Here is a 57,671-nt window from a genome sequence, read left to right on the forward strand (position 1 = left end):
CCCGTCCGTAGCGATGCCGCCCGCCGTGTCCCGCACCCCGGCCGCCTGTCGGGCGCCCACCACCAGTGCGACGGCGGCCAGCAGGCTGACCGCGATCGAGCTGATCAGCAGCCCACTCGACCCGCTGCCCAGGCCGAGCACCAGCAGCGCGACGGCGGCGAGGATGAGCACCAGACTGCCGACTATCACGGCTCACCCCCGACGCATCGGTTCCGGTTGTCGTACGGCGTTGGTCCCTGACGGGATCAGCGCCCGGTCTCGAGTGCGCCGGAGCGCCCGCTCCCGCCGTACGAGTTCGCCAGGCCGGCGGTGGCGAGGCCGGGGGTGCTGCCGCCGGACCGATTGCCGTCGGTCCGGGTCATCTCCACCTCCAGGCCCTGACCACGCCCGTCGAGGTCGCGCAACTGGCTCTCCAGGTATGCCTTGAGCCGGGTGCGGTACTCGCGCTCGAACTGCTTGAGCTCCTCGATGTGCTTCTGCAGCGCGGTGCGCTTGGCGTCCAGGCCGCCCATGGCCTCCTGGTGCCGCTGGCGGGCGTCCCGCTCCAGCGCGTCGGCCTTGGCCCGCGCCTCGCGGGTGACCTCCTCGGCCTTGGTCCGCGCCTCGGAGAGGAGCTGGTCCGCCTCGCGGCGCGCGTCGGAGACGTGGTCGTCCGCCGTGCGCTGCGCCATCATCAGCACCCGGAGAGCCTGCTGCTCCCCGTCGCCGCCGCCGACCGCCGGGCCGCCCTGGGCCCGGACCTGCTCCAGTTCGGCCTGCATCGCCCGGGCGGCCTGCTCGGCCTGGGCCTTGTCCCGCTGCACCCGGTCGAGCTGGGCCTTGACGTCGTTGAGCTCGGCAGCCAGGCGTGGGTCGGGGCCCGGGCCGGCTGGCGCGCCGCCACGGCCGCCGCGCTCCACCTGGGCGCGCAGTTCGTTGTTCTCTTCGATCAGGCGGGCGAGCTCGCGCTCGACCTCGTCCAGAAACGCGTCGACTTCCTCCTCGTCATACCCCCGCTTGCCGATAGGCGGCTTCTTGAAGGCGACGTTGTGCACGTCGGCCGGGGTCAGCGGCATCGAAACTCCTCGGGTCAGTTGCGGCCGCGCGGCACGCCGGTCACCAGGTTGTTCAACTGAAGATCAACGGCCTTAACACGAACTCCATCAGCACGAACAGGATAACCAGGAGCACAAGGGAGGCCAGGTCGATGCTCACGGTACCAATTCGCAATGGAGGGATCACACGCCTCAACGCCTTGAGAGGCGGATCAGTGACGCTCCACACCGACTCCATTCCTGCCGCCGCCCCCCGGCTCGGTTGCCAGCGACGACCGTACTGGAGGACGGCACTTAGGACAAACCGGGCCAAAAGCACCAGGAGGAAGACGTAGAGAATCAGGTAGAGGACCTGAAACAGGATGGGCAGAAACACGGCAGGCGGATCCCTCGGTCGGGCTAGCTCAGGCTGAAAAACCCACCCTCAGCGATCTTGGCCTTGTCCTCCGCGGTGACCTGGACGTTAGCCGGTGAGAGTAGGAACACCCGGTTGGTCACGCGCTCGATCGTACCGCGCAGACCGAACGCCAGACCGGCGGCGAAATCGACCAATCGGCGGGCATCGGCCTCGTCCATCTCGGTGAGGTTGATGATCACCGGAACGCCGTCCCGGAAGTGCTCGCCGATGGTGCGGCCCTCACGGTACGTGGTGACGTGCAGCGTCGTGATCTGGTAGCGCTGCTCCGGCTGCTCGGCCGGCACCGGCCGCTCACGCAACTGGGCCTGCGGGGCCAACGCGAGATTGTCCCGGGTCTGGTACGTCAGCGCGCTGGACGGCTCGGCGCTGCTCGGCCGGCTGATCGACCGTACGCTGGATCGCTCCGCGCGCTCAGTCCGCTCCGGACGGTCACCGTCGGCGCGGTCGTGCTCGACGGAACGGCCGACGTTGCGCTCGGCCAGCCGGGTCCGCTCACCGGCCCGGGGCCGGGGCGGTGGAGCCTCGTCCTGCTCCTCGTCCTCGTCGGCGAACTCGTCGGCGTACCGGCTCTGCCGGTAACGCGACTCGCGGTAGCCACTCTTCTCGTAGCCACCGTCGTCGTAGGCCCGCTCGTCGTCCTCCTCGACGAGGCCGAGCCAGACCCCCGCCTTGCGCAGTGCACCCATCCCGCGCCCCTCCGTCCGCCGTGCGACACACACCCCCCGTGCCGTGCCCCTGTCACGCGCGTGAACACTGCAGTGCCCACCGGCCCGAGACGGCAACCCCCGGCACGACCGTGAAACCGGTCTCACCCCGACCCCCGCCAGTGGGGATGTCGCCTCAAACAACACTGATGTAGTTTGGTGTCCGGTTGTCAGGCTACCGCAGCGTGCTACGCATTCCGAGCAACGCGCTGCCGATCCGCACATGTGTCGCGCCGTATGCGATCGCCGCCTCCAGGTCACCGCTCATCCCGGCCGACACCGCGACCGCTCCCGGATATTCGGCCCGCAGCGCGGCGGCGACCTCGGCCAACGTGGCGAAGGCGGGCTCCGGATCCGCTCCGAGCGGGGCGACCGCCATCACCCCGCCCAGGCGCAGCCGCTCCGACCCGGCCACCGCCGCGGCGACCGCGTCGACCCCCCGGTCCGGGTCGTTCCCCGCGACCAGTGCACCGCCCCGGTCCGCCGCACCGTCCAGGTTGACCTGGACCAGCACGTCCAGCGGCCGCTCCCGGTGCCGCCCCGCCGCGTCGGCGAGGGCGCCGGCCAGCCGTACGCTGTCCACCGAGTGCACCAGGTCGGCGTACCGGATCACGGAGCGGGCCTTGTTGCGCTGGAGCTGCCCGACGAAGTGCCAGCGCACCCGGGCACCGGTCGCCGCCACCTCGGCCGCCTTCGGCGCGGCCTCCTGGTCGCGGTTCTCCCCCACGTCGCGTACGCCCAGCTCGGCCAGGAGCGCCACGTCGGAGGCCGGATAGGTCTTGGTCACCGCGACCATGGTCACGTCGGCCGGATCCCGGCCGGCCGAGGCACAGGCGGCGTCGATCCGGGATCGTACCCGGGCCAGGTTGGCCGCGAGTTCTGCCCGGCGCGCGTCGTCCGGCGCCGGGAGGGGTGGTTCGGTCATCTGGCGGCTCAGGAACCGTTCTTGAGGAAGTCCGGCACGTCCACGTCGTCGAAGAGCACCCGACGCGGGGTCTGCGCCGGCGGCGGCGTAGGCGGCGAGACCGGCGCGACGGCCGGCGGGGTGACCTTGCGGGCCTGCTCCACCGGCTTGTACGCCGGGGCTCCGCCGTCGAAGCCCGCCGCGATCACCGTCACCCGGACCTCGTCGCCGAGCGCGTCGTCGATCACGGCACCGAAGATGATGTTCGCATCCGGGTGGGCGGCGTCGGTGACCAACTGCGCCGCGTCGTTGATCTCGAAGAGGCCGAGGTCGGAGCCGCCGGCGATGGAGAGCAGCACGCCCCGGGCACCGTCCATGCTCTGCTCCAGCAGCGGGCTGGAGATGGCCGCCTCGGCCGCCTCCACCGCCCGGTTGTCCCCCCGGGCGCTGCCGATGCCCATCAGCGCGCTGCCCGCGCCGCTCATCACGCTCTTGACGTCGGCGAAGTCCAGGTTGATTAGACCCGGCGTGGTGATCAGGTCGGTGATCCCCTGCACACCGGAGAGCAGCACCTGGTCGGCCTGCCGGAAGGCGTCCATCATGCTGATGCCACGGTCGCCGAGCGCGAGCAGCCGGTCGTTCGGGATGACGATCAGGGTGTCGCACTGGTTGCGCAACTCGTCGATGCCGGCCTCGGCCTGCACCTGCCGGCGCTTGCCCTCGAACGAGAACGGCCGGGTCACCACGCCGATGGTGAGGGCGCCCAGCTTGCGGGCGATGTTCGCCACCACGGGCGCGCCGCCGGTACCCGTACCGCCGCCCTCGCCGCAGGTCACGAAGACCATGTCGGCACCCTTGAGCACCTCCTCGATCTCGTCGCGGTGGTCCTCGGCGGCGTTCTTGCCGACGTCCGGGTTGGCGCCGGCGCCCAGCCCCCGGGTCAGCTCCCGGCCCACGTCGAGCTTGACGTCGGCGTCACTCATCAGCAGGGCCTGGGCATCGGTGTTGATCGCGATGAACTCGACGCCCTTGAGCCCGACCTCGATCATCCGGTTCACGGCGTTGACGCCGCCGCCGCCGATGCCGACGACCTTGATGACCGCCAGGTAGTTGTGCGGAGGTGTCATCGCCGGTCCTTTCCTTCGATCTCGGCGGCCGCTACCCCGCCCGGCGATCGGGCCGGAGCGAGGCCGACAACCATTCGGTACGCGAGGCGAAGGGTAACCCTCACCCTCTACTAGAGGCTTACAGTTATGTCAACCATTGATCCTCTCGGGGCAACGTATGCGTACGCGCGGCCGAACCCAAGGACCTGCGCGGCGTGTCGGCGCGCCCGCCGACAAACGTCACCGGCGAGCCGACCGGCGGCCGGACGGCCCGATCGGTCAAGCCGGTCAGCGGATGGTCACCACGTCCGGCGTCCGGACGTCGATGGTGTCCCCCTCGCGCGCCAGCAACGACGTCGCCACCTGGGCCTTGGTGTCGCTGCGCGACGCGTCGCCCCAGAGCACCGTACGGCCGCCGCGCAGCTTGACGGTGATCCGGGCCGGGCCCTCCACCACCAGCTCGACGAGGCGGTCCCGCAACTCCGGGGTCAGGTTGGCGAGCACGGTCAACGCCCCCTTGGTAGCGGCGTCGTCGGGGCCGGGCGTGCCCAGCCGGGCCAGCGGCAGCCCGGCCGGCCGGTCCGAGCGGGTCTGGAAGACCACCCCGGCCGCGTCGACCACCAGGAACCGCCGGTTCTGCGGCACCACCGCGACCGGGGTGCGTTCCACCACCTCGACCCGCAGGGTGTTCGGCCACTGTCGGGACACCGTCACCCGGGCCACCGGCGGCAACTCGGCGACCCGGTTCCGGACCGCGTCGAGGTCGACCCGGGCCAGCGGAACACCGTCGGTCACCCGGGCCGCCTGGCGTACCTGGTCGTCGGTGACCAGGGTGGCGCCGACCACCCGCAGCGTGCGGAAGCCGAAGAGCGGGGTACCGTACACGATCCCGGCACCGGCCAGACTGAGCACCAGCACCCCGGCGAGCACCGTCCACGGCAGCGCCGCACGTACCCGGCGCTGCCGGGCCCGGCGGGTGAACCGGCGTACCGACGGCGGCACCGCGTCGGCCCCGGCCCGGACCAGCCGCCAGCTCCGCCCGGCAGCACGGCCCGTACCCGACCGGCCGGTCCCCGGACGGCCCGCGCCGGAGCGGGCGCCGCCGACGGCCGGACCGCCCCGGGCGGAGCGGCCGGCGGCACGTCCACCGGCTCCCCGGCCACCCTGCCCGGGTCCGCCGGAGCGACCACCCGGAGCCGGACCCGCGGACCGGCCCCGGGACGTGCCCGGGCTCATCCGGCGTCGCTGGCTGCCCCGGCACCGCGCGGGGTCGCCCCGGCCTCCTGCCCGGCCCCGCCCGCCGTCCCGGTCGGCTGGCCGGTGGCCGAGCCGCCGGCCAGCGCGTCGAGCAGTTCGTCGCCCATCAGCGAGATCGGCGGTGCGCCCATGGTCACCACCACGTCACCCCGGCGGGCCCGGCGGGCCACCTCGGCCGGCACGTCCTCCCAGGAGGGCTGGAAGACCTTCCGCCCGGCCGGCAGGTCGATCGCGTCGGTCAGCGCCGCCCCGCCCTCGCCGGGCGCCCGGACCTCGCCCGGGCCGAAGACCTCCAGCACCACCACCTCGTCGGCGATGGCGAGCGCGGTGGCCAGTTCGGCCTGGAGGTCCCGGGTCCGGTAGACCCGGTACGGCTGGAAGACGACGATCAACCGACCGTCGCCGGCCACCTCGCGCAGGGTCTTCAGCGCGGCGGTCATCGAGGTCGGGTGGTAGGCGTACTCGTCGTAGACCTGGACGCCGGCCGCCACCCCCTTGCGCTCGAACCGGCGGCGTACCCCGGGGAAGGAGGCGAGCGTCGAGGTCACGGAGTCCATCGGCAGGCCGAGCTTGCAGGCGGTGAGCACCGCCGAGGCGCTGTTCAGCCCGATGTGCGCGCCGGGCACCGGCAGCCGGACCTCGCCAAGCGACTGGCCGTGCAGGGTGGCCAGATAGCGTACGCCGCCGGCCGACGAGACCACGTCGGTCAGCCGCAGGTCGGCGTCGGCGGCCGTGCCGTAGGTGTGCACGGTCCGCCCCTCGGCGCGCAGCGTCTCGGCCATTCGCCGGGTGCCCGGGTCGTCCGCGCAGGTCACCACGAACCCCTCGGGGTCGGTCAGCCGGGCGAAGTCGGCGAACGCCTCCTCCAGGCCGGCGTAGTCGCCGTAGGTGTTGAGGTGGTCCTCGTCGATGTTGGTGATGATCGAGACGTACGGCCGGTAGAGCAGGAAGGACCGGTCGCTCTCGTCGGCCTCGGCGACGAAGTACTCCCCGCTGCCGTGGTGGGCGTTCGAGCCGACCTCGGAGATCTCGCCACCGATCACGAACGACGGGTCCTGGCCGGCGTGCTGGAGGATCAGCGTCACCATCGAGGTGGTGGTGGTCTTGCCGTGCGTACCGGCGACCGCGATGGTGCGCCGGCCGGTCATCGCGGCGGCCAGCGCCTCCGACCGGTGCAGCACCCGCAGCCCGCGCTCCCGGGCGGCGACCAGCTCCAGGTGGTCCTGCGGGATCGCGGTGGAGTAGACCACGGTGTCGACGCCGTCCAGGTTGGTCGGCGCGTGGCTCATGTGGATGGTGCCGCCCAGCGCCCGCAGCCCGGCCAGCGCCGGCCACTCCCGCAGCTCGCTGCCGGAGACCCGGAGGCCCCGGGTGAGCAGCAGCCGGGCCAGCCCGCTCATGCCGACCCCGCCGACCCCGATCAGGTGGATGCTGCCCAGGTCTTCGGCGGACAGCGTGCCGACCGGACTGAACTGCGCGGTGTTCATGACACCAGCCTTCCACTCGGAATCCGTCGGGTCACCGGCTTGCCCAGCTCGGCCGCACCCGATCTGGCGACCGCCCCGCCGCGCACGCCCGGCACGCTCACGGTGCCGGCATCCGTTCGCGACTGCGGGGCTCGCAAACCCGGCTCACTCCTCACGCTCACCGGGCTGGCTTTCGTTCGCGACTGCGGGGCTCGCAAACCCGGCTCACTCCTCACGCTCACCGGGCTGGCTTTCGTTCGCGACTGCGGGGCTCGCAAACCCGGCTCACTCCTCACGCTCACCGGGCTGGCTTTCGTTCGCGACTGCGGGGCTCGCAAACCCGGCTCACTCCTCGCGCTCACCGGGCCACCGCCTCGTAGACGAAGTCGAGCAGCGCCTCGTCGCCGTCACGCCGGCCGTACGCGGCCGCGGCGGCGCCCATCGCGGCCAGCCGGCGCGGGTCGCGGATCAGCGGGATCACGGTGTGCTCGACCCAGGCGGCCGTCATCTCGGAGTCGTCGACCAGCAGCCCGCCGCCGGCCTCCACCACCGGCAGGGCGTTGCGCTTCTGCTCCTGGTTGCTGTGCGGGTACGGCACGTAGACGGTGGGCAGCCCGATCGCCGCCACCTCGGCGCAGGTCATCGCGCCGCCCCGGCCGAGCATCAGGTCGGCGGCCGCGTAGCCCAGCTCCATCTGGGAGAGGTACGGCAGGGTCACGTACGGCACCGGCAGGTCGTGCGGGACGTGGACCGGCTCGTTGCGGGCGCCGATCACGTGCAGCACCTGCACGCCGGCGGCGGCGAGCGACTTGGCCGCCCCGGCCACCGCCAGGTTGATCGAGCGGGCGCCCTGCGAACCGCCGGCCACGAAGAGGGTCGGCAGATCCGGGTGCAGGCCGAACTGCCGGCGTGCCGCCGCCCGGTGTGCCACCCGGTCGAGCGCGGTGATGCCGCGCCGCAGCGGCACCCCGACCACCCGGGCGTTGCGCAGCGACTCGGCCTGGGCCGGCTGGTGCGGGAAGCCGACCGCCACGTGCTTGGTGAACTTCATGCCGAGCCGGTTGGCCACCCCCGGCGGCACGTTCACCTCGTGGATCACGATCGGCAGCTCCCGCCGCCAGGCCGCCAGGTAGGCGGGCACCGAGACGTAGCCGCCGAACCCGATCACGACGTTGGCGCGTACCTCGTCGATCACCTTTCCGGCGGCCCGGGCGGCTTTCCACATCCGGTCCGGCGTACGCATCAGGTTCATGTTGACCGACCGGGGGAGCTGATAGGCCGGGATCTGCCGCAGATCGTAGCCGTGCGGCGGAATCAGGTCGTTTTCCAACCCTTTCGGGGTGCCGACGCAGGTGATCCGTACCCCCGGGTCGTGCCGGCGCAGGCAGTCGGCGAAGGCCAGCAACGGGTAAATGTGCCCACCCGTGCCTCCTCCCGCTAGCACCACCGACCGCAGCGGACCCATCAGCGTCTCCTCTCGCTCGCCGTACCGGCGCGCCCTCGCCTCGCCCGGCCACCTGCTGGCCCGGCCTCGGGCTCCCGTCGCCTCCCGGTCCCGGACCCGGATGCGGGCTCCCGGGGGGCCGGCGCGGGTAGCTTCCCACGGCGGCGCGCCGAGGGAAGCGGCGGCAACGGGGCCCAGAGTAGCCGTACCCATCGGGGCGCCGGACGGGCGTGCAGGGCCCGCGCGGCGTCCGGTTCGGCGCGGGCGAACGAGGCGAGCATGCCGATCGCGGCAAGGGTCACCACCAGGGCGCTGCCGCCGTCGGAGATGAACGGCAGCGGCAGGCCGGTGATCGGCAGCAGCCCGACCACCCCGCCGATGTTGATCACCGCCTGGCTGACCAGCCAGGCGGTCGCGGCGGTGGCGGCCAGCCGGCGGAACGGATCGGCGACCCGGCGGGCGATCCGCAACCCGGTGTACGCCAGCACCGCGAACAGGGTCAGCACCACCGCGCAGCCCACCACCCCCAGATCCTCGGCGAGGATGGCGAAGATGAAGTCGTTGTGCGCCTCGGGCAGCCAGTTCCACTTCAGGCTGCTCTTGCCCAGCCCGACGCCGAACCAGCCGCCGTTGTCGATCGCGTACCGGGCCTGGAGGTATTGGTAGCAGTCGGTGAGCCCGCACTCGTCCGGCGGCGGCGGGTTGAAGAACATGGTGAGTCGGGCCAGCCGGTAGTTCCTGGCCCCCTCCGCACCGGATCCGGCGCCGATCGAGGCGGCGGCGACCAGCAGCCCGACCCCGATCAGGCCGAAGACCGAGAGGGTGGCGAAGACCCGCTTGCGGATGCCGGCCGCCCAGAGCAGCCCGACCACCACGGCGAGCAGGCAGAGCATGGTGCCCAGGTCGTTGTAGCCGACCAGCAGGAAGAGCAGGCCGACCACCGGGAAGAGCGGGGTGGTCAACTCCCGCCACCAGCCGAGCGCGGCGCCCTTGCGGGCGATCATGTCCGCACCCCAGAGCACCAGCCCGAACTTCGCCAGCTCGGAGGGCTGCACCTGGATCGGACCGATGTACAGCCAGAGCAGCCGGGCCTCCAGCGGGCCGAGGACGGCGTCCCGGTCGCCGTTGAGCTTGTCCCACAGGTGCAGTACGTCCAGCACCACCAGCAGCAACGCCGCGACGCCGAGGGTCGGCAGCCCGAGCGCCCGGAAGGTGCGGGCCGGCAGGCGCTGGCAGATCCAGAACGCCACCAGCCCGATCAGCGCGAAGAGTGCCTGCTTGGCGACCATCGCGAAGGCGTTGCCGTCGGCGGCGGACGCCCGGACGCTGGTCGCCGAGAAGACCATCGTCAGCCCGATCAGCAGCAGCAGCCCGGAGCTGGAGATGAGCAGGTAGTAGGAGGCGAGTGGCCGGGCCAGCAGCCCGCGCAGCGCGGCCAGTCCACCGGCCAGGTCAACCCCGGCCGAGGCCCGGTCAACCCCGGCCGGGGGCAGGCCGACTCCGGCCGGGGCGTCCGGTGGGCGTACCCCGGCGGGGGCACCCCGGGCGCCGCTCGGCCCGCTCTGCGGGCGTACCCCGGGAGGGCCGTCGCCGTCGGCGGAGTTCTCCGGCCGTCCGGTACCGCTGCGCGGGCGCCCGCCGCCGGCCGGCTCCGGGCGCTCGGTGACGCGGCCCGGGCGCCCGCCGCCCGCCGGGTCACGCCCGATGTCGTCCGCCGGCCGCCCGCCGCCGTCGCCGGACCGGCCACCGGCGGCCGGTCGACCGCTGGCGCCGGAGCCGGCGGAGCCCGCCGGCCGTCGTGGCTGCTCCCCGGTCACCGCGCCGCCCCCTCGTCCTCCCCCATCCGCCCATCATCGACGCTGGTCCGGCCACCCTGGCGCAGGGTGGCCGGCCGGCGTGTCGGACCGGTACGGCGTGTCCCGGGCCGGGGACCGGCTCCGGTGCTCGCCGCCGGGGCGGGTTCCGGAGCTGGTCCGCTCCGGGCCGAGGTCGGGCGGCGGCGGCGAGGTCAGGTGGCTGGCGAGGTCAGGTGACGGCGGCGAGGAACTCGCTGTAGAAGAGGCCCAGGGCGATCGCCACCCCGATCCCGGCGATGATCCAGAACCGGACGACAATGTTGACCTCGCTCCACCCGGCTAGCTCGAAGTGGTGCTGGAGCGGCGACATCCGGAAGACCCGTTTGCCGGTGGTCCGGAACGAGATGATCTGGATGACCACCGACATGGTGATGATCACGAAGAGCCCGCCGAGGATCGGCAGCAACAGCAGGGTCCGGGTGGACATCGCCATCCCGGCGATCAGGCCGCCCAGCCCGAGTGCCCCGGTATCGCCCATGAAGATCCGGGCCGGCGAGGTGTTCCACCAGAGGAAGCCGACACAGGCCCCGGCCGCCGCCCCGGCGATCAGCGCGATCTCCAGCGGGTCCCGGACGGTGTAGCAGTACGCGCCGCCCCGGACGTAGTCCGGGTCCGCGCACCAGTGCCGGTACTGCCAGAACGCGATCAGGGCGTACGCGGCCAGCACCATCACCGAGGCGCCGGTGGCCAGCCCGTCCAGTCCGTCGGTCAGGTTGACGCCGTTGGTCGCGGCCATCACCACGAAGATGATGATGATCACCGAGGCGACCTTGCCGACCTCCAGCGCGTCGATGTCGCGGATGAAGGAGAGCGTGGTGCTGCCGACCGTCTCGGTGTTGGTCGCCACCCCCGACGCGTCGGTCATGGTGCTCGGGAAGTAGAGGGCGATCACCCCGAAGACGGCGCCGACCAGGATCTGGCCGAGCAGCTTGCCCCGCTTGTTCAGCCCGGCGCTGTTCCGCTTGCGCACCTTGAGGAAGTCGTCGATGAACCCGACCGCGCCGGAGAAGACCATCAGCCCGAGCAGCACCAGCGCGGTGATGGTCGGCTCGACCTGGGCGATCTGCTGGTCGGGCAGGGTGGTCAGGGCGACGTGTCCGGCGACGTACGCGATCACCGTGGCGACGATGAAGACCACCCCGCCCATCGTCGGCGTGCCCTTCTTGCCCTGGTGCATCACCGGGCCCTCGGCCCGGATCGGCTGGCCGGCCTTGAGCCGGGTGAACACCTTGATGGCGATTGGCGTGGTGAAGAGCGAGATCAGGAACGCCACACCGATGGCGACGATGACCGCCCTCACGCCGCAACGCCTTCCGCCGCAGCCGACTCGACGACCACGACCGACCCGCTCACCGGGACCCGTTCCCGGGCTCGACGGCCTCGGCGCGCAGCGCGTCGGCCACCTCCCAGGTGCGGTAGCGCGAGCCCTTCACCAGGACGACGTCACCCGGCCGCAACTCGCGGCGCAGCGCCTCGACCGCCGCCGCCTGATCGCTAACCAGCACCGACTCTCCTCCCCAATTCGCCATCGCCGCCGCGCCGTCGTGGATCGGCGCGGCCGGCTCGCCGACCACGATCAGCCGGTCGACGCCCAGCTCGGCCGCGAGCCGACCGACCTGCTCGTGCCCGTCCCGTTCGAAATCGCCCAGCTCGGCCATGTAGCCGAGCACCGCGAAGGTGCGCCGCCGCTCGCCCATCCCGGCCAACGCCCGCAGCGCCGCGGACGTCGAGGCGGGGTTGGCGTTGTAGGAGTCGTCGATCACCGTCACCCCGTCGGTGCGGTCGAAGACGTCCATCCGGCGGGTCGAGGGCAGGCCGAGCCGGCCGAGCGCCTCGGCCAGCTCGGCCAGCGGCATGCCGAGCTCCCTTGCCACCGCCGCCGCGGCGAGCGAGTTGCCGACCTGGTGCCGGCCGCTGATCCCGAGCCGGACCGCCGCGCGTCCCTCCGGAGTGACCAGGGTGTACGACGCCCGCCCGCGATCGTCCAGGCCGACCTCCTCGGCCCGCACCTCGGCATCCGTGGCCTCGCCCACCAGTACCGTCCGGGCGGCGGTGCGGGCCGCCATCGCGCGTACCCGCTCGTCGTCGGCGTTGAGCACGGCGAGCCCGTCGGCCGGCAGCCCCTCGACCAGTTCGCCCTTGGCCTGGGCGATCACCTCCTGCGAGCCGAACTCGCCGATGTGCGACACACCCACGTTGAGCACCACCGCGATCCGGGGCGGCGCGATCTCGCACAGGTAGCGGACGTGCCCCAGCCCCCGGGCGCCCTTCTCCAGCACCAGGAACCGGGTCTCTGCGCCGGCCTGCAACGCCGTGTACGGGTGCCCCAGCTCGTTGTTGAACGAGCCCGGCGGCGCCACGGTGGCGCCGAGCCGGGTGGTGAGCTGGGCGACCAGGTCCTTGGTGGTGGTCTTGCCGGACGACCCGGTCAGCCCGATCACGGTCAGTTCGGGGAGCCGGTCCAGCACCGCCCGGGCCAGCCTGCCGAGCGCGGCCCGGGCGTCGGGGACCAGCACCATCGGCACCCCGTTGACCGGCCGGGAGCCGAGCACCGCGACCGCGCCGCCGGAGGCGACCGCCGCCGCCGCGAAGTCGTGCCCGTCCACCTTCTCGCCGGGGAAGGCCACGAAGAGCCCGCCGGGGCGAACCTTGCGGGAGTCGAACTCGACCGGGCCGGTGACCCGCAGCGCCGGATCGGCGGCGACCAGCCGGCCGTCGACCGCGGTGGCCACCTCGGACAGGGTCAGCGGGATCATCGGCGGCCCTCCACCAGGTTGCCGAACCGGGCGGCGAGCGCGGCGGCCAGCTCGACCCGGTCGTCGAACGGGTACGTCCGGCCGGCGATCTCCTGGCCGCGCTCGTGCCCCTTGCCGAGTACCGCGACCACGTCACCGGGCTCGGCGAGCTGGACCGCCTCGTCGATCGCGGCCCGGCGGCCGGCCACCTCCCGGACCCGGTCCGGCCCGCCGTCCCGCTCGGCCCCGCGCCGCACCTCGGCCCGGATCGCCCCCGGGTCCTCGCTGCGCGGGTTGTCGTCGGTGACCACCACCAGGTCCGCTCCGGCCGACGCGGCGGCACCCATCAGCGAACGCTTGCCGTGGTCCCGGTCGCCGCCAGAGCCGAGCACGCAGATCAGCCGGTTGCCGGCGGTGGTCAGGTCGCGCAGCGCGGTCAGCGCGGCCACCACCGCGTCCGGGGTGTGCGCGAAGTCGACCACCCCGCGCACCGGGCCGGGCGCCTCGACCAGCTCCAGCCGGCCGGGAACTCCCGGACAGGCGGCCACGCCCCGGGCCGCGACCGCCGGATCGACCCCCGCGCCGACCAGCGCGGCGATCGCCAGCAGCGCGTTCGCCACGTTGTGCCGGCCGGGCAGCGCCACCCCCGCCTCGACCGCCAGGCCGTCGGGGCCGTACGCGGTGAAGGTTTGGGTGTAGCCGGACTCGCGGATGGCGCCAGCCCGCCAGGTCGCGGCCGGGTCGCCGGCTGCCGAGTAGGTGACGGTGGCCGGCCGGCGCAGCGGCTCCAGCGCCGGGTCGTCGTGGTTGAGCACCTCGACGTCGCACCGGCCGTCGAAGAGCCGCGCCTTGGCCGCGAAGTAGTCGGCGACGTCGGCGTGGAAGTCCAGGTGGTCGTGGCCGAAGTTGGTGTAGCCGCCGACGGTGAACCGGACCCCGCCGACCCGGCCCATCGCCAGGGCGTGGCTGGAGACCTCCATCGCCACCGCCGTGACCCCGCGCTCCCGGGCCGCCGCGAGCATCGCGTGCAGGTCGGTGGCCTCCGGAGTGGTCCGGACGCTTTCCACCACCAGGTCGCCGAGCCGGCACTCCACGGTGCCGATCAGGCCGGTGACGTGCCCGGCGGCCCGCAGCCCGGACTCGATCAGGTAGGTGGTGCTGGTCTTGCCGGCGGTGCCGGTGATGCCGATGACGGTCAGCCCGGCGGTGGGGTCGCCGTACACGGCACCGGCCAGCTCGCCGAGCACCGCACGCGGCTCCGGCACCACCAGGGCGGGCAGCCCGGCCTCGGCCGCCGCCGGGGCACCGGCCGGATCGGTGAGTACGGCCACCGCACCCGCCGCCGCGGCCGCGGCCGCGAACTCGGCGCCGTGCCGGCGGGCGCCCGGAAGCGCTGCGTAGAGGTCGCCGGGGTGGACCTCGCCGCTGGCGTGGGTCACCCCGGTGACCGCCAAATCGGTGGCGTCCGGGGGCGACTCGGCGGCGACTCGCGCGGCGAGATCGGCGAGCCGGACCGGCGTCACGGCGCGGGGACGGGGATTGCCGGGCACGGCGTCAGACCCTACCCCGTCGGGGGGTCCACCCCGCACAGCCGCCCCGGTGGTTTGCCCGCACCCACCGATGATGTCCCGTTTCGGCAGGTCATCGCGGATAGACGACGAACTTCGGCGGCGCGGTGCCGGTGGCGGGCACCCGATAGTGACGGAGTACGAACTCCATCATCTCCTTGAAGGCCGGTGCGGAGACGTCGCCGCCGCCGCCGGACGGGGTGTGCGCGAAGACCGCGATGACGTAACGCGGGTCGTCCGCCTGGTCCATCCCGATGAACGAGGCGACCTCGCCGGGGGCGTACCGGCCGTCGACCACCCGCGATCCGGTGCCGGTCTTGCCGGCGACCCGGTAGCCCTTGATCGCCGCCTGGGTGGCGGTGCCGCCGTCGATGGTCACCGGCGCCTCCAGCAGGGTACGCAGCGCGGCGGCGGTCTCCGGGCGCAGCACCTGGCGGGTCTGGGGGGCGGGTACCGGCTTCCGCTTGCCGTCCGGGCCGATGATCTCGCGTACCAGGTGGGGCTGGACCCAGGTGCCGTTGTTGGCGATCGCGGCGTACGCGGCGGCCATCTGCAACGGCGTGACGTCGACGCTGTGCCCGATCGGCACCGACCCGTACGTCGAGCCGCTGTATTCCGACGGCTTGAGCACCCGGCCGGACGCCTCGCCGAACACCCCTTCCCCGGTCGGCCGGCCCAGCCCGAACCGGAGCTGGTATTCGTAGAGCTTCTCCGCGCCGAGCTTGTCGGCGACCCGGATGGTGCCGACGTTGGAGGAGAAGCCGAGCATGCCGGCGACGCTGAGCTTGCGGCCCTGCACGGGATGGGTGTCCCGGAACGTCTGGTCACCCTTGCGGATGCCGGACGGCGTGGGCCAGGCGGTGTCCGGGGTGATCACCCCTTCCTCCAGCCCGGCGCCGAAGACGATGGCCTTGTGCACCGACCCGGGATCGACCACGAAGCTGGTGGCGGCGTCGTTGCGGTCGCTGGCGTCGTACTTCTTCCAGTCGGCCGCGTCGTAGGTGGGATAGCTCGCCTGGGCCAGCACCTCGCCGGTGCGTACGTCGAGCACCACGGCCGCCCCGGTGGTGCCGTTGACCTCCTGCATCCGCTTGGCGAGGATCCGCTGCACCATGAATTGCAGGTCCCGGTCGATGGTGAGTTGCAGCGAGCTGCCCGGCCGGGCCTGGGTGACCTTGTTGTAGCCGCCGGGGATCTCGGCGGCCAGGTCGCCCTTGCCGACCTCGTACTCCCGCTCGCCGTTCACCCCGCGCAGCAGCTCGTCGTAGCGGGCCTCGATCCCCTCCAGGCCAACCCGGTCCTGGCTGGTGAAGCCGAGCAGGTTGGCCGCCAGGTCGCCACCGGGGACCTCGCGCCGCTCGTCCCGCCCGGTGCCGATGCCCTTCAGGTTGAGTTCCATGATCTTCTCGGCGGTGCCGACCTCGACGCCCCGGGCCAGGTATTCGAAGTTCGACGGGCGCCCGTCCGGCCGCTTCCGCTTCCGCATCTCCTCGGTCAGCTTGGAGGCGGGGATGCCGAGCAGCGGCGAGAGGGCCGCGGCCGTCCGGGCCGGGTCGTCGACGAGTTCCGGGTCGGCGTAGACGTAGCGGGCCTCGACGCTGTGCGCCAGCGCCGCCCCGGAGCGGTCGTAGATGGCACCCCGGGGGGCTGGCAGGACGACCGTATGCAGCCGGTCACCGACGCCGCCGCCGTCGTACTCCGGGGCCTCGACGACCTGGAGCGCCACCAGCCGGATGCCGATGGTGGTGAACATGGCGAGCGCGAGCAGCGTGCCGAGGCGCAGCCGCCGGTGCGGGTCGGCCAGCCGGGGTGGCCGGCGCGGTCGCCGGGCCGGGCGCCGGGCGGGCGCACCAGCCGTCCGGGTCCCGCCGCCGGCCGGCTCGGCCGGCCGCCGCCGGGCCGGCTTGGCGACGTCGCCGCCGCCCCGGACCGGGCGCGGGGTGATGGTGCGGCCGGCCCCGGTCGGCACGGCCCGCCGGGCGGTCCGGGCCGCGCCGGCCCGGCCGCCGTCGAGCACCTGCAACGCCGGCCGGAACGGGTCCGCCGACCGTTCGGTCCTGGGGGTACGCCGGGACCGGCCACCCGGGTCGCCGGAGACTCCGGGCGTACGCCGGAGTTCTGGACTGTCCCGCACGGTCCGGCCGCGCGGGGTGTACGCCCGGGCGTCGGAGATGCCGCCCAGCCCGGAACCGGACCGGCCGCCGGAGTCGGCACCGCGCTCGGTGTCCCGACCGGCACGCGACGAGCCGCGCCGGGACACCGAAGCGTCCCGGCGCGGCTCGTCGGACCGCGGCGTCACCGGGTCATCCCCCGGCACCCTGCTGGCTGGTGATCGCCGGCTCGCCACCGGCCGGTTGCGGCACTCCGATCACCCGGCCGTCGGGCAGCCGGATGAAGGCCGGTGGCCCCGAGTCGACCAGGCCCAGCTGGCGGGCCCGGGCGGTGAGGTTGCCCGGCACCTCGGCGTCGGCGATCTTCTGCTTCAGCTCCTGCTCCTGGATGTCCAGCGTGGACTGCTGCTGCTGCAACCGCTCCAGCCGGAACGCGTTCTCGTTGACCTTGCTGTTGACCACCAGGATGCCGAGCATCCCGCCGACCACCAGCACCAGGATCAGCGCCACGAACGAGACCCGGGGTCGGGCCACCGGCAGCGGTGGCGCGACCCGGAGCCGGGAGCGCCGGGCCGGCGTCGCCGACTCCGGTGCCCGGTCCGGCCGCTCGTCGGAGCTGTCCCAGACCCGCAGCCCCCGGGCGGATTCCGCCGGCTGCTCCCAGTCCCGCTCACGCAGTGCGGCACTGCCCTGGGTCGGATACTGTCGTGCCCCCCGCACCCGGGCCTCCGACGCCGGGTTCGACCGGCCGCCGCCCGCCCGCTGCACCCGCTGCACCGTGGTCCGGCCCCCCGACCGCGGTGTGCGCTGCTGCGCGCCGCGCGTCGCGTCGGGCTGTTCCCGGCGCTCGCGCTTGTTGACGTTCATCTTCCCTCCCCCTGTTGTGTCGTGCCGCCGCCGTCGGATGCCGGCCGCGGCATGTCCCGTCGCGCTCCGTCGGACCCGCCCGGTGCCCCCGCACCGGCCGGACCTGTTGCCCCGACGACTCGCCCGGGCCGTTCGCGGACAGCCCGCCTCGTCGTCGTGCCCGTACCGCCGTCCCGCTCGATCCGCTCGGCCGCCCGCAGCCGCACCGATGCGGCCCGCGGGTTGGCCTGGACCTCCGCCTCGCCCGGCAGCTCAGCTCCCCGGCTGAGCAGCCGCAGCATCGGCCCGGTACCGGGCAGCTCGACCGGAAGGTCGACCGGCCCGGTGCTCCGGGCACGGCCGGCGAACACCTGCTTGGTGATCCGGTCCTCCAGCGAGTGGTAGGACAGCACCACCGCGCGACCGCCCACGGACAGTGCGTCCAGGGCGGCCGGCAGCGCCGTTTCCAGCGCGGCCAGCTCCCGGTTTACCTCAATCCGTAAAGCCTGAAACGTCCTCTTGGCCGGATGTCCCCCGGTACGTCGGGCAGGTGCCGGAATGGACTCCCTGACCAGCTCGGCCAGCCGGGCCGACGAGGTGAGCCGGTTGCGTTCCCGCTCCCGGACGATCGCCGAGGCGATCCGGCCGGCGAACCGCTCCTCGCCGTAGACCCGCAGCACCCGGGCCAGCTCGCCGTGCGAGTAGCTGTTGACGACCTCCTCGGCGGTCGTACCGGCCGACTGGTCCATCCGCATGTCCAGCGGCGCGTCCTGCGCGTAGGCGAACCCGCGATCGGGCGCGTCGAGTTGCAGCGAGGAGACGCCCAGGTCGAACAGCACGCCGTCCACCCGGTCGTAGCCGAGCCGCTCCAGCACCTCGGGCAGCTCGTCGTAGACCGCGTGCACCAGGTGGGTCCGGTCGGCGTACCGGTCGAGTCGGGCCCGCGCGTGTGCCAGTGCCTCGGTGTCCCGGTCGAGTCCGATCAGGACGGTACGCGGATGCGCGGCAAGCACCGCCTCGGCGTGCCCGGCCAACCCGAGCGTGGCATCGACGTACACGGTCGTCCGGTCGTCGGCCCGGTCCAGGGCGGGAGCGAGCAGCTCGAGACATCGCTCAAGCAGCACCGGCACGTGCGTACCGCGTAGCTCCCCCATGTCGACCCCCAGTGACCCCTGTCTCGTCCGGACGTGCCCGGTATCTGTCGCGCTCGTCGTACCGCCAGATCCCCATCCGCTCCGCTCCCCCGGGCCGACCTTCGGACCGTCGGAGGATCGCGCCTGGCACCGGGGAAGAGGCGCCAGGAACCTCGAGCGGGTGGAGATCTCGCAGTACGTCGGGCGTCGGCACGCGCCGCCCTACAGTCCGCCCGGCAGCACCCCCTCCTCGATGTCGGCGAAGTCCTCTTCGCTGTCAGCGAGGTAGGTCTCCCAGGACCGCTTGTCCCAGATCTCCACCCGGGTGCTCGCCCCGATCACCACCAGCTCCCGATCCAGCGCGGCGTATTCCCGCAGGTGGATCGGGATGGTGACCCGACCCTGCTTGTCCGGGATCTCGTCGTGCGCACTGGCGAAGAAGACCCGGCTGTAGGCCCGGGCCGCCTTGTGCGTCATCGGCTGTTCGCGTAACTGCCCCGCGATCCGCTGGAACTCGGGCATCGGGAAGACGTAGAGGCAGCGCTCCTGCCCTTTCGTGATCACGACACCTCCCGCCAGCTCGTCCCGGAACTTGGCCGGAAGGATCAGCCGGCCCTTGTCGTCCAGGCGCGGGGTGTGCGTGCCGAGAAACACCGGCCCAACCCCCTCGCCCTACCAGCGGCGTTCGCGGCGCCGCTGCCCCCCGGGCCGGCGGGCCCTCCTGGCCCCCCATCGCGCCCCACTCTACTCCACTTCCCTCCACCCGCAACCGGAATCGCCCGGAAAGACCGGCTGTCCTCCGGATGAAACCGCACGTCAGAAGGGGTGGCCGGCGGTGGAGGGAAGTGGGCCCCCCGCCGCGAAGGTCCACTATCCGACAGCGGTACGCGGGCCACTCAGCGCCCGGATATACACGCTTTTTCCGACTCATCCGGTCACCCCGACCGCCCCGCTGAAGCGGGGCGGGAGGAAAGTGGAGGAAAAATTCGCTGCGGCGGCCCACCCCGCCGCGATCGACCGGGGCGGCGACCCGCGGCCGGGTGGCGACGGCTCAGGTCAGCTCCGGCCACCGGGCCGCGACGTCCAGGGCGGCCCGGACCGGATCGCCGCCCCACCGGCTGGCGAACGCGTCGACCACCACCCACCCGGCCTGGACCAGCGCGCGGTGCCGGGCGATGTGTGCCGCCGGGCCGGCCGGCTGGACGACACAGTTCAGCCCGACCGCCGACGCACCGGCGCCGACACAGAGGTCCACGGTCCAGCGCCCGACCGGATAGTGGCGCCGGACCGGCAGCCCGATCCGGGCCAGTTCGATGGCCAACTCGCCCGCCCAGCCGCCCGGCACCGGGCTGCCGGCCCGGACCGGCGCCGGGCCTCGGACTGCGATCGGCGCCAGGCTTCCCGCCCCCGCCGGGCTGCCTGCTGTCGTTGCCGCGGCAGCGGGCCGGGCCTGCGCGCTCCGCGACGTGCCACCGCCTGCCCGCCCGGCGGCGGACGTGCCCGGAACGGCGACCGGCTCGCCGCGCGGCTCCGGCGGCAGCGCCGCGTACCGCAGGTAGTCGCCGAGCAGGCCGTTCGGCGCGGACTGCGAGGTCAGCACGACCATCCGGCGCCGTGCCCGGGTGACCATCACGTTGAACAGGTTCGGGTCGGTCAGGAAACGCATCCGCCCGGCGGGGACCGGATCGGTCACCGCCAGCGACACCAGTACGGTCTCCGCCTCGCTGCCCTGGAACGAGTGGACGGTGCCGACCCGCAGCCCCAGCCGCTCGATCTCGGTCACCGGAAACTCCGCCACCAGCGCCGACTCCAGCGCGTTGGCCTGGGCCCGGAACGGGGTGATCACACCGATGCCGACCCGACCCGCCTCGGCCAGCCGGCGGACCTCGGCCACCACCGCCGCCACCTCGGCCCGGTTCACTCCCGCCTCGGTACCCTCCGCCGGCACCGTCCGCACGTCGATCACGTCCGCCGTCTCGTTGCCGGGATGCCGGGTGGCCACCGCGATGCGGTCACCGTAGAAGCGGTGCGCGGAGAACTCGATCAGGTGCGGGGCGCAGCGGTAGTGCTCGTCCAGCCAGGTCACCGGGGCGGCCCCGGCGGCCAGGTCGAAGGCGCTGACCCGGCGTACGTCGACCCGGTTGTCGAGGCCGTGCCGGTGCAGGGTCGCCACCACGTCGACGTCGGCGACGAACGAGACGAACCGCAGTTGCCGGGGATCGCCCACCACCAGCGCCCGGCGGGCCCGGGCCAGGGCCGGCGCCGCCCGGATCTGGTCGGTGTGCGACGCCTCGTCCATGATCACCAGGTCGAAGAGCCCGGCGATCGGCGGCAGCAGTTCCTCGACGTCGGTGACCGTGCCGATCCACAGCGGCAGCGCCCGGACCAGGGCCCCCCCGCTCAGTTCGGCGAGGAGTTCCCGGCGCCGGTTGCGGCCCGCCCGCAGCGCACCGGCCAGCGCGGCGGCGCTGCGGCGGCCCGCGGCGTCCCACCGGTCCGGGCCACGACTGCGATGCCGCATCGCGGTGCCCAGCGCCGCCGACAACCGCTGCCGGGCCTGCGCCAGCACCGGCCACAACGGGCCCGGGTCGGCGCCGCCGACGGTCGCCAACCGGGCCGCCGCCACCTCCGCCCGGGCCGCCGCGATCGCGTCGTCGAGCCGGTCCAGCGACACCGTCTCCGCCGCACCGAGCTGGCGGCGCAGCCGGCGACCCGGTCGCCCCGGCAGCCAGCGCCGCCACCACGCACCGGCCGAGGCCCGGGCCCGCTCGGCCGCCCGGACCGCCGCCACCAGGTCGGCACCGGGCGCGAAGGCACCGGGTACGTCGAGTCGCAGCCCGCCGACCACCGGCGCCCAGCGCTGCACCTCGCCGGCCAGCAGTTCGAGGCCGAGCAGCTCGGTGAGTTGCCTGGTCACCCGTTCCACCTCGGCGGTCGCCTCGGCCACGGCGGCCCGGTCCGCGTCCAGGGTCGCCGCCGTCACCTCCGCCTCGGCGGTCACGTCGAGGGAGGCCGCCAGTGCGGCCCGGCGTTCCGCGTCGCCGAACAGCACCGGTCGCGGCCCCGGATAGCGCTCCAGCAGTTCGCCGAGTACGTCGGCGGCGTGCGTGGACTGGGTGACGACCAGTACGCTCCCGCCCCGGTCGACCACGTCGAGCGCGGCGGCGACCACGGCGTGGCTCTTCCCGTTGCCCGGCGGACCGGAGACCACGGTCACCGGCTGGTGCCGGACCCGGCGTACCACCTCGGTCTGGGCCTCGTTCAGCGGCAGCGGCGAGTCGACCGGTCCGGAGTCGGCCGGGGCGGCGGGTGCGTCCGGGGCGGCGGTGCCGTACACCACGGCCAGGGCGGTGGACTCGACGTCGGGCCGGGCGGCCCAGGCGCGCAGCCGGTCACCGAGCGCCAGCCCGGCGACGTCCCGCACGCTGAACAGCACCGCCGAGACGTAGAGCACCGGCGGCCGGGCCGGAAAGCTCGCCCGACCGGTACGCCGGATCCGGTCGTACTCGCGTATCGGCAGGCCGGCCGCCTGGGCGACGGTGCGCAACCAGGCCTCGGCGCCAGTGCTGGCCAGCCACCCGGGTCCACCCAGGCCCGGCGCCACCTCCAGCCGGGCGGCCAGGTCACGGTCCTCGACCAGCGGAGTGACCTCGAAGTCGCCGGCCGGGACGACCCGGTACCCGCGCAGCGTGCGCTCCAGCCGGACCGGCTCGCTGAGCAGCGGGAAGCGCACTTTCCTGGTCACCCCGTCGATCTCCACCACCCCGGCGACCAGGCCCCAGCCACGGCGCAGCGTCCGAACGTCGCGGTGCAGCAGGTCGGCCGCGGCCAGCCGCTCCACCTCGCGGGACGGGCGGCAGGATTGCGGATCGGCCAGCCAGATCAGCGGCTGGCCGGGACGGGTCACGTCGAGCACCCGCTCGGGTGCGGCCGGGGCGAGGTCGGCGAGGGCCCGCAGCACGGACGCGACGGAGGGGCTCATCGGCAGCCGAGCGTACCAACCGGGCACGCCGGAACGGGTGCCTCGGCCCGGGCGCCCGCTACACCGCTGCCGGCCCGGACCGGACGCCCGAGCAGGTACCGGACCGCCGTGCCCGGGCACCGGGCGCCGGTGCCCGGGGCCGGGCGGTCCGGGTCCGGGGCCGGGCGGTCCGGGTCCGGGGCCGGGCGGTCCGGGTCCGGGGCCGTTCCGGGTGGGCCGGGCCGACCCCGGAGCGGATCCCGGGCCGTCGGGTACTTTCGTGCGACGGTCACCCGCCCGGCGCCGTCCGGTAACCTCGCTCGCGTGACGGACGGGAAGATGCCTCTCCGGGCGAAGGTGGCCAGTTCGGTGTCGCGCACCGCCGCAGCCCTGTCCCGGGCGGCCGGCCGGGGTGACGGCTCGGTGATCGGCGGGTGGATCGGTCTCAAGATCGATCCTGATCTCCTCGCCCATCTGGCGTCCGGCCGGGCCATCGCGCTGGTCTCGGGCACCAACGGCAAGACGACGACCACCCGGCTGACCGCGGCGGCGGTCGGCGTACTCGGCCGGGTGGCGACCAACTCCTTCGGGGCGAACATGCCCACCGGACACACCTCGGCACTGGCCAAGGCCGGCAGCACCCCCTATGCCGTGCTGGAGGTCGACGAGCACTACCTGGCCCAGGTGCTGGAGGCGACCGAGCCCCGGGTGGTGGCCCTGCTCAACCTCTCCCGGGACCAGCTCGACCGGGCCAAGGAGGTGGCGATGATGGCCCAGCTCTGGCGGGCCGCGCTGGTCCGGCACCCCTCGGTACGGGTGGTCGCCAACGCCGACGACCCGATGGTGGTCTGGGCGGCGATCCCACCGGCGACCCGCAGCCCGCAGCTGGCCCCGGCACCGGTCACCTGGTTCAGCGCCGGCCAGCGCTGGCACGACGACTCCTGGGTCTGCCCCGAGTGCGGCTCCCCGATCGAGCGGATGGCGGACCAGTGGTGGTGCACCGGCTGCTGGCTGCGCCGGCCGGAGCCGCAGTGGGTGGTCGAGGACGACGGTGTGGTCGACCCCGCCGGTGACTGGCACAAGGTGGTCCTGCAACTGCCCGGCCGGGTCAACCTCGGCAACGCGGCGACCGCGCTGGCGGTGGCGGCCGAGTTCGGCGTACGGCCGACCGACGCGGTGTCCCGGCTCGGCGGGGTCGCCTCGGTCGCCGGCCGGTACGCCCAGGTGGTCAAGGACGGCCGGACGATCCGGCTGCTGCTGGCGAAGAACCCGGCGAGCTGGCTGGAGGCGTTCGACATGGCGGAGGAGGCGCCGACGCTGCTGTCGATCAACGCCCGGGACCCCGACGGGCTGGACACCTCCTGGCTGTTCGACGTCGACTTCGCCCCGCTGCGCGGGCGGCAGGTGCTGATCACCGGCGACCGGGCGTACGACCTGGCGGTCCGGCTGGACGTCAACGGCGTACCGTTCCAGCACGTCAGGACCTTCACCGAAGCGATCACGAGCGTCCCGCCGGGCCGGCTTGAGGTCATCGCCAACTACACGGCGTTCCAGGACATCCGAGCGGAGTTGGACCGTGTCAACTAATCCCGCCTACCGCATGCCCGGCCAGGCCGGTGGAGAGAGCAACCTGCGGATCGTCTGGATCTATCCGGACCTGCTCTCCACCTACGGCGACCGGGGCAACATGCTGATCCTGGCCCGCCGGGCCGAGCTGCGCGGCCTGCCGGTGGAGTGCATCGAGATCCGCTCCGACCAGCGGCTGCCCACCTCGGCGGACATCTACCTGCTCGGCGGCGGCGAGGACGGCCCGCAGGCGCTGGGCGCGCAGCGGCTGATCGCCGACGGCGGGCTGCGTCGGGCCGCCGAGCAGGGCTCAGTGGTCTTCGCGGTCTGCGCCGGCTACCAACTGCTCGGCGGTTCGTTCTTCGCCAAGGGCGCCAAGTGCGCCGGCCTGGACCTGCTCGACCTGCACTCCGACCGGGGGCCGTCCCGGGCGGTCGGCGAACTCGCCGGCGCCATCGACCCCCGGCTCGGGCTGCCGCCGCTGAGCGGCTTCGAGAACCACGGCGGGCGTACCCACCTGGGTCCCGCGGTGTCGCCGCTGGCCCGGGTCAGCACCGGAGTCGGCAACGACGGCAACACCGAGGGAGCGTGGCGGGGCAAGCTGCTCGGCACGTACTCGCACGGTCCGGCGCTGGCCCGCAACCCGGCCCTGGCGGACCTGTTGCTGCGCTGGGCGATCGGGGTGCAGCAGCTACCGCCGCTGGACGACACCTGGTCGGACCGGCTGCGGGCCGAACGCAGCGCGGCCCTGGCCGCCGCCCGGCAGTGAGCCCTTCCCAAGCTGAACAGAGCGGCGCGGGCGCCTCGACTTCCACCTGCGGCCAGGGCGGACCGCACGGGGAGGTTGACAGAGATTCACTGATCGGACGCGTCCGGCGGTTGCTCCGGCAGCGGTCGGTCGCGCGGTTCACCGTACTGCTCCTGGTGCTCGGCCTCTTCGGGCTGGCGCTGCTGCTGGTGCCCCGGCCCGAGGTGGCACAACTGCCCCGGCTGGCCGACCGGCTCGGTGCACTCGCGCCGGTCGCCGCGATCGGTGGCGGCGCACTGCTGCTGGTCGCGCTGGTGCCCCGGACCGCGATCACGGTGGTCTGGGGAGCGATCTTCGGGCCGCTGCTCGGTGCCGGCTACACGCTGGCCGCCGCCCTGCTCGCCGCGCTCGCCGGTTTCGGGGTCGGCCGGCTGCTCGGTCGGGAGTTCGTCGCGGAACGGGTACGCGGCCGGCTGGCCCGGCTCGACGGATGGTTCGCCCGGCAGAGCGTGCTCGGGGTGGTCAGCGTCCGGCTGATCCCGATCGGCGGGTTCGGGCTGATCAGCTACGGCTACGGCACCACCGGCGCGCGGCTGGCACCGTTCCTGCTGGGCAGCGTGCTGGCGGCCACCCCGTCCGCGTTCGGCTACGCGGCGGTGGGCGCGGCGGCGGTCTCGCCGGACGAGGTGAACTGGCTGGCGGTCACCCCGGGCGCACTGGGCCTGGTCGCCACCGCGGTGCTGGCGGTGCGCTGGTGGCGGGCGGAACGCGCCGCCGGGCAGGCCCGCCGGTCCGGTGGTGCCGGCAACGGCGACCGGCACGTCCCGGCCGACGGCCAGGCACCGAACCCGGAGTAACCGGTAGCGGAGGGCGCCCCGACGGGCTGCCGGGTCGATTGCGCATTTCGCGGTATTTGCCCTATAAGGACTGCTCGTCGATAGGCTGATGACACCACCGCCCTCCTTCAGCGGCAGCCCCCGGAGGACGGATGGCAGCGCCTCACCCCGGGGCCGGGCGATCCCCGGCCCCGGCGGTGGGCGTCCCCGCCGGGCCGGTGCCCCGGGCAGCGATGGTCAGCGAGGTGACGGGTGAAGTCGTACGCCGAGACAGCCGGTGCGGTGGAGGTCGCCGACACCGCCGTCGTACGCGGCCCGAACGCCACCGTCGTACGGCTCTCCGTCAACGGCACCATGCGGAACATCCTGGTCGAGCCCCGGGTCAGCCTGCTGGACGCGCTGCGCGACCGGCTCGACCTCACCGGCACCAAGAAGGGCTGCAACCAGGGCGCCTGCGGCGCCTGCACGGTCTGGGTGGACAAACGGCGGGTACTGGCCTGCCTCACCTTGGCCATCACCTGCGAGACCCGCGAGGTCACCACGATCGAGGGGCTCTCCGACGGGGTGGACCTGCACCCGATGCAGCAAGCGTTCATCACCCAGGACGCCTTCCAGTGCGGATACTGCACCCCCGGCCAGATCATGTCGGCGGTGGCGTTCCTCGCCGAGGGGCACGCCGCGGACGACGGGCAGATCCGGGAGTGGATGAGCGGCAACATCTGCCGGTGTGCGGCGTACCCGAACATCCGGGCCGCCATCCGGCAGGTCCGGGACGAGGCCGGGACGGGTGGGCCCGATGCGAGCGGTTAGCTACTCCCGGGTGGCCGACGTGGCCACCGCGATCGGGACGGTCGCCGCCGACCCGGGCAGCACCTTCCTGGCCGGCGGCACCACCGAGGTCGACCTGCAACGCATCCACGTCGCCGGGGCGAAGCGGCTGGTGGATATCAACGACCTGCCGCTGCGGCAGGTCGACGAGCTGCCCGGCGGCGGGGTACGGATCGGCGCCGTCGCCCGGATGAGCGACGTCGCCCAGGCCCTGCCGGTCCGGCGCCGGTTCCCGATGGTCTCCCAGGCCCTGCTGCTCGGCGCCTCCCCGCAACTGCGCAACATGGCCTCGATCGGCGGCAACCTGATGCAGCGGACCCGCTGCGGCTACTTCCGGGACGTGGCGGCGCCCTGCAACAAGCGCGAACCGGGCACCGGGTGCAGCGCGATGAACGGGGTCAACCGGGGCCACGCGGTCCTCGGCACCAGCGAATGCTGCATCGCCACGCACCCCTCCGACCTGGCCGTCGCGCTGGTCGCGCTGGACGCGGTGGTGCTCACCCAGGGGCCGGCCGGGCACCGCCAGATCCCCGCCGACGACTTCTACCTGGCGCCCGGCCAGACCCCGGATCGCGAGCACCCGACCGCGCACGGCGAGCTGGTGGTGGCCGTGGAGATCCCGCCGCTGCCGATGGCCAGCACCTCGATCTATCTGAAGGTACGGGACCGGGAGTCGTACGAGTTCGCGCTCGCCTCGGCGGCGGTCGCCGTCTCGCTGGACGCCGGAGTGGTCACCGACGTACGGCTGGCGCTGGGCGGCGTGGCGACCAAGCCCTGGCGGGCCCGCCGGGCCGAGTCGGTGCTGGTCGGCGCCCCGGCCACCGTCGAGTCGTTCCGGGCGGCAGCCGACGCGGAGCTGGCCGACGCGGTGTCGCACGGGATGAACGCGTACAAGATCGAGCTTGGCCGGCGCACGGTCGTACGGGCGCTGCGCATGGTCACCGGCGACGCCCGGATGGTCAGCGACGACGGGAACCCACCGTGAGCGGAGTACACGAATGAGTCCGGTGCTCGGGGCCGCCCTCGACCGGGTGGACGGCCGGGCCAAGGTCACCGGCGCGGCCCGGTACTCCGGCGAACTCAACCTGCCCCACCTCGCCCACGCGGTGCTGGTCGGTGCCCGGGTGCCGAGCGGCCGGATCATCGGAATCGACTGCCGGCAGGCCGGCGTCGCGGACGGTGTGCTCGCGGTGCTGACCCATCTCGACCTGCCCCGGGTCGCGGCCCAGCCGAAGCTCTTCCCGTCGCTGGCCGGGCTGATCGCGCACGGGCAGAGCTTCTTCCCGATGCAGGACGACGTGGTGCACTACGCCGGGCAGCCGGTCGCGATCGTCGTCGCCGACACCATCGAGCGGGCCGAGCACGCCGGCAGCCTGGTCCAGGTGACCTACGCCGAGACGCCGTCGCTGACCCTGCTCGACCAGGGGCGCGACCAGGCGTACGAGCCGGAACGGATCTTCGGCGGGCTGGTCCCCGGCCGGAACCCGACCCGGGGTGATCCGGAGACGGCACTGCGCGACGCCGAGGTGAACCTCGACCTGACGTACCGGTTCGCGGCCAACCACCAGAACCCGCTGGAGGCGGGGACGACCACGGCGATCTGGGACGACACCGACCGGCTCACCCTCTACGACTCGACCCAGGGGCCGACCGCGACCCAGCTCAGCGTCGCCGAACTGCTCGGCCTGCCACCCACCCAGGTCCGGGTGCTCAGCCACTACGTCGGCGGCAGTTTCGGGTCCAAGGCGCTGATCTGGCCGCACGTCACCCTCGCCGCGCTCGCCGCCCGCCGGGTCGGCCGGCCGGTCCGGCTCACGCTCAGCCGCGACCAGATGTTCCACTCCTGCGGTTACCGGGAGGAGCAGGAGCAGCGGATCCGGCTCGGCGCCGGCCGGGACGGGCGGCTGGCGGCCCTCACCCACGACAAGATCTCACTGACCTCGCACTTCGACGACTGGGCCGAGACCTCCCTGGAGTCAGCCGCGATCACGTATGCCTCGCCGAACTACGCCGGCGGCTACCGGCTGGCCCGGGGCAACACCATCACCCCGACCTTCACCCGTGGCCCCGGCGAGGCGACCGGGATGTTCGCGCTGGAGTCCGCGATGGACGAACTCGCGTACGCCACCGGGGTCGATCCGGTCGAGCTGCGGCTGCGCAACCACGCCGACGTCGACCCGGACACCGGCAAGCCGTGGTCGAGCAAGGGGCTGAAGGAGTGCTACCAGCGCGGCGCCGAACTCTTCGGCTGGGCCGACCGCGACCCGACCCCCGGCGCCCGGCGGGACGGGAACATGCTGATCGGCACCGGCATGGCCACCGCCGCCTATCCGGTGGCCGCCCCGATCAGCCCGCAGCGGGCCCGGGCCCGGCTGTACATCGACGGCAGCGCGGTCGTCGAGGCCGGCATCTCCGAGTTCGGCACCGGTGCGCTGACCGCGATGACCCAGGTCGCCGCGGACGGCCTCGGCCTGCCGGTCGACCGGGTACGGTTCCTCGGCGGCACCACCGACCTGCCGAACGTCGCCTCGGCGGTCGGCTCGGCCGGCTCGGGGGCGACCAGTTCGCCGGTACACCTGGCCTGCACCCAGCTCCGCGACCAGCTCGTCGGGCAGGCGGTCGCCGACCAGCACTCGCCGCTGCACGGCGCCGACCCGGCCGGGGTGGTGGTCCGGGACGGCCGGATGTGCCTGCGCGACCGGCCCGAGGTCGGCGAGACGTACGCCGAGCTGCTCACCCGTAACCACATTCCGGACGTGGAGACGGTGGGCACCTGGATGCCGGTCCTGCCGCCCATGACGGACTACGCGATGCACACCTTCGGGGCCCAGTTCGCCGAGGTGGCCGTCGACGCCGAACTCGGCCTGGTCCGGGTACGCCGGCTGGTCGGCGTCTTCGCCCCGGGCCGGGTACTCAACCGCAAGACCGCGCACAGCCAACTGATGGGCGGGATGCTCTGGGGGCTGGGTCAGGCGCTGCTGGAGGCGACCCGGATGGACCCGCACACCGGGCGCTGGGCCAACGCCAGCCTCGCCGACTACCTGCTCCCGCTCAACGCCGACGCCCCGGACGTCACGGTCGACGTCATCGAGGTACCCGACTCCGTGGTCAACCCGCTCGGTGTGAAGGGCGTCGGCGAGATCGGCATCGTCGGTACCTCGGCCGCGATCGCCAACGCCGTGTACCACGCCACCGGCCGACGGATCCGGCACCTGCCGATCACCCTGGAGGACCTGCTCTGAGGACCGGCCCGGTGCCGCCGGCCGACCGGCTGCTCCGGGCTCCACTCCGGGCTCGTACTGACGGTCCCGCCACTCCACCGTGTGACATCGTTGCTATATATATCGCGGTGCGATATATATAGCGCATGGAAATCAGCGAGCAGACGTTCCTGATCCTCTCCGCCCTCGCCGACCAACCCCGCCACGGCTACGCCGTGGTGACAGAGGTCGACGAGATGACCGGCGGCAGGATCCGGTTACGCGCTGGCACCCTCTACGGAGCCCTCGACCGCCTCGTCACCCAAGGGCTCATCGCCCCCGACCACGACGAGGTGGAGAAGGGCCGGCTTCGCCGTTTCTACAAACTGACCGACACGGGGGCAGACGCCATCCGCGCGGAGAGCCAGCGGATGGCCACCGCGGTCCGGCTCGCCGAGGAGCGCCTCAACAAGCGTGCCGCCCGCAACGCCCCGCGCCTCGGGACCAGCGGATGAACCCGGACATGAGCCCCCTGGAGCGACGATATCGACGGCTGCTGCGCCTACTGCCAGCCACGCACCGCACCGCCCGCGGCGAGGAACTGCTCGGACTGCTGCTGGACCTCGACCACGGCCGCCGACACCCGAGCCGGCACGAGACACTGAACATCATCGCCCTGGCAATCCGGCTGCGACTCACGACGCCCGTCACCACCGCAGCCCTCACCACCGGACTCAGTGCCCTGCTCATCGCCGCCGGCACCCAGCCCGCCGGTGACACCCTGGACCTGTTCACCGGCGCCGTCCTCGCCACCGACATGCCGGCCATCATCTCCAGCTGGCCGCAGATAGTCGTTCTCGGCCTGCTGCCCCTCGCACCGCTGATCGCCTGGCTGTGCGGCGCGACCCGGACCGCCCTCACCCTGCAAGCAATCTTCCTGACGGTCACCGCTGGTTGGTTCGCCATCGACGTGCCGGGCGGTGCCGGCATGGGAATCAACCCCGGCCAACAACTCTTCGCGTACGCCACACCGGTCCTGATCCTCGTCCTGCTCGCGATCGCCGACCGCGAGCGGTGGACCGTACCCCGGCCGCGCCTGTTCTGGTGGACCCTCGTCCCGCTCGGGATCCTCGCCTGGAAAGGCACCGGAGAATGGGGACGCCACGGCGTGTACGTTCTCGACGCCATGCCGACGGTCCTCGGGATCCTCACCGCCGCCACCGCCGCTGCCGGAGCCGCCTGCGCAGTCCGCCACCACCGGCCCGCCGTCATCATCGGCGCCGGACTCACCGGCTTCATCGCCGGATGGCTCATCCCCGACCCGCTGCTCTCCAACACGGCGATGCAGCACTTCGACCGTCAGCCGCTACCACTGGCAATCCTCATCACGGCGATCGCTGCCACCATGACTGGCATCCATCACCTCGCCCGTCGCCACAAGCCCGAGGTGCGGTCGCTACCACCCGATGAACCCGTGATGCGCTGAACACCAGCTTCGGGTCAGACGAGCGGCGACCGCGGCAGAGCACGATCTTCCTTCCGCCGTGGTCGCCCTCTTCAGCGATTTCAGGGTCGGCCGCAACGCGAGGTGCCATCGGCCGCCCATCGACGGAACCCGCTGGTAGGCGGTCTTCCACGGCCCGTACCGTTCGGGCAGGTCACGCCAGGGTGAGCCGGTCCGTTTCACCCAGCAGATCGCGTTGATGAGCTGCCGATGGTCCCGCCACTGGCTACCGCGCACGGGCTGCGCCGGCGCCAACGGTGCCAGCACCGCCCACTCGTGATTCGTCAGATCGCCTCGTGCCGAGAAGGGTCTAACGAGCGACCCTCATGATCCGCGAGACAGAACCTCGTCGCCGAGGGGCGGTTGGGCGCCGAGGCGGGCCCCGGTGGCGTCGACCGGACCGTGGAAGGTGGCGACTCCGCTGCCGTCGCCGAGGTCGAAGGCGGCCCGCTCGAAGCGGCAGCCGGCGAAGCTGGTGGTGCCGTGGAATTGGGCCCCGACGAACTCGGCGTATCCGCCCTCGCCGCCGCTGAGGTCGAGGTCGACCAGGGTGGCGCCGCAGAGCCAGAGGTTGGTCTCCGGCCAGTACGGCTCGGCGGCCGGGCGCAGCCGCTCGGCGAGCACCTGCTGGACCTCCCGGCGCAGCCGCAGCTCCTCGGCCTGGGCCGGATCCAGGTCGCCGCTGACCAGGAACGGCAGCGGCGTACGCAGATAGGCGCAGAGCGCGTCGACGACACGTTCTCGCAGCTCCGCACGGGTGTCGCCGAGTTCGGCCAGCAGTCGCAGGCCGGTGCGCCGGGTGTCGGGGTCCGGGCCGGCGAGCTGCCGGGCGTACGGGTGGACACCGTCGTCCGGCACCAGCCGGCCGCTGTCGGGCTCCGCCGCCCAGCCCAGCGGCCAGTACGTCTCGCCGTATCCGTCGTCGTTCTCGTTGGACCAGTGGGCGCCGGTCAGCTCCACGGTGGGCTGGTCCAGGTGCACCCGGGCGGCAAACTCGGCCTCCCGGAAGTCCGCCGCAGCGCCGAACCGGGCCATGTAGAACCAGGCCGGGCCGGCGAAGCGGGCACCCCGGAACGAGACCGGACCGGCGAAGCGCGCCCCGTCGCCGCCCTCCTCCCAGTCCTGGTAGTCCTCGATCAGTACGGCGACCGGCCACTGCGGATCGGTCTCGTTCGGCTCGTCCCAGGGCAGCGGGGTGAGTTCCTCGATCGTCTCCCAGGCCGGGTCGTCCTCCCAGAGGGTGTCCGCGCCCCGCCCGAACCAGGCGATGTCGCCGAACTCCGCCCCGGCGAACCCGGTCGCGCCCCGGAACCGGGCCCGGCCGAAGACCGCCTCGTCGCCGAAGCGGACGCCGTCGAACCGGGCGTCGCCGTCGAAGACCGTACGCGGGAAGAGCGCCTCGCCGTCGAACCTGGCCCCCTCGAACGACGTCGTGCCGACGAACCGGGTATCCGCGAACCGCGCCTCGGCCAGCTCACAGCCGCGCAGGTCGACGCCGACCAGGGTCGTCCCGGACAGGTCGAGGCTGATCTCCGGCCACGGCCCCGAGTCGCCGGGGCGGAGCCGGTCGGCGAGCAGGGTGAGGGCGGCCCGCCGTGGGTCGGTCTCCGCGTCGTCGGTGGAGCCCGCCCGCCCCGCCGGACGATCCGCCGGACCGGTGGCCCGCAGGTGTTCGCAGATCGCGTCCACCACCGGCTGCCGGAGTTCGGGGCGGCCGTCGGCGCGGGCCAGCAGCCGGCGTACCGCCGCGAGCCGGTCGGGCGACGACTCCGCCGCCAGTTCGGCGAGGTCCGCCCGGTGTTCGTCCAGGTCCCGATCCGCCATACCCGCCCGCTCCCCTTCCCCGGCTGCTCCGGCCCACGGTGCCGCCGCACCGGCGGCGCCGGAACGCACCCTAGCCGCAGCGGGCAACTCCGGCCGCCGCCGGCATCGCCGGCAACCACTCGCCCGGACCGCTCACCTGGACGGCGGGTTGCCGACGGGGGTCAGGCGACGACGCTGACCATCCGGCCCGGTACCACGATCACCTTGCGCGGCTCGCGACCGGCCAACTGGTCGGCGACCGCCGCCAGCGCGGCGGACCGGATCGCCTCCTCGGTTGCCTCCGCCGGCACCTCGACCCGGCCCCGGACCTTGCCGTTGACCTGCACCGGGTACGTCACCGTCTCGGCGACCAGCAGGCTCGGGTCGGCCACCGGGAACGGCTCGTACGCCAGCGACTCGGCGTGCCCCAGCCGGTGCCACAGCTCCTCGGCGATGTGCGGGGCGAACGGCGACAGCATCAGCAGCAGCGGCTCGGCCACTTCCCGGGGCGTCGCCTCCAGCCTGGTCAGACCGTTGGTCAGCTCGATCAGCTTGGCGATCGCGGTGTTCATCCGGATGCCGTCCAGGTCGCCCCGGACCCCGTCGATGATCCGGTGCAGCAGTCGCCGGGTCTGCTCGTCGGCCGGGGCGTCGGTGACCCGCAGCTCGCCGGTGTGCTCGTCGACGATGGTCCGCCAGACCCGTTGCAGGAACCGGTAGGCCCCGATCACCGCCCGGGTCTCCCAGGGCCGGGAGACGTCCAGCGGGCCCATCGACATCTCGTAGACCCGGAACGTGTCGGCGCCGTACGCCTCGCACATCTCGTCCGGGGTCACCACGTTCCGCAGCGACTTGCCCATCTTGCCGTAGACCCGGGTGACCTGCTGGTCGCCGAAGTAGTACCTGCCGTCGACCTCCTCCACCTCGGCGGCCTCGACGTAGCTGCCCCGGTCGTTCTGGAAGGCGTACGCCTGGATCATGCCCTGGTTGTACAGCCGGCGGTACGGCTCGAACGACGAGACGTGGCCCAGGTCGTACAGCACCTTGTGCCAGAAGCGGGCGTACAGCAGGTGCAGCACGGCGTGCTCCTGGCCGCCGACGTACAGGTCGGTGCCGCCCGGGTCGCCGGGCGACTGCGGGCCCATCCAGTACCGCTCGTTGGCCGGGTCGACGAAGGCTTGCGAGTTGGTCGGGTCCAGGTAGCGCAGCTCGTACCAGCAGGAGCCGGCCCACTGCGGCATCACGTTGGTCTCCCGGGTGTACCGCTTCGGCCCGTCGCCCAGGTCCAGCTCGACCTCGACCCAGTCCTTGCGCCGGGACAGCGGGGTCTCCGGGTCGGAGTCGGCGTCGTCCGGGTCGAAGGTGCGGGGCGCGAAGTCGTCCACCTCGGGCAGCTCGACCGGCAGCATCGACTCGGGCAGCGCCACCGGGTTGCCCTGCTCGTCGTAGACGATCGGGAACGGCTCGCCCCAGTAGCGCTGCCGGCTGAACAGCCAGTCCCGCAGCCGGTAGGTGACCGCCCCGGCGCCGTGCCCGTTCGCCTCCAGCCACTCGATGATCTTCGCCTTGGCGTCGGTGACGAACAGCCCGTTCAGGTCCAGGCCGCCGTCCGGCGCGGCGCTGTTGATCGCCGGGCCCTCCCCGGTGTACGCCTTGCCGTCGAAGTTCTCCGGCGGCTGCACGGTACGCACGATCGGCAGGTCGAAGACCTCGGCGAACTCCCAGTCCCGCTCGTCCTGCCCGGGCACCGCCATGATCGCGCCGGTGCCGTAGCCGGCCAGTACGTAGTCGGCGATGAAGATCGGGATCTGCGCGCCGTTGACCGGGTTGCTGGCGTACGCCCCGATGAAGACGCCGGTCTTCTCCCGGTTCTCGGCCTGCCGCTCGATGTCGGTCTTGGCGCCGGCCGCCTTCCGGTAGGCGTCCACGGCGGCCCGCGGGGTGGCCTGCCCGCCGGTCCAGGCGTCCTTCGTCCCCTCCGGCCAGGCGTCGGCGGCCAGCGACTCGACCAGCGGGTGCTCCGGGGCCAGCACCATGTAGGTGGCCCCGAAGACGGTGTCCGGCCGGGTGGTGAAGACCCGGATCGGCGCCTCGGCGGTCGGGAACTCGATGTGCGCGCCGGTCGACCGGCCGATCCAGTTCCGCTGTTGCAGCTTGATCGGCTCGGGCCAGTCCAGCGCGTCCAGGTCCTCGATCAGCCGGTCACCGTACGCGGTGATCCGCATCATCCACTGCTTCAGGTTGCGCTTGAAGACCGGGAAGTTCCCCCGGTCCGACCGGCCGTCCGGGGTCACCTCCTCGTTGGCCAGCACCGTGCCCAGCCCCGGGCACCAGTTGACCGGCGCCTCGGAGACGTATGCCAGCCGGTGGTCGTCGACGATCCGCCGCCGCTGCGCTGGCGACAGCTCGGCCCATGGCCGGCCGTCCGGGGTGGCCCGGGTGCCCGCCTCGAACTCCGCCACCAGCTCGGCGACCGGCCGGGCCTTGCCGGCGGCCGTGTCGTACCAGGAGTTGTAGATCTGCAGGAAGATCCACTGCGTCCAGCGGTAGTAGTCGGTGTCGATGGTCGCCACCGAGCGCCGGTCGTCGTGCCCCAGCCCCAGCCGGCGTAGCTGCGACCGGTAGTAGCCGATGTTCGCCTCGGTGGTGGTCCGGGGGTGGGTACCGGTCTGCACCGCGTACTGCTCGGCCGGCAGCCCGAAGGCGTCGAAGCCCATCGTGTGCAGTACGTTCCGGCCGGCCATTCGCTGGTAGCGGGCGTAGCAGTCGGTGCCGATGTAGCCCAGCGGGTGCCCGACGTGCAGCCCCGCCCCCGACGGGTACGGGAACATGTCCAGCACGAACAGCTTCTCCGCGTCCGCCCGGGGATGGCCGGGATCGGCCAACGGCCCGACCGGATTGGGCGCCCGGAAGGTACCCCGCTCGGCCCACCGGTCCTGCCAGCGGATCTCGATCTGGCCGGCCAGCTCGGCCGTGTACCGGAACGGCGGGATGTCCGCCGTCGGCTCGGCTGCCTCGGTCGTCATGTCGTCTCCTCGCTACGTCCGCCGTCGCTCCGCCCTCGTCGACCGGGGCTGGCTGAGCATCAGATTCAGGTTTGTGGGCCGGGTCCGTTCTCCGGGCATAAAAAAGCCCCTCACGCAGGAGGGGTGGCCGTGCTGTCGCTGTCTGTCGCGTCAGCACGGCTCGCTAAGGAGCAGGTAGACCCTGGACATGCGGCCATCGTACCGCGCCCCCGGCAGCGCTGTCGCACCCGATACCGGCCCGGAGATCCGACCCGGGCTCTCCCGGTGTGCTCGGCTCTCCCGCCGAATGCGGTTAGCCTGAGTGATGCGGGTGATCCGGTTACTCCGGACAGACGTATTCTCCCGCGAACCATACGGCCGGCCCAGGGACTCTTACTAGGCGGCGGCCGTGACCGACGAGGAGGAGGCCCGTGACTCAACAGACCTGGGACGAACTGGGTGGCACGCTGCCGAGCGACCAGTTCCGTGCCGCCAGCGACGCGATCGTGGCCAACATCGAAGAGGTCATCGAGGGCAAGACCGCGACGGTCCGGCTCGCGCTCGCCGTCCTGCTGGCCGAGGGCCATCTCCTGATCGAGGACGTACCGGGCGTCGGCAAGACCAAGCTGGCCAAGGCGCTCGCCCGGTCGATCGACTGCTCGGTCCGGCGCATCCAGTTCACCCCCGACCTGCTGCCCAGCGACGTCACCGGGGTCAGCGTCTACAACCAGGAGACGCACGACTTCGAGTTCAAGCCGGGCGCGGTCTTCGCCAACCTGGTGGTCGGCGACGAGATCAACCGGGCCTCGCCGAAGACCCAGTCCGCGCTGCTGGAGAGCATGGAGGAGCGGCAGGTCACCGTCGACGGTGTCACCTACGAACTCCAGACCCCGTTCATGGTGATCGCCACCCAGAACCCGATCGAGATGGAGGGGACCTATCCGCTGCCGGAGGCGCAGCGCGACCGGTTCACCGCCCGGATCGCGATGGGCTACCCCGACCCCGGTGCCGAGCTGGCCATGCTGGACGTGCACGGCGGCCGGGACCCGATCCACGAGCTGCGACCGGTCTCCGACGCCGCCACCGTCCGGAAGCTGATCGCGACGGTCCGTGACGTGCACGTCGCCGACGCCGTCAAGCAGTACGCCGTCGACCTGGTCACCGCCACCCGGGAATCCCCCGACCTACGGCTCGGCGCCTCCCCCCGGGCCACCCTGCAACTGCTGCGCACCGCCCGGGCGGTCGCCGCACTGGAAGGGCGCGACTACGTCCTCCCCGACGACCTCCAGGCGCTGGCCGTGCCGGTGCTCGCGCACCGGGTCATCTCCACCGCGGACGCGCAGCTCGCCCGGCGTACCACCGACGCGATCGTCTCCGACCTGGTGCACCGGCTGCCGTTGCCGCACGAGCGGCAGCGCTCGCCGTACGACACCCGACCGTCGTCCGAGGACGGCACCGGGCGCTCCCAGTACGAGCCGCGGAGGCGGTGACGGTGCGCGAGGCACTGCGTGGCCTCACCACCCGGGGGCGGTCCTTCCTGGCCGCCGCCGTGGCAGCGGCGATCTCCGCGCTGATCCTCGGCGAGAAGGACCTGCTCCGGGTCGCCGTCCTGCTCGGCGTACTGCCGCTGCTCGCCGCGCTCTACGTCGGGCGCAGCCGCTACAAGCTCGCCTGCAGCCGCTCGCTGGAGCCGCACCGGGTGCCGGTCGGCGCCAGCTCCCGGGTGGTGCTCCGGTTGCAGAACATGTCCCGGCTGCCGACCGGGACGCTGCTGCTGGAGGACCGCCTGCCGTACGCGCTCGGCAGCCGTCCCCGGGTGGTGCTGGAACGCCTCGGCGCGCACCAGGCGAGTTCGGTGGCGTACACGGTTCGGGCCGACGTACGCGGTCGCTACGAGGTGGGCCCGCTGGTGATCCGGCTGACCGACCCGTTCGGGCTCTGCGAGCTGACCCGGGCGTTCCCCAGCGTCGACCCGCTCACCGTCATCCCGCAGGTCACCCCGCTCCCCTCCGTCCGGCTGGCCGGCGAGTACGCGGGCACCGGCGAGAGTCGGGCCCGTTCGGTGGCGGTGCACGGCGAGGACGACGCGGCGACCCGGGAGTACCGGCGCGGCGACGACCTGCGCCGGGTGCACTGGAAGTCCACCGCGCGCACCGGTGAGCTGATGGTGCGCCGGGAGGAGCAGCCCTGGGAGAGCCGGGCGACGGTGGTGCTGGACACCCGGGCGTTCGCGCACCGGGGTGAGGGACCGACCGCCAGCTTCGAGTGGGCGGTGTCGGCGTCGGCCAGCATCGCCGTGCACCTACGGCAGGCCGGCTACAAGCTCCGGCTGGTCAGCGACTCGGGGATCGACGCCAGCGCGAACGACGTCGGCGGCGAGGGGCTGCTGCTGGACTACCTCGCCGACGTCCGGCTCAGCCAGCGCGGCGACGTGGCGACGCTGGTCGAACGGGTCCGGCAGCGCTCCGACGGCGGGCTGGTCATCGCACTGCTCGGCACGCTGACCACCGCCGAGGCGGACCTGCTGGCCGGGCTGCGCGGCAACGGCGCGACCTGCATCGCGTTCCTGGTGGACAGTTCGACCTGGCTCAACCTGACCCCGCAGGCGCGCGAGGAGGCCAACCACGCGCACGGCGCCGCCGCGCTCGCGCTGATGCAGAGCGGTTGGCGGGTGGTCGGGGTCGAACACGGCAGCAAGCTGCCGGCGCTCTGGCCGCAGGCGGCCCGGGGCTCGCAGGGCTTCGCCTGGCGGGCCGTGCTGGCCGAGACGGTCGCCGGCGGAGTGCGGTGACCGGTCGCCGGAGACGGGACCGACGAGGCGGATGAGGGCGACGCGATGAACCGGAACGGCAGCACCGGCACGGACGGGACGATGTGATGAGGGGACGCCGACACCTGGGGTTCGTGGCGGCCGCGGCCACCCTGCTCGCCGCCGCGCCGATGTCCACCATCTACGAGCGGTGGACCTGGCTGATCCAGTGCGCGGTCATCGTCGCGCTGATCGCCGGTACGGCCACCCTGGCCCGCTGGTGGCGGGCACCGGTCTGGGCCCAGGGACTGGGCATGGTGGCGGCACTGCTGTTCGGGTTGACCTGGATCTTCCCGAGCGGCCAGGAGATGATCTCCCTGCTGCCCACCCCCGGCACCCTGACCCACTTCGGCTCGCTGCTGGCCAGCTCCGGCGAGGACATGCGCTCGTACGGCGTACCGGTCCAGGACCTCGACTCGCTGCTCTTCCTGACGGCGCTCGGCGTCGGCGGGGTGGCGATCGTGGTGGACCTGCTCACCGTCGGGATGCGCCGTCCCGCCCTGGCCGGGCTGCCGATGCTGGCGATCTACTCGGTGCCGGTGGCGGTGCACGTCGACAGCGTCTCGGCGGTGCCGTTCGTGGTCGGGGCGGCCGGCTTCCTGTGGCTGCTCGCCGCCGACAACGTGGACCGGGTACGCCACTTCGGACGCCGGTTCACCGGCGACGGCCGGGACGTGGACGTCTGGGAGCCGTCGCCGCTGGCCGCCGCCGGCCGCCGCCTGGCGGTGATCGGTGTCGCGGTGGCCGTACTGCTGCCGCTGGCCGTACCGGGGATGACCTCGGGGCTGCTCAGCCAGTTCAACTCCGGTGGCGGCGGCGATGGCGGCGGCCGGGCCGGGCCGGGCGGATCACCGGGCCGGGTGAACCTCTTCGCCCAGCTCAGCGGTGAACTGAACCGCTCCGAGCAGCGCGACATGGTGCGGGTGACCACCAACGACCCCGATCCGTTCTACCTGCGTTTCGCGGTCGCCGACGACTTCGAACGGACCGGGTTCGGGCCGCGCTCCCCAGAGGGGACTCCGGTGACCCAGGGCCTGCCGGATCCGCGCGAGGTGACCAGGGAGGCTCCGGGCATCACCCGCGACCAGTACAACGCGGACGTCGAGATCCTCGACTTCGCCATGCCGTTCCTGCCGGTCTACACCGCTCCGGTGAGTACCCGCCAGATCGACGCGAACTGGCGCTACGACGCGACCATGCAGGTGATCTACTCGGAACGGGCGTCGTCGCGGAACCGGAAATACTCCTTCGACTTCGTCCGTTCGGAATACACCCCGGCCGCGCTGGCGGCGGCACCGACGCTGGCACCGGAGCACGCGTTCCGGAAGCTCTACACCACGGTGGAGCCGGTACGGGAGGTCGAGGAACTCGTCGACCGGCTGACCACCGGCAAGCGGAACGACTACGAGCGGGTCCGGGCGATCTACGACCACTTCTCCCGGAAGAACGGGTTCAGCTACGCCCTGAACACCGAGGGCGGCACCAGCGGGCAGGACATCGTCAACTTCCTCACCAACAAGGTGGGCTTCTGCCAGCAGTACGCCGCCGCGATGACCTGGCTGGTCCGCGAGGCCGGCATCCCGGCCCGGGTGGCCTTCGGCTTCACCAGCGCCAACCGGTCGGGCAACACCTACACCCTGACCAACAACAACCTGCACGCCTGGACCGAGGTCTATTTCACCGGCATCGGCTGGGTCCCGTTCGACGCGACGCCGGCGGCCAGCATCACCGGCTCGTGGCGTTCCCAGTGGGCGCCGGACCCGGACGCGCCCGAGCAGACCTCGACCACTCCGGACACCCCGGTCGGCCCGACCACCGACCCGTCGGCCGGCCCACAGGCGACGGACGGGTCGGACCGCCCGCTCGACGAGGCATTCGACGGCACCGCCGGGGTCGCCCCGGACAGCGGGCCCAACTGGCCGCTCTGGGTACTGGCCGGGGCGGTGCTGCTGGTCCTGCTGCTCACCGTGCCGGCGCTGCGGCGGGTGTTGCTCCGGCGGCGCCGCCAGACCCGGGCCGCTGCCGCAGCCAGCACCCTCGCCTCGGTGGCGGCGGACGGGAACGCGGCCCCCGGCGTCGCCCGGGTGGTGCTCAGCGACTCCGAGCTGGCCCGGGCCCGGGCCGACGCGCACGCCGCCTGGGACGAGCTGGTCGACACCCTGGTCGACTTCCGGGTCCGGGTGGATCCGGCGGAGACGCCCCGGGCCACGGCCGACCGGCTGATCCGGGAGGGGCTGACCGCCGGCAGCGCCGACGAGGCGATCCGCCTGCTCGGGCACGCCGAGGAGCGCGCCAGGTACGCCCGGGAGCCGCTGCGGCACGGTCCGCTGGGTGACGCCCTCCGCTCGGTACGCCGGGCGCTGAGCGCCGGAGCCGACCGGCGTACCCGGCTGGTGGCGGCCACCCTGCCACCGTCGGTGCTGTTCCGCTGGCGATTGGCAATCATGGATCTGTCGGCCGGGTTCGTCGCGCTGACCGGCCGGCTCCGGGACCGGCTGCTGCGCTGGAGCCCTCGACGGGTGCTCGCCGGACGCACGTCCCGCTGATCCGAGCCGTACCGGTCGGCCCCGACCGACCGGAGGCGTCGCCGGGCCCATCCCGCGAGTCGCGGGGTGGGCCCTTCGGGTCTGCTGGATGCGCCAGGGGAGCGCCTGACGGATACGCCGGGAGAGCCCGACGGATACGCCTGGCGGATGCGCTGGGAGATCAGATCGGTGCGACGTCACCCAGCGAGGTCGTGAGGCGGATCACGGCGAGCCGGGCACCCGCGCCGGGGGCGCGAACGGCCGGCGGAGACGCACGCCGGCAGCAGTGGGTAGGCAGCAGTGGGTAGGCATGGAGAAACGCCACTGGTCGCCGGGACGGAACCCGGCGGTACCGTCAGCGGGGCGTGCCCCACGGACGGGAGACGGTCAGCGGTGGCCTTCCGGCCGCTGACGCCACCTCTCCTCGAGTCGGTCGATCAACGACAAGCGTCGCCCGCTGCGGACGCGGCGGCTGGTGGTGCCGCCGACCACGTGCAGGTCCGGTGACTGCGCCTTACGCTGCGACAGCATCGCGAACGCGGCCGCACCGAGCATCACCACGAAGCCCGCCACTCCGAGCAGCGGAGTTTTGCTCACCGTGCCGTAGACGACCAATGCTAGGCCAGCGATGATCACGCTGACCGCGACGAGCAGGCGACGCCGCGCGTGGAAACGCGGATCGCTGGCGCGCACAGCCGAGGCGAACTTAGGGTCCTCGGCAAGCGACTGCTCGATCTGCTCGAACAGCCGCTGCTCGTGCTCCGAGAGCGGCACGGCACTCCTCCCCGGTCACGTTGGCCGGTCCGCTCGGACCGACAGACCGTGGCAGCCAACCGGCTGCTTACCCGCCAGTCTACGAGGGGGGTCGCGGGTCGGAAAGCGGGACGACCTATGGCCGCGCCGGATTTTCCGTCCGCCGCAGGTCGCCGTGCCCCAACAGACTCGCTGGGCGCACCATGGAACGCCCGAATCGGGCAGCCGCGGCGTCCGCCGCGGCCTCCGCCTCCCGCCAGCCGTGCTCGGGCGCGCCCAGTGCGAGCTGTCGGGGAGTCTGGTCGCCGTCGCTGAGCCCCTCGACCCGGACGCCGATCAGCCGGATCCGGTCACCCGGGCCGAGAGCGTCGAACAACGCCCAGGCGGTGTCGAACACCTCTCGGGTCACGTCGGTCGGCCCGCCGAGCGTGCGGGACCGGTTGACCGTCCGGAAATCGGCGAACCGCACCTTGATCGAGACCGTCCGACCGACCTGCCCGGCCCGGCGCAGCCGGACGCCGACCTTCTCGGCGAGGGCCAGCAGAGCCCGCCGGATCGTCTCCGGCTCGGCCAGGTCGGTGTCGAAGGTGACCTCGGCCCCGATCGACTTCTCCGCGTGCTCCGGGCTGACCCCGCGGGGATCCCGCCCCCAGGCCAGCTCGTGCAGGTGGGTCGCGGCCGCGTCGCCCAGGCTGCCCCGGAGCATCCCGACCGGCGCCTCGGCGATGTCCCGGACCGTCCGCAGCCCGAGCCGGCGCAGCGTCTCCGCCGCCCGCTCCCCCACCCCCCAAAGCGCCTCGACCGGCAGCGGATGCAGGAAGTCCAGCACCTGGTCGGCCGGCACCACGATCAGCCCGTCCGGCTTGGCCCGGGTGGAGCCGAGCTTGGCCACGAACTTGGTCGGCGCCACCCCGACCGAGCAGGTCAACCGCTCCTGCTCGGCGACCCGGGCCCGGATCAGCCGGGCGATCTCGGCCGGCCGGCCGAACAGCTTGCGCGCCCCGGCGACGTCGAGGAACGCCTCGTCCAGCGAGAGCGGCTCGACCAGTGGAGTCACGTCGCGGAAGATCTCCATCACCGCGCGGGAGGCGGCCGTGTACTGCGCGAAGTCGGGTGGCAGGAAGACCGCCGACGGGCAGAGCGCCCGGGCCCGCATCGTCGGCATCGCGCTGTGCACGCCGTATGTCCGGGCCTCGTAGCTGGCCGAGCTGACCACGCCGCGCGGGCCGACCCCGCCGACCACGACGGGCCGACCCCGCAGGTCGGGCCGGCGGCGGACCTCGACCGCGACGAAGAACGCGTCCATGTCGACGTGCAGGATCGGTGAGCCGGAGTCGTCGGCGTCCGCGCCGAAGCGCGGATCACTGCCGCGTGGCACGGACTGGCTGCGACCCATAGCGGCAGGTTAGCCCGGGGGTACGACGCAACCGCGCCGACAATCCCGGTTGGCACCACACGGGTCCGGCTCTTTACCATTGCGGTCCGGCGCAGCACCGGACCCGGGGGAGGAATCGATGAAGACGGTGCCACTCGGGCAGACCGGCGAGCGGGTCAGCCAGTTCGCCCTCGGCTGCATGCTGATGGGCACGCTCACCGACGACGAGTCGTCGTACGCGATCCTCGACCGCTACCTCGACGGCGGCGGCACGTTTCTGGACACCGCGAACTGCTACGCCTGGTGGCCCGGCCCACCCTTCGCCGGCGGCGAGAGCGAGAGCCTGCTCGGCCGCTGGTTGCACCGCAGCGGGCGGCGTGACGAGGTGTTCCTGGCCACCAAGGGCAGCGCCTGGATCCGCGACGTGGCCGCGGTGCGGAACAACCCGCACGACCCGCAGGCGGCGAGCCGGCAGTACGAGGGGGCCGGTGGGGACACCCTGCGCCGGGCGCTCGACGACAGCCTGCGCCGGCTGCGCACCGACCACGTGGACCTCTACTACGTGCACGTCGACGACCGGAACACCCCGCTGGAGGAGACCCTGGAGGCCCTGGCCGGGCTGGTCTCGGCCGGCAAGATCCGGTACGTCGGCTGGTCCAACGTCCGGACCTGGCGGCTGGAGCGGATCCGGCAGCTCGCCGACCGGTACGGCTGGCCGGCCCCGGTCGCCCTGCAACAGCAACACTCCTACCTGCGCCCCCGGCCGGGTGCCGACACGCTCTCGATCGTGGACGACGAACAGCTCGACTACCTGCGGGCCAACGACGAGGTGACCCTGGTGGCATACTCGCCGATCCTCAAGGGCAGCTACGACGACCTGGCGAAACGGCGCGATCACCACGTGATGGAGTCGTACCGCGGGCCGGACGCCGAGGCCCGGTTCGCCGCCGTCGCCGAACTGGCCGCCGAACTCGGGGTCACCGGCAACCAGCTCGTCCTGGCCTGGCTGCTGCACCAGCGGGACCCGGAGTTCGTCACGCTGTTCGGCCCGCGCACGCCCGAGCAGTACGCTGCCGCACTGCCCGCGCTCGACCTCACCCTCAGCGGCGGGCAGCTCGCCCGGCTCGCCGCCGCCGGGGCCTGATCCGGGGCGACGGGGGTCGCAGATCACTTCGCTGATGGTCGATACTGCGGGTGTGCCGAGAATTCTCCGGGCAGCGGCCGCTGTCGCGCTCCTGCTGGCGTCGGTGGCCTGTGACGGTCCGGCCCCCGAGGCCGCCCCGCCGGCCGCCACCCCGGCATCGCCCGCCGAGTTGTCCGCCGGCCCGCTCCGGCTGCCCAGCGGGGCGCCCGGGGACAGGTGCCCGACCACCGCACCGCAACCCTGGTCCGGGCCGGGTCAGGCGACCCAGGTGCTCGGCCCCGGTCCGGTGTACCCGGTCGCGGACTACTTCCGGGACGGCGCGGTGCTGCGGCTGCGCGAGGACGACCGGCAACCGGACGGCACGTACCGGAAGAAGGTCCGGTGGATCGCCACCGGCTACACCGGCCCGGTACTGCTGCGGGTGGCGCGGATCGACGCACCGGGCAGCGCCGCCGCCTCGTTCGCGTACACCGGTGGCCCCCGCGACGGCGGGCACTACGCCGTGCTGACCAACCCGGACAGCGACCTGCCCGGGACGACGACGGTCGGCGGCCCGGGCTGCTACGCCTACCAGGTCGACGGGACCACGTTCAGTCTGACGATCGTGTTCCGCGCCGCCCCGGAAGGGTCGTGACGGGTGGGTCCCGGCCGATGACAGGTGCCCGATGCGGCGTCACGACAGCTCGCCGCCGCCGGACAGCGGGCGGATGTGCACGTTGCCGCTGCCGTCGGGCACGACCTCGACCACCCCGCCGGTGAACCGGAGGTCGCCGGCCTGCTCCATCGCCACCTCGATCCGCACCAGCTCGGTGGGAATGCGCACGTGCCGGGCGAACGTACCGACCGGCACGCCGTGGCGCACCTCGGCACACACGTCGATGGTGGTGGTGCCGTCGGCGTTGCGCCGGACGGCGACGATGCCGCGATCCGTCGGAGGCATGAGCGGATCCTCTCTGCTCGTACCGCAGGAACCAGGAGGCGTCACCTGCGGAGAATCTTCCCGGACGTTTCAGGGGACGACCGGCTCGAACGGGCTCCGGGCCGGCACCGGACTGTGGAACATCACCCGCCGCCAGTCGCCGGCGAAGCAGAACACCCCGCATGTCGTACGGATGCCCAACCGGCCGGGCAGCCGGGCCGCCGCCACGTGCCGCGGCACGCCGCCCATCGAGTACACGCTGGCGATGTCGGGCCAGAGCGAGACGCTGAGCGCGACCCGACGCCGCCAGTCGACCACCACCCGGCTGCCGATCAGCCCCTCGCCGAGCCTCGCGACGTCCCGCTTGACCCGGTGGTGCAGTACGAGCAGCACCAGCAGGCGGGCGAGGCTGCCGCACTCGAACCGGGTCACCACGACCTGGCCACCGCCGGGTTCCAACTCGAACAGCGGGGTCAGGTCAGCAGCCCCGCGACCGTCGCCGCCGCCGTCGACAGGATCAGCAGCCCCGAGCCGCGTCTCGCCCACGTCACCCATGATCCGCTCCATCCCGCCTCGGTACGCCGGTCGGCTCCGGCCGCCAGCGTGGTGACCACGACCACCACCATCGAGCCCACCGCGATGGCGGTCAGCGCCGTGACGGCCAGCGCCGGCCGTACCAGGGCCACCGCCGCCACGGCCACCCAGATCAGCGAGGTGGTCTTCTGGGTGGTGAACAGCAGTCCCAGGTCGAACCCCCAGGCAACGCCGAGCGCCCCCGGCGGCAGCCGGTGCCACAGCGCCTGCGGCACCTGGCGCCACACGTGCGGTGTGCGCTGCGCCAGGTCCGCCAGCCCGAGCAGCACGCAGACCCCGGCGAGCACCCCGAGAGCGACCGGGTCCGGCAGCGGCTCCAGCAGCCGACCCAGCAGGTACACCGGCACGGCCACCACCACCGCACCCGCCGCCGCACCCGCGATCAGGCCGGCCAGGAAACGGATCCCGTCCGCCCGGGAGCGCCGCAGCATCGGGCTGGCGACCCCAGCCATGGAGAGTCCTCATGGGCTGAACGCCTGGAGGACCGCGCCCAGCAGCCCGACCGCCAGGATCGCCCAGGACGCCACGCCGATCCCCCGGTTACTGGCAGCTGTAGGCGGAGGCGACGGTGTGCCCGTACGAGTCCTTGGCCTCGCAGCACTGGCAGCGTACGTATCCGGCGTGCCAGCAGTGCCAGACGTAGTGCGCCCCGCTCTTGCACTGGGCGACCGAGATGGACGGGTGGAACTCCAGGTTGCAGCAGGCGTAGACGTAGGAGGCCGCCGCCGGTGAGCTGCGGCCGAACACCGCGACCGCCGCGGCGAGCCCGCTGGCTCCGATCCCGGCGAAGAGGCGCCGCCGGCCGGTCTTGCGCTGCCGGCTGCCGGCATCGTCGTCTGTACTCATCGCGCGACCTCCTTGGGTTGCTGCTCGTCAAGGATCTGGACACTGCGGGCCAGCAGCGCGGCGATGTCGTCGAACAGCAGCGCCGCCCGGACCCGGCCGGCGGCGAGAAGCACAGCGGCGGGGCTGGTGTGGATGTCGAATTCGCCCTGGACCCAGTCACCGGCCACGTCGACGTGATGTGGCAGCCGGTCCAGGCCGTACGTCGCGACGAACTCGGCGCCGCTGTCGGCGTTGCCGCAGGTGACCACGACACCGAGCAGCGGCCGGCCGTCGACGCCGCCGGTACCGGCGAGTGCCGCGACCTCGGGCGCGAGCTGCCGACAGGTGTTGCAGACGGTGCTCAGTACGAGCAGGACCGCCCCGTCGGCCGCACCCAGCGCCGCCAACCCGTCCGGCCAGCCGGCCGGGACGTGACCGACCCTCGCCTGGTCCAGCGGCAGCACCTCGACCGACCGGCTCCGGCTCGCCGGGTCACCGACCCGGGACGCCAGCTCGCCGACCATCGCGAAGAGCACCACCATGCCGGCGGCGAGCACCAACAGCACGATTCCGAAAAACAGCTCCATCGACACTCCTCACGTCGGGTCGGGCCGGGTGGAGGGGCGCAGCAACCGCCACGCCAGGCGCCGGTGCAGCCACAGGCAGAGCAGTACCGTCGCGGCCGCCGTGATCGCCGGGGCGCGGGCCTCGGGCGCCGGTCCGCTCGGCACCGCGACGACATCGAGTACGCCGAGCGCGACGAACGCCGCGCCCACGAGTACGTTGCGGGCCCCGAGCGGGTACGGGCCGCCACCGAGACAGCCGCACGGCAGTGCGCTCCGCCGCCACCGGCCGGCGGCACCGGCGAGCGCGAACAGCACGCCCAGCCCGACCACCGCGAATCCGGTGGCGGCGCGGGCTGCCGGAATCAGCAAGCCCAGACCGATCAGGACCTCCGCGACCCCGAACACCCGGACCGCGGCCGTGGAGACAGTGTTAGCGCTGCCATCGAACAGTTCTTCGACCGCACGGCGGACCGGTTGCGGCACCACCGTCTTGGTGACACCGGCTACCAGGAGAACCGCCACTAGCAGGGCATTCAGCGAGACAAACAGCAAACCGTCGACGCCCATCGGCCACCCCCGTGGTGTCTGCCCGATAGAGATGAACGCTCACATGCGGTGATCGGAAGCGTACGAGGTAATGGCACGCCGGACAATAGACCTGCCTAGATCTTCTTCGGCGGCGGCGGGTGTCAGGCGCGGAGCGAACGTACGACCAGCAGCGGGATGGTCATCTCGGTCGCCGTACACGAGCCGTGGTACGCCACCAGCGTGGTCTCGATCGGGTTGTGCGTCTTCGAGGCGAGTACCACGGTCGGGGTCAGGCAGGCGACCACCACGTCACCGATGCGTGGCAGGTGTGCCTCGGGTACCGGGCCGAACCAGCCGGCCGCGACCGCCTCCTCCCGGGTCGCCACCCACGCCTGCTCGCCGAGCACCTCCGACCAGGCGGCCACCACGTCGGCGGTCGCCCCGGCCAGGGTGTGCAGGTAGCGGACCCGGGCCTCGCCGGCCACCACCCGTATCCCGGCCCGCAGCCGGGGATCGGTGTCCAGGTCGTACCGCCCCTGCGCCGGGATGTCGAGCTGGCCGTGGTCGGCGGTGACCAGCAGTGCGGCGTCCGGCGGCAGCCCGTCGACCAGCCGGGTGACCAGCGCGTCGACCTCGGCGACCGCCGAGCGCCAGTCGGCGGAGTCGATGCCGCTGAGGTGCCCGTGCCGGTCCACGTCCGGGTGGTAGCCGTAGACCAGGGTCGGGCCGTCCCCGGCGGTGAGCGCCGCGAGCATCTCGGTGGCCAGCGCGTCGACGTCCTCCGCGCCCCGATGCGCCCCGCTCCGGTAGGCGGCCACGCTCAGCCCGGTGTTCGCCAGCGCCGGCCGGCTCACCACGGTCACCGCTACCCCGGCCGCCTCGGCCCGCTGCAACTGGGTCGGCAACGGCTGCCACCGGCGCGGATCCGGATCGTCGCCCGACCCGGCGGCGGGAGTGGGCACCGGTGCCCGGGCCGGAGAGCCGGGGAGTGCCGGCCCGGCCGGGTGCGACGGGCTGCCGCTGCCGAGCGGGTCGGCCGTACCGGGCAGCTCGGCAGTGCCGGCGGAGGACCAGGAGCCGCTGGCCCGGTCGCCGCCCACCGGCGAGCCCGGGCCGCCACCGGGGAAGTTCGGGCCGTCGACCGGCGACCTCGGCCAGTCGATGTGCGTGAGTACCCGGTCGGTGCCGGGCACGTTGACCCGGAAGCCGAGCACCCCGTGCGCGCCGGGCGCGGCCCCGGTGCCGAGGCTGACCAGGCTGGTCGGGGTGGTGGAGGGGAAACCGCAGGTGAGCGGGCGTCCGAACCGCCCGGTCAGGTCGGTCAGTGCCGGCGCGTGCGGGGCGGCGATCGGCAACTGGTACCAGCCGAGCCCGTCGACCAGCAGCACCGCGATCCGGCGTACCCCGGCCAGTTGACCGGCCAGCCCGAGCGGGTCGGCCCGGTCGACGCCGAGCACGGACAGCGCGCTCGGCAGCACGTCGGCGAGGCTGCCGCCGAAGTAGTGCGGCCGGACCAGGTCGAGTGGGCTCGTCATGCCAGACGGCGGGCGAACAGGTGCAACTGGGCGGCGATGTCCCGGTACGGCGGCTGGGCCGAGGCGGCCAACTCCAACTCCAGCAGGGCCGGCGGGTCCGCCTCGGCGGCCACCGCCGGGATCAGGTCGGCGAAGACGCGTACCCCGTGGGTCTGCTCGACCGCCAGCCCGGCGGCCTCCAGCAGCGCGGCGGCGCCGTCGGCGTCGTAACGCCGGCGCAGGGTGTCCCGGGGCCCGGCGTGCCCGTCCGGGTCGCGTAGCAGCGCGGCGGCCACGTCCAGGTGCCCGTTCGTGACCCGGCTCAGCACGGCGGCGGCCCGGTTCGCCACCAGTACGCTCGCCGCGCCGCCGGGGCGCAGTGCGCTGCCGATCGCCCCGACCACCCCGGCCGGATCGTCGACCACCTCCAGTACGGCGTGGCAGAGCACCAGGTCGGCACTGGCCGGCTCGACCAGCCCGGCGAGGGCGTCACCGTCGCCCTGCACCGCGCGTACCCGATCGGCGACCCCGGCCTCGGCGGCCCGCCGGGTCAGCGCGGCGAGCGCGTCGGGGCTGGCGTCGACCACCGTCACCCGGTGGCCGGCCTCGGCCAGCGGCACCGCGAATCCGCCGGTCCCGCCGCCGACATCGAGCACGGTGAGCGTCCTGTCCTGCTGCCGGGCAAGCTCACGGCGCAGCACGGTCCAGACCACGGCGGTACGCGGGCCGGTCGCCGGGCCGGACGGACGGCTCTGAGTTCGCTCCACCCGACGAGCCTAAGCCACCCGGACCCAAGCTGATCGCCGGCTGCCACGCCGGCCGATCGGCAACGCGGAGCGGCGGCCCGGGTCCGCCGGACGGTGGCCCGAGCCCACCCCGCCCCGGCCCGGTGTACGCAAGTGACCCACGGGCTCGCGTTCGGCGGTCCCGCCGGAGCGTCCGGCCCGGGAGAACCGTTTCCGGCCGGGCCGCGTCCTACCTTCACGTGATGGAGGTTGGCGACGAGGAGTTGCTGCACCTCGTCGGTACCGGGGACCGGCGGGCGTTCGAGGTGTTCTACGCCCGACACGCCCCCTGGCTGGCCCTGCGGCTGCGCCGCCGCTGCCGGGACCCGGAACTCGTCGCCGATCTGTTGCAGGAGACCTTCCTGGCGGTCTGGCGGGCGGCGGGCACCTATCGCGGCAGCGGTGAGGTGGTGGGCTGGGTCTGGACCATCGCCGCGCACCGCCTCGTCGACGCGAGCCGTCGGGCCCTCGCCCGGCCACGGACCGCCGCCCCGGCCGACGAGACCCTTCTCGCCTGGTCACCGTCGGCAGAGGAGGAGGCCATGCTCGGCACCTACGACGCGAGGCTGGAACATGCCCTGCACCGGCTGTCGCCCGAGTTGCGGGCGGTGGTGCAGGCGACCGTCCTCGACGGCTTCACGGTGCGGGAGGCCGCCCTGTTGCTGGGGCTACCGGAGGGAACGATCAAGACCCGGGCCATGCGGGCCCGGCGAGAGCTGCGGGCGGCACTGTCGTGAGTACGTTCCACATCCCCGAGGTCGCGCTGCGGGCCTACGCCGAGGACCGGCTCGCCGACGCCGACGCGTGGTCGGTCGAGGCACATCTCGACCGGTGCGAAACCTGCCGGGCCCGATTGCCGCTGGACGAGCCGACCGGACGGCTCGTCGCCGCGGTCGGCGCGACCCTCGCCGCGCGGCTGCCGGGCCAGGGACGGATCCGCCCGGGTACCCGATGGCGGCAGGTCGCGGTGCTGCTCGGCGCGGGACCGGCGGCCCGGGTCGGCTGGCTCGGCTCGGTCGTCACCACCCTGGCGCTGGCCGTGACGATCGAGATCGGTTCACTGCCGGTCCGGCCCTGGATACTCCTGCTGCTCGCGCCGCTGCTGCCGGTGCTCGGCGTTGCCGTCTCCTACGGCCGGCACACCGATCCGCTGCACGAACTGGTCGCCACCAGCCCGTACGCCGGGCTGCGGATCATCCTGTGGCGGACGTTGTCGGTACTGGCGGTCACCGTTCCGGTCGCGTTCCTCACCGGCGCGGTATCCCGGATCGGTACGCCGGCGATGTGGCTGCTGCCCTGCCTCGGGTTGACCGGTCTGACGCTCGGGCTCGGCTCGCTGATCGAGCCGGCCCGGGCCGGGCTGGCGGTGGCGGCCGGGTGGGCCGGGCTGGTGCTGGTGCCACCGGGAGACGCGTCGCCGGTCCCGCCGGTCGGCAACGGATGGCTGGTCGCTCCGGCGGCCGTACCGGTCTGGCTGGGCGTCATCGCGGCGGCCGTGGCGTTGCTGCTGGCCCGGCAGGGTCGGCTGGGCGGCGAGGTGGCTCCGTGAGGCGGTGTCGGCGGCCCCGGGGCGGTCGTCGACGACCTGCCGCGGCGTCGGCGACGGGAAGCACGTCGGAGACGACGCGTCGTCGGCGGGAAGCACGTCGGAGAGGTGGGGCACGATGACGGTCAGCATCGAGGGCCTGCGGGTCGGCTACGGCAGAAGGGTCGTCCTCGACGACCTCGACCTGGAGCTGGCGGTGGGCGTACACGGGCTGCTCGGGCCGAACGGCGCCGGTAAGACGACCCTGATGCGGGTACTGGCCACGGTCGCCCGCCCGGACCGTGGCCGGGTGCGGCTGCTGGGCCGCGACATCGCGGACCGGACCGCGCTCCGGCAGGTACGCCGGCAACTGGGCTACCTGCCGCAGGCGTTCGGCTACTACCCGCGGTTCACCGTCCGGGAGTTCGTGGAGTACTTCGCCTGGCTGAAGGAGATGCCCCGGACCCGGGTACCGCTCGCGGTCGAGCGGGCGCTGGAACGCGTCGGACTGCTGGACCGGGCCGACGAGCGGATGAAGCACCTGTCCGGCGGAATGCTGCGCCGGGCCGGCATCGCGCAGGCGATCGTCAACGACCCGCGCGTGGTCCTGCTGGACGAGCCGACCGCCGGCCTGGACCCGGAGCAGCGGGTCGACTTCCGGACACTCCTGCGGGAGTTGGGCGTCGACGCCTGCGTACTGGTCAGCACCCACCTGGTCGAGGACATCGGTACGGCGTGCGGCCGGGTGAGCCTGGTCGAGGGCGGCCGGCTGGTCTTCACCGGCACGCCCGAGGAACTGGCCGCCGCCGGGGTGGACGGTGGCAGCGGCGACACGGCGATCGAGCGCGGTTACACCGCCCTGCTGCGGGGTGCCCGGACGGTGCGCCGGTGAGACGTCCGCTGCGGGTGGAACTGCGCCGGGGTACGGCACCGGGTGCGGCTCTGCTGATGTTCGGTGCCGGCGGGTGGCTGCTGGCCGTACACCCGGAGGACTGGGGCGGCCGGTGGGCCGGCCTCGCCGGGTACCTGCGGACGTCGCTGATGGTGCTGTGCGGGCTGATGGTTGCCGCCGGTGCCTGGCAGGCCGGTCGGGAGCGGCGCCGGGGCATGGCCGAACTGCTCGGCTCGACGGCCCGGCCGGGCTGGCAACCGCTGGTGGTGGCCTGGCTGGCGGTCTCGCTCGCCGGCACCGCCGGGCTGCTCACCGCCTTCCTCGGCGCGGCGGTGCTGGTCGGACGGGTGGCCACCTACGCGGGCGGCGGATGGTGGTGGACCCTGGCGGTGGGCATCCTCGCGCTCTGCACGGCCGCCGCGTTCGGGGTACTGATCGGACGGCTCGTCCCGCTGCGGGTGGTCGCCCCCGTCGCCGGCCTCGGCACCTACCTCGGGCTCGCCGTCCTCACCTACTGGGACGCCAGTGGCGTCAGTTGGCTGTCCCCGGTCCACCCCGGCTCCGGCCCCGAGCGGCTGCTGCCGGCCGGAACGCACGCCCTACAGGCCGGTTGGCTGCTGGCGTTGACCGGCACGCTCCTCGCGCTGGCGGCCCGGCTGCGTCGGGCCGCCCTGCTCTCCGGCATCCTCGCCGTCGCCGTGGCGGTGCCGATCGCCACCGGAGCCGGCCCCGACGACCTCCGCGCCGACCCGGGTGCCGTCGAGCCGACCTGCACCACGGAGGGGCCGCCGGTATGCGTGGCCCGGATCAACGGTTTCCTGCTGGACGACCTGACACCGCTCGTCCAGCCGGTGCTGCGCCGGATGGCCGGCATCCCCGGAGCGCCGACCCGGGCGGCGGACGCGGCCCTGCAGGTCGACGGTGAGCCGACCGGGCCGGCGGACGGCACCCTCTGGCTGTATCTGGGAAGCCAACCCACCGCGACCGGCGACGGCCTGGCCAACCTCGGCTGGCTCCGCGCCGACCTGCGCCAGGTCGTCACCCTGAGCTGCCACCGGCAATTCAGCAGACCCGACAGCCGGATCTATCCGACCTTCGACACCGCCCGGGCGTGGCTGTTCGAGGAACGCCCGGCCCCCGACACCCGCGTCGGGCGGCTCTACGCGCTCCCCCTCGACGAGCAGCGCGCCTGGTTCGCCGCGTTCCTCGACGCCGCGCACCGCTGCGACGTTCCGCGCCTGATCGCGCTGGGGGAACTGCCGTGAACGGCCGGCTCCTGCTGTTGCACACCCGGGCCAGGGGCGGCCCGGCATTCGTGCTCGGGATCGCTGCCGTGACGCCACTTGCCTGGGTCGCCGGGAACTGGCTCGCCAGCCGGCCCTACTTCGACGGACCCGCCGCCCGGATACCGGTCGTCGCGCTCGCGCCGCTGCTCGCCGTACTGCTGCTCGCGCCCACCCTGGGCGGGGCCGACGAGGAACTGGAGCGCGGCACCCCGCTGCGCTGGCCCGGCTGGCGAGCCGGCCACCTCCTGCTCGGGGTCGCGTCGATCGGCGCGGCGCTGGCGGTGACCGGGCTGCGCGCCCCCGGGGTGTTCGGCGCGTACGCCCTGGTCCGCAACACCCTCGGTTACGCCGGACTGGTCGCCGCGGCCGCGGTGCTGCTCGGCACCCGCCTGGCCTGGCTGCCCGCGTTCGGGTACGCCTGCGCCGTCTACGCCGCGACCCCTCGGCAGATCGGCGGGTTCGCCGGTGTGTGGGCCTGGCCGCTACAGCCGTCCGGCGTGACCGCCTCCTGGCTGACCGCCGCCGTGGTCTTCGTCCTGGGCGCGGCCGGCTACCTGCGCCGGGGCTGCCGGCTCGGCACCGTGGCCAGGTAGCGCGCCCTTCCACCCGGCTCAACGGAAGTCGCGGGAGGCGGGGGTGACCGGTGGGGTGATCGCGTCGAGGCGGTCGGCGACCAGGTTGGTCACCCCGTCGTGCTTCTCCAGCATTCCCCGCACGACCAGTGCGGTGCTGGTCCGGGCCACCTTCCGGTAGCGCTGCCACAGCCCCGGCGAGCAGGTGACGTTGAGCATGCCGGTCTCGTCCTCCAGATTGATGAAGGTGACCCCACCGGCGGTAGCCGGGCGCTGCCGGTGCGTGACGATGCCGCCGACCCGGACCCGCTGCCCCGGGTCGAGCCGGGCCAACCTGGCGATCGGCACCGCGCCGACCGCGTCGAGCTGGGGCCGGACGCACTGGGCCGGGTGGCTCTCCGGGGAGAGCCCGGTGGCCCAGACGTCCGCGACCAGCCGGTCCACCGCGTCCATCCCGGGCAGGGTCGGTGCCTCCGCCCCGGCGATGGTGCCGGGCAGCCGGTCCGGCTTGTCCTGCGCGGCGGCGCCGGCCGCCCAGAGCGCGGCCCGCCGGGTCAGCCCGAAGCAGGCGAAGGCGTCCGCGGTGGCCAGCGCCTCCAGGTGCGCGGCGGTCAGCCCGACCCGGCGGGCCAGGTCGGCCATGTCCCGGTACGCCCCGTGCGCGGTCCGCTCCCGCTCGATCTTCTCCGCCAGGTCGTCACCGAGGGTACGCACCCCGGCCAGCCCGAGCCGGACCGCCGGGCCGCCCAGCCCCCACCGGTGCGGCGGCTCGCCGGGCGCGCTCCCCCACCGGGTTTCCGGGGTCGACTCCAGGGTGGCCTTGGCACCGCTGGCGTTGATGTCCGGGCGGCGTACCTCGACGCCGTGCCGGCGGGCGTCGTCGACCAGGGTCTGCGGCGAGTAGAAGCCCATCGGCTGGGCGTTCAGCAGCGCGGCCAGGAACGGCGCCGGGTGGTAGCGCTTGAGCCAGGAGCTGGCGTACACCAGGTAGGCGAAGCTCATCGCGTGGCTCTCCGGGAAGCCGAAGCTGGCGAAGGCGGAGAGCTTGAGATAGACGTCGTCGGCGACCTCGCCGGTGATGCCCCGCTCGGCCATCCCGGCGTAGAGCCGGTCCCGGATCTGCGCCATCCGTTCGGCCGAGCGTTTCGAGCCCATCGCCCGGCGCAGCTCGTCGGCGCCACCGGCGTCGAAACCGGCCAGGTCGATCGCGAGCTGCATCAACTGCTCCTGGAACAGCGGCACCCCGAGGGTCTTCTCCAGCGCGTTGCGCATCAGCGGATGCGGGAAGGTGACCTCCTCCAGCCCGTTCTTGCGCCGGATGTACGGGTGCACCGAGCCGCCCTGGATCGGGCCGGGCCGGATCAGCGCCACCTCGACCACCAGGTCGTAGAAGCAGGTCGGCTTCAGCCGGGGCAGGGTGGCCATCTGCGCCCGGCTCTCCACCTGGAACACCCCGACCGAGTCGGCCCTTTGCAACATCGCGTAGACCTCGGGGTCGTCCAGGGACATCGAACTCAGGTCGAGGGTCGACTCGATCATGTCGTACGCGTAGTGCAGCGCGGAGAGCATGCCGAGGCCGAGCAGGTCGAACTTGACCAGCCCGGCGCTGGCGCAGTCGTCCTTGTCCCACTGCAGCACGGTGCGGCCGGGCATCCGCCCCCACTCCACCGGGCACACCTCGATCACCGGCCGGTCGCAGATCACCATCCCGCCGGAGTGGATGCCGAGGTGGCGCGGGAAGGTCTGCAACTCGTTGGCGTACGCGATCACGTGCTCGGGGATGTCGTCCACGTCGACCGCCGCCACGCTGCCCCACCGGTCGATCTGCTTGCTCCAGGCGTCCTGCTGGCCGGGTGAGAAGCCGAACGCCTTGGCGATGTCCCGCACCGCCGACCGGGGCCGGTACGAGATGACGTTGGCGACCTGCGCGGTGTGCTCCCGGCCGTACTCGGCGTAGACGTGCTGGATCACCTCCTCCCGGCGGTCGGACTCGATGTCGACGTCGATGTCCGGCGGGCCGTCCCGCTCCGGGGCGAGGAAGCGCTCGAAGAGGAGTTGGTGGCGTACCGCGTCCACGTTGGTGATCCAGAGCGCGTAGCAGACCGCCGAGTTGGCCGCCGAACCCCGACCCTGGCAGTAGATGTCGTTGTCCCGGCAGAACTTCACGATGTCGTAGACCACCAGGAAGTAGCCGGCAAAGCCGAGCGCCTCGATCATCCCCAGCTCGTGGTCGAGCTGCCGGTACGCCTCCGGGTGCGCGTCGCGGGGGCCGTACCGCCGCAGCGCGCCGTCCATGGTCAGCTCGCGCAGCCAGCTCATCTCGGTGTGCCCGGGCGGCACCGGGTAGTCCGGCAGCCTCGGCGCCACCAGGTTCAGGTCGAAGGCCAGCTCGGCGCCGAACTCGGCGGCCCGGGCCACCGCGCCGGGATAGGCCGCGAACCGGGCCGCCATCTCGGCTCCGCTGCGCAGGTGGGCGGTACCGGCCGCCGGCAGCCAGCCGTCGATCTCGTCCAGGCTGCGCCGGGCGCGTACCGCCGCCAGTGCGGTGGCCAGCCGGCGGCGGGACGGGGTGGCGTAGTGCACGTTGTTGGTGGCCACGGTGGGCAGCCCGGCGGTGGCGGCCAGCTCGGCGAGCGCGTCGTTGCGGTCGCCGTCGTACGGGTCGCCGTGGTCGGTCAGCTCCACCGCCACCGTCTCCGCCCCGAACAGCGCGGTCAGCCGGTCCAGCTCCCGGGCCGCCGCCTCGACCCCCTCGGTGAGCAGCGCCGCCGGCACCGTCCCCTTCCGGCACCCGGTCAGCACCAGTACGTGGTCCTTCAGCTCCCCGGCGACCTCTTCCAGCTCGCCGTAGACCGGGCGGCCCTTCTCGCCGCCGCGCAGGTGTGCCCGGGCGATGGTGCTGGCCAGCCGGGCGTACCCCTCGGGGCCGTGCGCGAGCACCAGCAGGTGCCGGCCGAGCGGGTCCGGTTCGCCGTTGCCACCCCGAGGAAACGCTCCGCGTTTCCCCGGGGACCCCGGCTGCGGGC

General features: G+C 73.3%; 49 protein-coding genes and 1 pseudogene (2 of these 50 only partly in view). 18 read left to right on the top strand and 32 right to left on the bottom strand.

Translation table 11 applies throughout. From position 1 onward, the window contains the following. The 18 genes from ACSMXO_RS32530 to ACSMXO_RS32615 all read right to left on the bottom strand — a co-directional run. Positions 1-189, bottom strand: the 5' portion of a protein-coding gene (locus ACSMXO_RS32530; protein ID WP_346262501.1) for a hypothetical protein. It extends 537 nt beyond the left edge of the window; the window shows 189 of its 726 coding nt (coding positions 1-189); its start codon is at positions 187-189; the stop codon falls past the left edge of the window. Positions 190-245: 56 nt separating this feature from the next. Continuing rightward, the gene (locus ACSMXO_RS32535) at positions 246-1,055 is read right to left on the bottom strand and encodes a DivIVA domain-containing protein (protein ID WP_346262500.1); all 810 of its coding nucleotides are present in this window, start codon (positions 1,053-1,055) and stop codon (positions 246-248) included. Between the two features lie 52 nt (positions 1,056-1,107). Then, entirely contained in the window at positions 1,108-1,404 is a 297-nt protein-coding gene (locus tag ACSMXO_RS32540; RefSeq protein WP_318394615.1) for a YggT family protein, read from the bottom strand. Between the two features lie 29 nt (positions 1,405-1,433). After that, a complete protein-coding gene (locus ACSMXO_RS32545; RefSeq protein ID WP_346262499.1) occupies positions 1,434-2,138 on the bottom strand; it encodes a cell division protein SepF in 705 nt (234 codons plus the stop codon). A gap of 193 nt (positions 2,139-2,331) precedes the next feature. After that, positions 2,332-3,081 (bottom strand): YggS family pyridoxal phosphate-dependent enzyme, encoded by a 750-nt coding sequence (locus ACSMXO_RS32550; protein WP_455415038.1) that lies wholly within the window; start codon positions 3,079-3,081, stop codon positions 2,332-2,334. An 8-nt stretch (positions 3,082-3,089) separates the two neighbouring features. Continuing rightward, on the bottom strand, positions 3,090-4,187 hold the full coding sequence (gene ftsZ, locus ACSMXO_RS32555) for a cell division protein FtsZ (RefSeq protein ID WP_346262497.1): 1,098 nt from the start codon (positions 4,185-4,187) through the stop codon (positions 3,090-3,092). Positions 4,188-4,454: 267 nt separating this feature from the next. Next, positions 4,455-5,402, bottom strand: a complete 948-nt coding sequence (locus ACSMXO_RS32560; RefSeq protein ID WP_455415039.1) for a cell division protein FtsQ/DivIB — start codon at positions 5,400-5,402, stop codon at positions 4,455-4,457. Further along, the gene (gene murC / locus ACSMXO_RS32565) at positions 5,399-6,910 is read right to left on the bottom strand and encodes a UDP-N-acetylmuramate--L-alanine ligase (RefSeq protein ID WP_455415040.1); all 1,512 of its coding nucleotides are present in this window, start codon (positions 6,908-6,910) and stop codon (positions 5,399-5,401) included. The genes ACSMXO_RS32560 and murC overlap by 4 nt, the downstream gene beginning before the upstream one ends. Before the next feature lie 337 nt (positions 6,911-7,247). After that, on the bottom strand, positions 7,248-8,354 hold the full coding sequence (murG, locus tag ACSMXO_RS32570; protein WP_346262495.1) for an undecaprenyldiphospho-muramoylpentapeptide beta-N-acetylglucosaminyltransferase: 1,107 nt from the start codon (positions 8,352-8,354) through the stop codon (positions 7,248-7,250). Next, positions 8,354-9,826, bottom strand: a complete 1,473-nt coding sequence (locus ACSMXO_RS32575) for an FtsW/RodA/SpoVE family cell cycle protein (protein ID WP_455419364.1) — start codon at positions 9,824-9,826, stop codon at positions 8,354-8,356. Before ACSMXO_RS32575 ends, murG begins: the two co-directional genes overlap by 1 nt. A gap of 532 nt (positions 9,827-10,358) precedes the next feature. Then, positions 10,359-11,489 carry a phospho-N-acetylmuramoyl-pentapeptide-transferase gene (mraY, locus tag ACSMXO_RS32580; protein WP_346262494.1) on the bottom strand — a complete coding sequence of 377 codons (1,131 nt, stop codon included), beginning with the start codon at positions 11,487-11,489 and terminating at the stop codon, positions 10,359-10,361. A 49-nt stretch (positions 11,490-11,538) separates the two neighbouring features. Next, complete coding sequence (locus tag ACSMXO_RS32585; protein ID WP_455415041.1) at positions 11,539-12,945, bottom strand: UDP-N-acetylmuramoyl-tripeptide--D-alanyl-D-alanine ligase; 1,407 nt, start codon at positions 12,943-12,945, stop codon at positions 11,539-11,541. Then, positions 12,942-14,513 (bottom strand): UDP-N-acetylmuramoyl-L-alanyl-D-glutamate--2,6-diaminopimelate ligase, encoded by a 1,572-nt coding sequence (locus tag ACSMXO_RS32590; protein WP_455415042.1) that lies wholly within the window; start codon positions 14,511-14,513, stop codon positions 12,942-12,944. Before ACSMXO_RS32590 ends, ACSMXO_RS32585 begins: the two co-directional genes overlap by 4 nt. Before the next feature lie 52 nt (positions 14,514-14,565). After that, complete coding sequence (locus ACSMXO_RS32595) at positions 14,566-16,791, bottom strand: peptidoglycan D,D-transpeptidase FtsI family protein (protein ID WP_455415043.1); 2,226 nt, start codon at positions 16,789-16,791, stop codon at positions 14,566-14,568. 4 nt (positions 16,792-16,795) lie between these two features. Then, positions 16,796-17,470 carry a hypothetical protein gene (locus tag ACSMXO_RS32600; RefSeq protein ID WP_455415044.1) on the bottom strand — a complete coding sequence of 225 codons (675 nt, stop codon included), beginning with the start codon at positions 17,468-17,470 and terminating at the stop codon, positions 16,796-16,798. After that, positions 17,467-18,603 (bottom strand): 16S rRNA (cytosine(1402)-N(4))-methyltransferase RsmH, encoded by a 1,137-nt coding sequence (rsmH, locus tag ACSMXO_RS32605; RefSeq protein WP_455415045.1) that lies wholly within the window; start codon positions 18,601-18,603, stop codon positions 17,467-17,469. Before rsmH ends, ACSMXO_RS32600 begins: the two co-directional genes overlap by 4 nt. A gap of 201 nt (positions 18,604-18,804) precedes the next feature. Continuing rightward, positions 18,805-19,236 (bottom strand): division/cell wall cluster transcriptional repressor MraZ, encoded by a 432-nt coding sequence (gene mraZ, locus ACSMXO_RS32610; protein WP_346262489.1) that lies wholly within the window; start codon positions 19,234-19,236, stop codon positions 18,805-18,807. Between the two features lie 397 nt (positions 19,237-19,633). Further along, complete coding sequence (locus tag ACSMXO_RS32615) at positions 19,634-22,564, bottom strand: DEAD/DEAH box helicase (protein ID WP_455415046.1); 2,931 nt, start codon at positions 22,562-22,564, stop codon at positions 19,634-19,636. Positions 22,565-22,882: 318 nt separating this feature from the next. Here ACSMXO_RS32615 and ACSMXO_RS32620 point away from each other — a divergent pair, with 318 nt between their 5' ends. The 8 genes from ACSMXO_RS32620 (at position 22,883) to ACSMXO_RS32655 (ending at position 31,207) form a co-directional block, all read left to right on the top strand. Beyond that, positions 22,883-24,130 (top strand): Mur ligase family protein, encoded by a 1,248-nt coding sequence (locus ACSMXO_RS32620; protein WP_346262531.1) that lies wholly within the window; start codon positions 22,883-22,885, stop codon positions 24,128-24,130. Between the two features lie 13 nt (positions 24,131-24,143). After that, a complete protein-coding gene (locus ACSMXO_RS32625) occupies positions 24,144-24,878 on the top strand; it encodes a type 1 glutamine amidotransferase (RefSeq protein ID WP_346262530.1) in 735 nt (244 codons plus the stop codon). A gap of 89 nt (positions 24,879-24,967) precedes the next feature. Continuing rightward, complete coding sequence (locus ACSMXO_RS32630; RefSeq protein WP_346262529.1) at positions 24,968-25,714, top strand: TVP38/TMEM64 family protein; 747 nt, start codon at positions 24,968-24,970, stop codon at positions 25,712-25,714. A 333-nt stretch (positions 25,715-26,047) separates the two neighbouring features. Next, positions 26,048-26,503 carry a (2Fe-2S)-binding protein gene (locus ACSMXO_RS32635; protein ID WP_346262528.1) on the top strand — a complete coding sequence of 152 codons (456 nt, stop codon included), beginning with the start codon at positions 26,048-26,050 and terminating at the stop codon, positions 26,501-26,503. Beyond that, complete coding sequence (locus tag ACSMXO_RS32640) at positions 26,490-27,506, top strand: FAD binding domain-containing protein (protein ID WP_346262487.1); 1,017 nt, start codon at positions 26,490-26,492, stop codon at positions 27,504-27,506. Before ACSMXO_RS32635 ends, ACSMXO_RS32640 begins: the two co-directional genes overlap by 14 nt. 13 nt (positions 27,507-27,519) lie before the next feature. Beyond that, positions 27,520-29,763 (top strand): xanthine dehydrogenase family protein molybdopterin-binding subunit, encoded by a 2,244-nt coding sequence (locus ACSMXO_RS32645; RefSeq protein ID WP_455415047.1) that lies wholly within the window; start codon positions 27,520-27,522, stop codon positions 29,761-29,763. A gap of 125 nt (positions 29,764-29,888) precedes the next feature. Next, positions 29,889-30,236, top strand: a complete 348-nt coding sequence (locus ACSMXO_RS32650) for a PadR family transcriptional regulator (RefSeq protein WP_346262485.1) — start codon at positions 29,889-29,891, stop codon at positions 30,234-30,236. Between the two features lie 8 nt (positions 30,237-30,244). Continuing rightward, entirely contained in the window at positions 30,245-31,207 is a 963-nt protein-coding gene (locus ACSMXO_RS32655) for a hypothetical protein (RefSeq protein ID WP_455415048.1), read from the top strand. Positions 31,208-31,308: 101 nt separating this feature from the next. Here ACSMXO_RS32655 and ACSMXO_RS32660 read toward each other — a convergent pair. From ACSMXO_RS32660 to leuS, 3 genes and pseudogenes are all read right to left on the bottom strand, one after another. After that, positions 31,309-31,513, bottom strand: a pseudogene (locus tag ACSMXO_RS32660) (transposase); the annotation flags it as partial. A gap of 36 nt (positions 31,514-31,549) precedes the next feature. Further along, positions 31,550-33,049 (bottom strand): pentapeptide repeat-containing protein, encoded by a 1,500-nt coding sequence (locus tag ACSMXO_RS32665; RefSeq protein WP_455415049.1) that lies wholly within the window; start codon positions 33,047-33,049, stop codon positions 31,550-31,552. A 161-nt stretch (positions 33,050-33,210) separates the two neighbouring features. After that, positions 33,211-36,054, bottom strand: a complete 2,844-nt coding sequence (leuS, locus tag ACSMXO_RS32670) for a leucine--tRNA ligase (protein ID WP_455415050.1) — start codon at positions 36,052-36,054, stop codon at positions 33,211-33,213. Positions 36,055-36,464: 410 nt separating this feature from the next. Between leuS and ACSMXO_RS32675 the strand changes: the two genes are divergently transcribed. From ACSMXO_RS32675 to ACSMXO_RS32685, 3 genes are all read left to right on the top strand, one after another. Beyond that, positions 36,465-37,523 (top strand): AAA family ATPase, encoded by a 1,059-nt coding sequence (locus ACSMXO_RS32675; RefSeq protein ID WP_346257818.1) that lies wholly within the window; start codon positions 36,465-36,467, stop codon positions 37,521-37,523. Between the two features lie 2 nt (positions 37,524-37,525). Continuing rightward, positions 37,526-38,824, top strand: coding sequence for a DUF58 domain-containing protein (locus ACSMXO_RS32680; RefSeq protein ID WP_455419365.1), 1,299 nt, complete (start codon positions 37,526-37,528; stop codon positions 38,822-38,824). Between the two features lie 86 nt (positions 38,825-38,910). Continuing rightward, positions 38,911-41,388: a transglutaminase TgpA family protein gene (locus tag ACSMXO_RS32685; RefSeq protein WP_455415051.1), complete on the top strand. Its 2,478-nt coding sequence runs from the start codon at positions 38,911-38,913 to the stop codon at positions 41,386-41,388. Between the two features lie 366 nt (positions 41,389-41,754). Here ACSMXO_RS32685 and ACSMXO_RS32690 read toward each other — a convergent pair whose 3' ends face one another. Next, the gene (locus tag ACSMXO_RS32690; protein ID WP_101367165.1) at positions 41,755-42,141 is read right to left on the bottom strand and encodes a DUF3040 domain-containing protein; all 387 of its coding nucleotides are present in this window, start codon (positions 42,139-42,141) and stop codon (positions 41,755-41,757) included. A gap of 115 nt (positions 42,142-42,256) precedes the next feature. Next, positions 42,257-43,516, bottom strand: coding sequence for a DNA polymerase IV (locus ACSMXO_RS32695; protein WP_346257821.1), 1,260 nt, complete (start codon positions 43,514-43,516; stop codon positions 42,257-42,259). Positions 43,517-43,634: 118 nt separating this feature from the next. On the opposite strand from ACSMXO_RS32695, the gene ACSMXO_RS32700 reads away from it, so the two are divergent. Continuing rightward, the gene (locus ACSMXO_RS32700; RefSeq protein ID WP_346257822.1) at positions 43,635-44,639 is read left to right on the top strand and encodes an aldo/keto reductase; all 1,005 of its coding nucleotides are present in this window, start codon (positions 43,635-43,637) and stop codon (positions 44,637-44,639) included. 52 nt (positions 44,640-44,691) lie between these two features. Next, complete coding sequence (locus ACSMXO_RS32705) at positions 44,692-45,273, top strand: hypothetical protein (protein WP_455415052.1); 582 nt, start codon at positions 44,692-44,694, stop codon at positions 45,271-45,273. 39 nt (positions 45,274-45,312) lie between these two features. On the opposite strand, the gene ACSMXO_RS32710 is transcribed toward ACSMXO_RS32705, so the two are convergent. From ACSMXO_RS32710 to ACSMXO_RS32745, 8 genes are all read right to left on the bottom strand, one after another. Then, positions 45,313-45,579: a hypothetical protein gene (locus ACSMXO_RS32710; protein WP_346257824.1), complete on the bottom strand. Its 267-nt coding sequence runs from the start codon at positions 45,577-45,579 to the stop codon at positions 45,313-45,315. Positions 45,580-45,648: 69 nt separating this feature from the next. Beyond that, positions 45,649-46,125: a hypothetical protein gene (locus ACSMXO_RS32715; protein WP_455415053.1), complete on the bottom strand. Its 477-nt coding sequence runs from the start codon at positions 46,123-46,125 to the stop codon at positions 45,649-45,651. Further along, the gene (locus ACSMXO_RS32720; RefSeq protein WP_346257826.1) at positions 46,032-46,604 is read right to left on the bottom strand and encodes a hypothetical protein; all 573 of its coding nucleotides are present in this window, start codon (positions 46,602-46,604) and stop codon (positions 46,032-46,034) included. Before ACSMXO_RS32720 ends, ACSMXO_RS32715 begins: the two co-directional genes overlap by 94 nt. An 88-nt stretch (positions 46,605-46,692) precedes the next feature. Next, a complete protein-coding gene (locus tag ACSMXO_RS32725; protein WP_346257827.1) occupies positions 46,693-46,998 on the bottom strand; it encodes a hypothetical protein in 306 nt (101 codons plus the stop codon). Then, a complete protein-coding gene (locus tag ACSMXO_RS32730) occupies positions 46,995-47,564 on the bottom strand; it encodes a hypothetical protein (protein WP_455415054.1) in 570 nt (189 codons plus the stop codon). The genes ACSMXO_RS32725 and ACSMXO_RS32730 overlap by 4 nt, the downstream gene beginning before the upstream one ends. Before the next feature lie 9 nt (positions 47,565-47,573). Next, a complete protein-coding gene (locus ACSMXO_RS32735; RefSeq protein ID WP_455415055.1) occupies positions 47,574-48,110 on the bottom strand; it encodes a MauE/DoxX family redox-associated membrane protein in 537 nt (178 codons plus the stop codon). A gap of 122 nt (positions 48,111-48,232) precedes the next feature. Then, on the bottom strand, positions 48,233-49,606 hold the full coding sequence (locus ACSMXO_RS32740) for an alkaline phosphatase family protein (protein WP_455415056.1): 1,374 nt from the start codon (positions 49,604-49,606) through the stop codon (positions 48,233-48,235). After that, a complete protein-coding gene (locus ACSMXO_RS32745; RefSeq protein WP_346257831.1) occupies positions 49,603-50,352 on the bottom strand; it encodes a methyltransferase domain-containing protein in 750 nt (249 codons plus the stop codon). The genes ACSMXO_RS32740 and ACSMXO_RS32745 overlap by 4 nt, the downstream gene beginning before the upstream one ends. 221 nt (positions 50,353-50,573) lie before the next feature. On the opposite strand from ACSMXO_RS32745, the gene ACSMXO_RS32750 reads away from it, so the two are divergent. The 5 genes from ACSMXO_RS32750 to ACSMXO_RS32770 all read left to right on the top strand — a co-directional run bounded on the left by ACSMXO_RS32750 (position 50,574) and on the right by ACSMXO_RS32770 (position 54,666). Further along, positions 50,574-51,107 (top strand): RNA polymerase sigma factor, encoded by a 534-nt coding sequence (locus tag ACSMXO_RS32750; RefSeq protein WP_455415057.1) that lies wholly within the window; start codon positions 50,574-50,576, stop codon positions 51,105-51,107. Further along, entirely contained in the window at positions 51,104-51,919 is an 816-nt protein-coding gene (locus ACSMXO_RS32755; protein ID WP_455415058.1) for a zf-HC2 domain-containing protein, read from the top strand. The genes ACSMXO_RS32750 and ACSMXO_RS32755 overlap by 4 nt, the downstream gene beginning before the upstream one ends. A 115-nt stretch (positions 51,920-52,034) precedes the next feature. Then, positions 52,035-52,787 (top strand): ABC transporter ATP-binding protein, encoded by a 753-nt coding sequence (locus tag ACSMXO_RS32760; RefSeq protein ID WP_455415059.1) that lies wholly within the window; start codon positions 52,035-52,037, stop codon positions 52,785-52,787. Continuing rightward, a complete protein-coding gene (locus ACSMXO_RS32765; protein WP_455415060.1) occupies positions 52,784-54,052 on the top strand; it encodes a hypothetical protein in 1,269 nt (422 codons plus the stop codon). The genes ACSMXO_RS32760 and ACSMXO_RS32765 overlap by 4 nt, the downstream gene beginning before the upstream one ends. Next, positions 54,049-54,666, top strand: a complete 618-nt coding sequence (locus ACSMXO_RS32770; RefSeq protein ID WP_455415061.1) for a hypothetical protein — start codon at positions 54,049-54,051, stop codon at positions 54,664-54,666. Before ACSMXO_RS32765 ends, ACSMXO_RS32770 begins: the two co-directional genes overlap by 4 nt. Before the next feature lie 18 nt (positions 54,667-54,684). Here ACSMXO_RS32770 and ACSMXO_RS32775 read toward each other — a convergent pair whose 3' ends face one another. Beyond that, positions 54,685-57,671: the 3' portion of an error-prone DNA polymerase gene (locus ACSMXO_RS32775; protein WP_455419366.1), read on the bottom strand. It continues 415 nt past the right edge of the window; 2,987 of the gene's 3,402 nt are visible here — the last part of the coding sequence; its start codon lies beyond the right edge, outside the window; the stop codon is at positions 54,685-54,687.

Source organism: Plantactinospora sp. DSM 117369 (assembly GCF_053764795.1).

What these genes read in the sequence shown, in the direction of transcription:
- ACSMXO_RS32720 (WP_346257826.1), bottom strand. Translation starts at nt 46,604, where the DNA reads ATGGCTGGGGTCGCCAGCCCGATGCTGCGGCGCTCCCGGGCGGACGGG.
- rsmH (WP_455415045.1), bottom strand. Translation starts at nt 18,603, where the DNA reads ATGGGGGAGCTACGCGGTACGCACGTGCCGGTGCTGCTTGAGCGATGT.
- ACSMXO_RS32550 (WP_455415038.1), bottom strand. Translation starts at nt 3,081, where the DNA reads ATGACCGAACCACCCCTCCCGGCGCCGGACGACGCGCGCCGGGCAGAA.
- ACSMXO_RS32640 (WP_346262487.1), top strand. Translation starts at nt 26,490, where the DNA reads ATGCGAGCGGTTAGCTACTCCCGGGTGGCCGACGTGGCCACCGCGATC.
- ACSMXO_RS32585 (WP_455415041.1), bottom strand. Translation starts at nt 12,945, where the DNA reads ATGATCCCGCTGACCCTGTCCGAGGTGGCCACCGCGGTCGACGGCCGG.
- ACSMXO_RS32535 (WP_346262500.1), bottom strand. Translation starts at nt 1,055, where the DNA reads ATGCCGCTGACCCCGGCCGACGTGCACAACGTCGCCTTCAAGAAGCCG.
- ACSMXO_RS32645 (WP_455415047.1), top strand. Translation starts at nt 27,520, where the DNA reads ATGAGTCCGGTGCTCGGGGCCGCCCTCGACCGGGTGGACGGCCGGGCC.
- ACSMXO_RS32740 (WP_455415056.1), bottom strand. Translation starts at nt 49,606, where the DNA reads ATGACGAGCCCACTCGACCTGGTCCGGCCGCACTACTTCGGCGGCAGC.
- ACSMXO_RS32620 (WP_346262531.1), top strand. Translation starts at nt 22,883, where the DNA reads ATGCCTCTCCGGGCGAAGGTGGCCAGTTCGGTGTCGCGCACCGCCGCA.
- ACSMXO_RS32735 (WP_455415055.1), bottom strand. Translation starts at nt 48,110, where the DNA reads ATGGGCGTCGACGGTTTGCTGTTTGTCTCGCTGAATGCCCTGCTAGTG.
- leuS (WP_455415050.1), bottom strand. Translation starts at nt 36,054, where the DNA reads ATGACGACCGAGGCAGCCGAGCCGACGGCGGACATCCCGCCGTTCCGG.
- ACSMXO_RS32700 (WP_346257822.1), top strand. Translation starts at nt 43,635, where the DNA reads ATGAAGACGGTGCCACTCGGGCAGACCGGCGAGCGGGTCAGCCAGTTC.
- ACSMXO_RS32715 (WP_455415053.1), bottom strand. Translation starts at nt 46,125, where the DNA reads ATGGAGCGGATCATGGGTGACGTGGGCGAGACGCGGCTCGGGGCTGCT.
- ACSMXO_RS32695 (WP_346257821.1), bottom strand. Translation starts at nt 43,516, where the DNA reads ATGGGTCGCAGCCAGTCCGTGCCACGCGGCAGTGATCCGCGCTTCGGC.
- murG (WP_346262495.1), bottom strand. Translation starts at nt 8,354, where the DNA reads ATGGGTCCGCTGCGGTCGGTGGTGCTAGCGGGAGGAGGCACGGGTGGG.
- ACSMXO_RS32685 (WP_455415051.1), top strand. Translation starts at nt 38,911, where the DNA reads ATGAGGGGACGCCGACACCTGGGGTTCGTGGCGGCCGCGGCCACCCTG.
- ACSMXO_RS32545 (WP_346262499.1), bottom strand. Translation starts at nt 2,138, where the DNA reads ATGGGTGCACTGCGCAAGGCGGGGGTCTGGCTCGGCCTCGTCGAGGAG.
- ACSMXO_RS32655 (WP_455415048.1), top strand. Translation starts at nt 30,245, where the DNA reads ATGAGCCCCCTGGAGCGACGATATCGACGGCTGCTGCGCCTACTGCCA.
- ACSMXO_RS32710 (WP_346257824.1), bottom strand. Translation starts at nt 45,579, where the DNA reads ATGCCTCCGACGGATCGCGGCATCGTCGCCGTCCGGCGCAACGCCGAC.
- murC (WP_455415040.1), bottom strand. Translation starts at nt 6,910, where the DNA reads ATGAACACCGCGCAGTTCAGTCCGGTCGGCACGCTGTCCGCCGAAGAC.
- ACSMXO_RS32615 (WP_455415046.1), bottom strand. Translation starts at nt 22,564, where the DNA reads ATGAGCCCCTCCGTCGCGTCCGTGCTGCGGGCCCTCGCCGACCTCGCC.
- ACSMXO_RS32560 (WP_455415039.1), bottom strand. Translation starts at nt 5,402, where the DNA reads ATGAGCCCGGGCACGTCCCGGGGCCGGTCCGCGGGTCCGGCTCCGGGT.
- ftsZ (WP_346262497.1), bottom strand. Translation starts at nt 4,187, where the DNA reads ATGACACCTCCGCACAACTACCTGGCGGTCATCAAGGTCGTCGGCATC.
- ACSMXO_RS32760 (WP_455415059.1), top strand. Translation starts at nt 52,035, where the DNA reads ATGACGGTCAGCATCGAGGGCCTGCGGGTCGGCTACGGCAGAAGGGTC.
- ACSMXO_RS32750 (WP_455415057.1), top strand. Translation starts at nt 50,574, where the DNA reads ATGGAGGTTGGCGACGAGGAGTTGCTGCACCTCGTCGGTACCGGGGAC.
- ACSMXO_RS32725 (WP_346257827.1), bottom strand. Translation starts at nt 46,998, where the DNA reads ATGAGTACAGACGACGATGCCGGCAGCCGGCAGCGCAAGACCGGCCGG.
- ACSMXO_RS32665 (WP_455415049.1), bottom strand. Translation starts at nt 33,049, where the DNA reads ATGGCGGATCGGGACCTGGACGAACACCGGGCGGACCTCGCCGAACTG.
- ACSMXO_RS32625 (WP_346262530.1), top strand. Translation starts at nt 24,144, where the DNA reads ATGCCCGGCCAGGCCGGTGGAGAGAGCAACCTGCGGATCGTCTGGATC.
- ACSMXO_RS32650 (WP_346262485.1), top strand. Translation starts at nt 29,889, where the DNA reads ATGGAAATCAGCGAGCAGACGTTCCTGATCCTCTCCGCCCTCGCCGAC.
- ACSMXO_RS32730 (WP_455415054.1), bottom strand. Translation starts at nt 47,564, where the DNA reads ATGGAGCTGTTTTTCGGAATCGTGCTGTTGGTGCTCGCCGCCGGCATG.
- ACSMXO_RS32600 (WP_455415044.1), bottom strand. Translation starts at nt 17,470, where the DNA reads ATGAACGTCAACAAGCGCGAGCGCCGGGAACAGCCCGACGCGACGCGC.
- ACSMXO_RS32635 (WP_346262528.1), top strand. Translation starts at nt 26,048, where the DNA reads ATGCGGAACATCCTGGTCGAGCCCCGGGTCAGCCTGCTGGACGCGCTG.